This is a genomic window from Nitrobacter sp. (genome assembly GCF_047149785.1).
Lineage (GTDB): Bacteria > Pseudomonadota > Alphaproteobacteria > Rhizobiales > Xanthobacteraceae > Nitrobacter.
The window spans coordinates 1259084-1315309 of record NZ_BAAGBE010000001.1; the positions used below are offsets into that span (position 1 = coordinate 1259084).

General features: G+C 63.7%; 54 protein-coding genes, 1 tRNA gene and 1 pseudogene (2 of these 56 only partly in view). 40 read left to right on the forward strand and 16 right to left on the reverse strand.

Annotated elements, in window-relative coordinates; all coding sequences use genetic code 11:
- On the forward strand, positions 1-2216 hold the 3' portion of the coding sequence (locus ACMDCM_RS05810; protein ID WP_412772677.1) for a ComEC/Rec2 family competence protein. Its footprint begins 70 nt before the window's first position; 2216 of the gene's 2286 nt are visible here — the last part of the coding sequence; its start codon lies beyond the left edge, outside the window; the stop codon is at positions 2214-2216.
- Positions 2217-2364: 148 nt separating this feature from the next.
- Here ACMDCM_RS05810 and lexA read toward each other — a convergent pair whose 3' ends face one another.
- Together lexA and ACMDCM_RS05820 are read right to left on the reverse strand one after the other, a co-directional pair.
- Positions 2365-3069, reverse strand: coding sequence for a transcriptional repressor LexA (lexA, locus tag ACMDCM_RS05815; RefSeq protein ID WP_412772678.1), 705 nt, complete (start codon positions 3067-3069; stop codon positions 2365-2367).
- A 179-nt stretch (positions 3070-3248) separates the two neighbouring features.
- Positions 3249-4463 carry a molybdopterin molybdotransferase MoeA gene (locus tag ACMDCM_RS05820; protein WP_412772679.1) on the reverse strand — a complete coding sequence of 405 codons (1215 nt, stop codon included), beginning with the start codon at positions 4461-4463 and terminating at the stop codon, positions 3249-3251.
- 489 nt (positions 4464-4952) lie between these two features.
- On the opposite strand from ACMDCM_RS05820, the gene ACMDCM_RS05825 reads away from it, so the two are divergent.
- Positions 4953-5345, forward strand: coding sequence for an SPW repeat protein (locus ACMDCM_RS05825; RefSeq protein ID WP_412772680.1), 393 nt, complete (start codon positions 4953-4955; stop codon positions 5343-5345).
- Here the strand turns inward: ACMDCM_RS05825 and moaC are convergent.
- From moaC to ACMDCM_RS05845, 4 genes are read right to left on the reverse strand one after another with little or no spacing between them, the layout of a single operon-like run.
- Complete coding sequence (gene moaC / locus ACMDCM_RS05830; RefSeq protein WP_412772681.1) at positions 5334-5846, reverse strand: cyclic pyranopterin monophosphate synthase MoaC; 513 nt, start codon at positions 5844-5846, stop codon at positions 5334-5336. The two genes, ACMDCM_RS05825 and moaC, sit on opposite strands and share 12 nt — an antisense overlap.
- Positions 5847-5855: 9 nt before the next feature.
- The gene (trpC, locus tag ACMDCM_RS05835) at positions 5856-6674 is read right to left on the reverse strand and encodes an indole-3-glycerol phosphate synthase TrpC (protein ID WP_412772682.1); all 819 of its coding nucleotides are present in this window, start codon (positions 6672-6674) and stop codon (positions 5856-5858) included.
- Positions 6675-6684: 10 nt separating this feature from the next.
- Entirely contained in the window at positions 6685-7698 is a 1014-nt protein-coding gene (trpD, locus tag ACMDCM_RS05840; protein ID WP_412772683.1) for an anthranilate phosphoribosyltransferase, read from the reverse strand.
- A gap of 39 nt (positions 7699-7737) precedes the next feature.
- Positions 7738-9645, reverse strand: coding sequence for a SurA N-terminal domain-containing protein (locus tag ACMDCM_RS05845; RefSeq protein WP_412772684.1), 1908 nt, complete (start codon positions 9643-9645; stop codon positions 7738-7740).
- A gap of 250 nt (positions 9646-9895) precedes the next feature.
- Between ACMDCM_RS05845 and tpiA the strand changes: the two genes are divergently transcribed.
- From tpiA to ACMDCM_RS05880, 7 genes are all read left to right on the forward strand, one after another.
- Positions 9896-10648: a triose-phosphate isomerase gene (tpiA, locus tag ACMDCM_RS05850; RefSeq protein ID WP_412772685.1), complete on the forward strand. Its 753-nt coding sequence runs from the start codon at positions 9896-9898 to the stop codon at positions 10646-10648.
- Between the two features lie 144 nt (positions 10649-10792).
- Entirely contained in the window at positions 10793-11182 is a 390-nt protein-coding gene (gene secG, locus ACMDCM_RS05855; RefSeq protein ID WP_412772686.1) for a preprotein translocase subunit SecG, read from the forward strand.
- A gap of 58 nt (positions 11183-11240) precedes the next feature.
- Positions 11241-12128: a hypothetical protein gene (locus tag ACMDCM_RS05860; protein WP_412772687.1), complete on the forward strand. Its 888-nt coding sequence runs from the start codon at positions 11241-11243 to the stop codon at positions 12126-12128.
- An 86-nt stretch (positions 12129-12214) separates the two neighbouring features.
- Positions 12215-13846: a CTP synthase gene (locus ACMDCM_RS05865; protein WP_412772688.1), complete on the forward strand. Its 1632-nt coding sequence runs from the start codon at positions 12215-12217 to the stop codon at positions 13844-13846.
- Between the two features lie 81 nt (positions 13847-13927).
- Positions 13928-14812: an outer membrane protein gene (locus tag ACMDCM_RS05870; RefSeq protein WP_412772689.1), complete on the forward strand. Its 885-nt coding sequence runs from the start codon at positions 13928-13930 to the stop codon at positions 14810-14812.
- Between the two features lie 297 nt (positions 14813-15109).
- Complete coding sequence (kdsA, locus tag ACMDCM_RS05875) at positions 15110-15973, forward strand: 3-deoxy-8-phosphooctulonate synthase (RefSeq protein ID WP_412772690.1); 864 nt, start codon at positions 15110-15112, stop codon at positions 15971-15973.
- Positions 15970-17181 carry an MFS transporter gene (locus ACMDCM_RS05880; protein ID WP_412772691.1) on the forward strand — a complete coding sequence of 404 codons (1212 nt, stop codon included), beginning with the start codon at positions 15970-15972 and terminating at the stop codon, positions 17179-17181. The genes kdsA and ACMDCM_RS05880 overlap by 4 nt, the downstream gene beginning before the upstream one ends.
- Before the next feature lie 2 nt (positions 17182-17183).
- On the opposite strand, the gene ACMDCM_RS05885 is transcribed toward ACMDCM_RS05880, so the two are convergent.
- Together ACMDCM_RS05885 and queF are read right to left on the reverse strand one after the other, a co-directional pair.
- Positions 17184-18434, reverse strand: coding sequence for an MFS transporter (locus tag ACMDCM_RS05885; protein ID WP_412772692.1), 1251 nt, complete (start codon positions 18432-18434; stop codon positions 17184-17186).
- Positions 18435-18528: 94 nt separating this feature from the next.
- Complete coding sequence (gene queF / locus ACMDCM_RS05890; protein ID WP_412772693.1) at positions 18529-19005, reverse strand: preQ(1) synthase; 477 nt, start codon at positions 19003-19005, stop codon at positions 18529-18531.
- 230 nt (positions 19006-19235) lie between these two features.
- On the opposite strand from queF, the gene eno reads away from it, so the two are divergent.
- Positions 19236-20519: a phosphopyruvate hydratase gene (eno, locus tag ACMDCM_RS05895; RefSeq protein ID WP_412772694.1), complete on the forward strand. Its 1284-nt coding sequence runs from the start codon at positions 19236-19238 to the stop codon at positions 20517-20519.
- 76 nt (positions 20520-20595) lie between these two features.
- On the opposite strand, the gene ACMDCM_RS05900 is transcribed toward eno, so the two are convergent.
- Positions 20596-21270: a thioesterase domain-containing protein gene (locus ACMDCM_RS05900; protein ID WP_412772695.1), complete on the reverse strand. Its 675-nt coding sequence runs from the start codon at positions 21268-21270 to the stop codon at positions 20596-20598.
- 383 nt (positions 21271-21653) lie between these two features.
- On the opposite strand from ACMDCM_RS05900, the gene ACMDCM_RS05905 reads away from it, so the two are divergent.
- The 10 genes from ACMDCM_RS05905 to ACMDCM_RS05950 all read left to right on the forward strand — a co-directional run bounded on the left by ACMDCM_RS05905 (position 21654) and on the right by ACMDCM_RS05950 (position 32048).
- Positions 21654-22904 (forward strand): hypothetical protein, encoded by a 1251-nt coding sequence (locus tag ACMDCM_RS05905; protein ID WP_412772696.1) that lies wholly within the window; start codon positions 21654-21656, stop codon positions 22902-22904.
- Between the two features lie 12 nt (positions 22905-22916).
- Positions 22917-23504, forward strand: a complete 588-nt coding sequence (locus ACMDCM_RS05910; protein WP_412772697.1) for a protein-S-isoprenylcysteine O-methyltransferase — start codon at positions 22917-22919, stop codon at positions 23502-23504.
- 365 nt (positions 23505-23869) lie between these two features.
- Positions 23870-24427, forward strand: coding sequence for an NADPH-dependent FMN reductase (locus tag ACMDCM_RS05915; protein ID WP_412772698.1), 558 nt, complete (start codon positions 23870-23872; stop codon positions 24425-24427).
- A gap of 60 nt (positions 24428-24487) precedes the next feature.
- Positions 24488-24805, forward strand: coding sequence for an FtsB family cell division protein (locus tag ACMDCM_RS05920; protein ID WP_412772699.1), 318 nt, complete (start codon positions 24488-24490; stop codon positions 24803-24805).
- Between the two features lie 435 nt (positions 24806-25240).
- Positions 25241-26263: a pyruvate dehydrogenase (acetyl-transferring) E1 component subunit alpha gene (gene pdhA, locus ACMDCM_RS05925; protein WP_412772700.1), complete on the forward strand. Its 1023-nt coding sequence runs from the start codon at positions 25241-25243 to the stop codon at positions 26261-26263.
- 26 nt (positions 26264-26289) lie between these two features.
- A complete protein-coding gene (locus ACMDCM_RS05930; RefSeq protein ID WP_412772701.1) occupies positions 26290-27705 on the forward strand; it encodes a pyruvate dehydrogenase complex E1 component subunit beta in 1416 nt (471 codons plus the stop codon).
- A 14-nt stretch (positions 27706-27719) separates the two neighbouring features.
- Positions 27720-29111, forward strand: coding sequence for a pyruvate dehydrogenase complex dihydrolipoamide acetyltransferase (locus tag ACMDCM_RS05935; protein WP_412772702.1), 1392 nt, complete (start codon positions 27720-27722; stop codon positions 29109-29111).
- A 69-nt stretch (positions 29112-29180) separates the two neighbouring features.
- Positions 29181-30602, forward strand: a complete 1422-nt coding sequence (lpdA, locus tag ACMDCM_RS05940) for a dihydrolipoyl dehydrogenase (RefSeq protein ID WP_412772703.1) — start codon at positions 29181-29183, stop codon at positions 30600-30602.
- Between the two features lie 314 nt (positions 30603-30916).
- Positions 30917-31240: a hypothetical protein gene (locus ACMDCM_RS05945; protein ID WP_412772704.1), complete on the forward strand. Its 324-nt coding sequence runs from the start codon at positions 30917-30919 to the stop codon at positions 31238-31240.
- Positions 31227-32048 carry a tetratricopeptide repeat protein gene (locus tag ACMDCM_RS05950; protein WP_412772705.1) on the forward strand — a complete coding sequence of 274 codons (822 nt, stop codon included), beginning with the start codon at positions 31227-31229 and terminating at the stop codon, positions 32046-32048. Before ACMDCM_RS05945 ends, ACMDCM_RS05950 begins: the two co-directional genes overlap by 14 nt.
- 192 nt (positions 32049-32240) lie before the next feature.
- Here ACMDCM_RS05950 and xth read toward each other — a convergent pair whose 3' ends face one another.
- The gene (gene xth / locus ACMDCM_RS05955) at positions 32241-33032 is read right to left on the reverse strand and encodes an exodeoxyribonuclease III (protein WP_412772706.1); all 792 of its coding nucleotides are present in this window, start codon (positions 33030-33032) and stop codon (positions 32241-32243) included.
- A gap of 66 nt (positions 33033-33098) precedes the next feature.
- Positions 33099-33431, reverse strand: coding sequence for an iron-sulfur cluster insertion protein ErpA (gene erpA / locus ACMDCM_RS05960; protein WP_412772707.1), 333 nt, complete (start codon positions 33429-33431; stop codon positions 33099-33101).
- A gap of 111 nt (positions 33432-33542) precedes the next feature.
- On the opposite strand from erpA, the gene ACMDCM_RS05965 reads away from it, so the two are divergent.
- The 11 genes and pseudogenes from ACMDCM_RS05965 to gyrA all read left to right on the forward strand — a co-directional run bounded on the left by ACMDCM_RS05965 (position 33543) and on the right by gyrA (position 46785).
- Positions 33543-34757 carry a deoxyguanosinetriphosphate triphosphohydrolase gene (locus ACMDCM_RS05965; RefSeq protein ID WP_412772708.1) on the forward strand — a complete coding sequence of 405 codons (1215 nt, stop codon included), beginning with the start codon at positions 33543-33545 and terminating at the stop codon, positions 34755-34757.
- A 37-nt stretch (positions 34758-34794) separates the two neighbouring features.
- Positions 34795-36588, forward strand: a complete 1794-nt coding sequence (gene argS / locus ACMDCM_RS05970; RefSeq protein WP_412772709.1) for an arginine--tRNA ligase — start codon at positions 34795-34797, stop codon at positions 36586-36588.
- Between the two features lie 103 nt (positions 36589-36691).
- Positions 36692-38137 (forward strand): SPOR domain-containing protein, encoded by a 1446-nt coding sequence (locus ACMDCM_RS05975; protein WP_412772710.1) that lies wholly within the window; start codon positions 36692-36694, stop codon positions 38135-38137.
- Between the two features lie 46 nt (positions 38138-38183).
- Complete coding sequence (gene nagZ / locus ACMDCM_RS05980) at positions 38184-39203, forward strand: beta-N-acetylhexosaminidase (protein ID WP_412772711.1); 1020 nt, start codon at positions 38184-38186, stop codon at positions 39201-39203.
- Positions 39200-39601, forward strand: a pseudogene (locus ACMDCM_RS05985) (segregation and condensation protein A); the annotation flags it as partial. The gene nagZ (ACMDCM_RS05980) and the pseudogene ACMDCM_RS05985, both read left to right, overlap by 4 nt.
- A complete protein-coding gene (locus ACMDCM_RS05990) occupies positions 39576-40562 on the forward strand; it encodes an SPOR domain-containing protein (protein WP_412772712.1) in 987 nt (328 codons plus the stop codon). The pseudogene ACMDCM_RS05985 and the gene ACMDCM_RS05990, both read left to right, overlap by 26 nt.
- A 47-nt stretch (positions 40563-40609) precedes the next feature.
- Entirely contained in the window at positions 40610-41629 is a 1020-nt protein-coding gene (gene nagZ / locus ACMDCM_RS05995; protein ID WP_412772713.1) for a beta-N-acetylhexosaminidase, read from the forward strand.
- Positions 41626-42462: a segregation and condensation protein A gene (locus tag ACMDCM_RS06000; RefSeq protein ID WP_412772714.1), complete on the forward strand. Its 837-nt coding sequence runs from the start codon at positions 41626-41628 to the stop codon at positions 42460-42462. Before nagZ (ACMDCM_RS05995) ends, ACMDCM_RS06000 begins: the two co-directional genes overlap by 4 nt.
- Before the next feature lie 18 nt (positions 42463-42480).
- The gene (gene scpB / locus ACMDCM_RS06005; RefSeq protein WP_412772715.1) at positions 42481-43269 is read left to right on the forward strand and encodes an SMC-Scp complex subunit ScpB; all 789 of its coding nucleotides are present in this window, start codon (positions 42481-42483) and stop codon (positions 43267-43269) included.
- A 12-nt stretch (positions 43270-43281) separates the two neighbouring features.
- Entirely contained in the window at positions 43282-43767 is a 486-nt protein-coding gene (locus ACMDCM_RS06010) for a GNAT family N-acetyltransferase (protein ID WP_412772716.1), read from the forward strand.
- Between the two features lie 276 nt (positions 43768-44043).
- The gene (gyrA, locus tag ACMDCM_RS06015; RefSeq protein ID WP_412772717.1) at positions 44044-46785 is read left to right on the forward strand and encodes a DNA gyrase subunit A; all 2742 of its coding nucleotides are present in this window, start codon (positions 44044-44046) and stop codon (positions 46783-46785) included.
- 210 nt (positions 46786-46995) lie between these two features.
- Here the strand turns inward: gyrA and ACMDCM_RS06020 are convergent, their stop codons facing one another.
- Positions 46996-47250, reverse strand: a complete 255-nt coding sequence (locus ACMDCM_RS06020; protein WP_412772718.1) for a hypothetical protein — start codon at positions 47248-47250, stop codon at positions 46996-46998.
- Between the two features lie 324 nt (positions 47251-47574).
- Between ACMDCM_RS06020 and coaD the strand changes: the two genes are divergently transcribed.
- The 6 genes from coaD to tgt all read left to right on the forward strand — a co-directional run bounded on the left by coaD (position 47575) and on the right by tgt (position 51862).
- Positions 47575-48072 carry a pantetheine-phosphate adenylyltransferase gene (coaD, locus tag ACMDCM_RS06025; protein WP_412772719.1) on the forward strand — a complete coding sequence of 166 codons (498 nt, stop codon included), beginning with the start codon at positions 47575-47577 and terminating at the stop codon, positions 48070-48072.
- 32 nt (positions 48073-48104) lie between these two features.
- Positions 48105-48665, forward strand: coding sequence for a peptidylprolyl isomerase (locus tag ACMDCM_RS06030; protein ID WP_412772720.1), 561 nt, complete (start codon positions 48105-48107; stop codon positions 48663-48665).
- Between the two features lie 64 nt (positions 48666-48729).
- Entirely contained in the window at positions 48730-49098 is a 369-nt protein-coding gene (locus ACMDCM_RS06035) for a hypothetical protein (RefSeq protein ID WP_412772721.1), read from the forward strand.
- Positions 49074-49538, forward strand: coding sequence for a peptidylprolyl isomerase (locus ACMDCM_RS06040; protein WP_412772722.1), 465 nt, complete (start codon positions 49074-49076; stop codon positions 49536-49538). The genes ACMDCM_RS06035 and ACMDCM_RS06040 overlap by 25 nt, the downstream gene beginning before the upstream one ends.
- Before the next feature lie 111 nt (positions 49539-49649).
- Positions 49650-50732 carry a tRNA preQ1(34) S-adenosylmethionine ribosyltransferase-isomerase QueA gene (gene queA, locus ACMDCM_RS06045; RefSeq protein WP_412774680.1) on the forward strand — a complete coding sequence of 361 codons (1083 nt, stop codon included), beginning with the start codon at positions 49650-49652 and terminating at the stop codon, positions 50730-50732.
- Positions 50729-51862 (forward strand): tRNA guanosine(34) transglycosylase Tgt, encoded by a 1134-nt coding sequence (gene tgt / locus ACMDCM_RS06050; protein WP_412772723.1) that lies wholly within the window; start codon positions 50729-50731, stop codon positions 51860-51862. The genes queA and tgt overlap by 4 nt, the downstream gene beginning before the upstream one ends.
- Before the next feature lie 28 nt (positions 51863-51890).
- Here tgt and ACMDCM_RS06055 read toward each other — a convergent pair whose 3' ends face one another.
- Positions 51891-52103 carry a hypothetical protein gene (locus tag ACMDCM_RS06055; protein WP_412772724.1) on the reverse strand — a complete coding sequence of 71 codons (213 nt, stop codon included), beginning with the start codon at positions 52101-52103 and terminating at the stop codon, positions 51891-51893.
- Positions 52104-52314: 211 nt separating this feature from the next.
- Here ACMDCM_RS06055 and cysK point away from each other — a divergent pair, with 211 nt between their 5' ends.
- Positions 52315-53292: a cysteine synthase A gene (gene cysK, locus ACMDCM_RS06060; protein ID WP_412772725.1), complete on the forward strand. Its 978-nt coding sequence runs from the start codon at positions 52315-52317 to the stop codon at positions 53290-53292.
- Between the two features lie 118 nt (positions 53293-53410).
- Here the strand turns inward: cysK and ACMDCM_RS06065 are convergent, their stop codons facing one another.
- The 3 genes from ACMDCM_RS06065 to ACMDCM_RS06075 all read right to left on the reverse strand — a co-directional run bounded on the left by ACMDCM_RS06065 (position 53411) and on the right by ACMDCM_RS06075 (position 54755).
- Entirely contained in the window at positions 53411-53908 is a 498-nt protein-coding gene (locus ACMDCM_RS06065; RefSeq protein ID WP_412772726.1) for a hypothetical protein, read from the reverse strand.
- An 18-nt stretch (positions 53909-53926) separates the two neighbouring features.
- Entirely contained in the window at positions 53927-54277 is a 351-nt protein-coding gene (locus ACMDCM_RS06070; protein WP_412774681.1) for a hypothetical protein, read from the reverse strand.
- A 388-nt stretch (positions 54278-54665) separates the two neighbouring features.
- Positions 54666-54755 (reverse strand) — tRNA-Ser (locus tag ACMDCM_RS06075).
- A 504-nt stretch (positions 54756-55259) separates the two neighbouring features.
- Between ACMDCM_RS06075 and ACMDCM_RS06080 the strand changes: the two genes are divergently transcribed.
- The gene (locus tag ACMDCM_RS06080) at positions 55260-55544 is read left to right on the forward strand and encodes a PilZ domain-containing protein (RefSeq protein WP_412772727.1); all 285 of its coding nucleotides are present in this window, start codon (positions 55260-55262) and stop codon (positions 55542-55544) included.
- A 152-nt stretch (positions 55545-55696) separates the two neighbouring features.
- Positions 55697-56226: the 5' portion of a septal ring lytic transglycosylase RlpA family protein gene (locus ACMDCM_RS06085; RefSeq protein ID WP_412772728.1), read on the forward strand. It continues 409 nt past the right edge of the window; only the first 530 of its 939 coding nucleotides appear in the window; the start codon lies at positions 55697-55699; its stop codon lies off the right edge, out of view.

Here is a 56226-nt window from a genome sequence, read left to right on the forward strand (position 1 = left end):
TCGCTGCCAGTCCTTCGCAAGTTTCCTCGGGCACCTTTCAGGCGCTTGCGGCCCGGTTGCGAGACTGGGTGCGCGCCGAAGCCGGACCGGGCCGGCTGTTGCCCTGGGTGCCGGTGGCGTTTGGCGTCGGCATCGCGGTCTATTTTGCCGCCGATCACGAACCGATGGTCTGGGTCGTCGTCCCGACTGCCGGCTTTCTCTGCCTCGCCGCGCTGTTGCTCCGTCGGCATAGGCTGTTTCCCGCGGCGGTCATGATCGCGGCAATGGCTGCGGGTTTCGCCGTCGCCACCGCAAATACGGCACGAGTCGCGCACGTCGTTCTCACACGGCCGATGTATTCGCCGTTGCTCAGGGGCTTCGTTGAGACCCGTGAGGTCCGCGAGCGCACCGACAGGTTTGTTCTGCGTGTCGTGCGAATGGATGATCCGTGGCGGCACGTCAAACTGGATCGCGTGCGGCTGTCGGTCAGGAAGGGTACAGCGCCGGCCGTCGGCAGCTTCGTGGAGTTGAAAGCGCACTTGCAGCCGCCGCTGACACCGGTGCGGCCTGGAAGCTACGACTTCGCGCGCGACATGTACTTCCAGGGCATCGGCGCCTCCGGTTTCGTCATGGGCGCGATCAAGATCGTGAACCCGCCGCTCGGCGGCGGGATCGCCCTGCGCTATGCCGCGCTGATGCAGGAGCTTCGCGACGCCATCGATGCCCGCATTCGACTTGTCCTCGATGGCGATTCACGGGCAATCGCCACCGCGCTCCTGACCGGGCGGCGCGACGCCATCACCACGCCCGTCAACGACGCGATGTTCATTTCGGGACTGGGCCATGTGCTGTCGATTTCCGGCTATCACATGGCCGTGGTCGCCGGCGTGGTGTTCTTCGCGGTGCGGGCGCTGCTGGCGCTGGTCCCGGCGCTGACGGCGACTTTCCCGATCAAGAAATGGTCGGCTGCGGCGGCGCTCGCGGCGGCGGCGTTCTATCTGCTGTTGTCGGGCGCCGAGGTCGCGACCCAGCGCTCGTTCTTCATGACCGCGGTGGTGCTGATCGCAGTCTTGGTCGATCGCCGCGCCATCACGTTTCGCACGCTGGCGGTCGCGGCGATGATCGTGCTTGCGATTGCGCCGCAGGCGCTGGTGCATCCGAGCTTTCAAATGTCGTTCGCGGCGACGCTCGGGCTGGTGGCGCTCGTCCAGGTCGGGATGCCGAAACTGTTTGCAACGCCCGATCACTCGCGGACCGCGCGCGCGGCGCTATGGGGTGGCCGCGAAATCGTCACGCTGGCGCTAGCCTCTCTTGTCGCCGGATTTGCAACCACGCCCTATGCCGCGTTTCATTTCCATCGCGTGACGCCTTATGGCGTGATCGCGAACCTGCTGGCGATGCCCGTCGTCTCGGCGCTGGTGATGCCGGCGGGGCTTCTCGGCCTTGCGGCCATGCCGTTCGGCTTCGACGGCGTGTTCTGGCGGCTGATGGATTTCGGCATCGAATGGATGATCGCCGTGGCGCAATGGGTCGCGGCGCTTCCCGGCGCCATAGGTCATATGGCGTCATTCGGAACGGGACCGCTGATCGCGGCGACGGCGGGCATCATTCTGCTCGGACTGCTCAGGACGCCTTTGCGCTGGAGCGGCGCGGCTGTCATCGGACTGGCGGTCGCCTGGTCGTTTGCGGTGGCGCAGCCGGACATTCTGGTTTCCGCCGATGGCCGCAACGTCGGCGTGCGAGGCGATGACGGCCGGCTGCACCTCATCCGCACGGCCAAGGACAACTTCACGGTCAGGGAATGGCTGGCCGCGGATGCCGACGGGCGCCGACCTGACGATCCTTCGCTTACGGCGGGTGTCTCGTGCGACGACGCGGGTTGCGTTGTCGAGATGGCCGGCGGGGAAATTGTGGCGCTGGCGCGGCGGCCGGATGCGATGGAGGACGACTGCGTGCGGGCGCGGGTGATGGTGACGTCGTGGCAGGCTCCGAAGGGTTGCCTCGCGCAGGTCATCGATCAGGATCGGCTGCGGCGGGAAGGGGCCCTGACGCTGCGGCGTATCCCGGGCGATGCAAAACACAATTTTATCGTCGATGCGGTCAGGCCCGATCATGTCGATCGGCCCTGGTCGCATGCCGCCGGCGATGAGAAGCCGACGAACAGCGGCGTCCGACCGAAGCCGAAGCATCCGACCGATGCCACGCCCGCGTCCGACGATCTCCAGCCGGACGATTAAATAAGCAATGATTGTATCCGAAAACCGGTCCGACTTTCCGGAGGCTTACAACGTTTTCAAGCGAAGTGGATACCGGTTCGCGTGAAGGAAACGCGTCAAAATAACAATCCAGAGCTTCGCTTCCGATTCAATCAGAAGCGAAAATGCTTTAGTACTTGCGGTAGATGCCGATCAGCTTGCCCTGGATCTGGACGCGGTTGGGCGGAAGAATGCGAACCTCGTAAGCCGTGTTCGCGGGCTCGAGCGCGATCGAAGCCCCGCGCCGGCGGAAGCGCTTCAGCGTCGCCTCCTCGTCGTCGATCAGGGCGACCACGATGTCGCCGGTTTCCGCGGTCTCGTTGCGCTGGATCAGCGCCATGTCGCCGTCGAGGATTCCGGCCTCAACCATCGAGTCGCCACGCACCTCGAGCGCGTAATGCTCGCCGGAGCCGAGCATGTCGGGCGGCACGCTGATGGTGTGGCTTCGGGTCTGTAGCGCCTCGATCGGCGTGCCGGCCGCGATACGGCCCATCACTGGTACGGCGACCGGACGTTCTGCATCGTCGACGACACCGCCGCCGCTGCCTGGGCGGACTTTGCCGAGATTGCCTTCGATGACGCTCGGCGTGAAACCGCGACGGCCCCCGCCGCTGCCGGCGAGTTCCGGCAGCTTGATGACCTCGATGGCGCGGGCGCGATTGGGCAGGCGGCGAATGAAGCCGCGTTCCTCCAGCGCGGTGATCAGGCGATGGATGCCGGACTTCGAACGCAGATCAAGCGCATCCTTCATTTCATCGAACGAGGGCGGCACGCCTGACTCCTTGAGTCGCTCGTTGATAAATCTCAGGAGTTCATACTGTTTGCGCGTGAGCATCTCGCCCGATCCCCGATTGATGGTAACCCGCCGTCCACTTTCCCGTCTTGCGATTCCCGAGGTCAGGACTGCGACTTCCGATTTAGCGGTCAAGGCATTCGAAACAAATCATGAACGGACACTATATGTTCGATATGTGTTCCGCAACCCTTTAATTTAACGTCAACGGGGCGAGGTTTTCAGGACAGCGAGAGTTTAATGATGTCGCACGGCTCGCCCTTCGGGGTCGCGGGGGCGAACGGGGCACGGACTATAAGCGCCTCCGCTGCAGCGAGATTCCCCAGCAGCGAACTGTCCTGATGGCCGACCGGCGTCGCGATCGGCAACCCGTCGGCCGGGTGCGCAAGCCGGGCTCGAAGATAATCCTGCCGGGCTTGATTGGCGGCGACATCGCCTCCGAGTATCGCCCGTTCAACGCGATGGTGGACGTCCTGACGCCCCGACAGCGCGCGAATCAACGGCACCATGAACAGGAACGCGCAGATGTAGGAGGAGACGGGATTGCCCGGCAGGCCGATCACGCGCATCGCGCCGAGGCTTCCGTGCATCATCGGCTTGCCGGGCCGCAGCGCGATCCGCCAGAACGCGATCTCCACGCCTTCGGCCTCCATGGCGCGTTTGACGAAGTCGTGGTCGCCGACCGATGCACCGCCGGTGGTGATGAGAATGTCGGCGCCGCTGTCGCTGGCGCGGCGGATTGCGGCTGTCGTCGCTTCCATGGTGTCGGCGACGACGCCGAGGTCGATGGCTTCGGCGCCTTCGCTTCTGGCGAGTGCGCGAAGCCCGTAACCGTTGGACAGGATGATTTGGCCTGGACCGGGCGTCGTGCCCGGCAACACCAGTTCATCCCCGGTGGCGAGTACGGCAACTTTGGGGCGGCGGTGCACCGGCAGGTCCGGATAGTTCATGCCGGCCGCGAGGGAGAGGTGGCGGTCGGTGAGACGGCTGTGGGCAAGCAGCAGCACGTCGCCCTCGCGAAAATCGACGCCGGCAGCACGGATGTTCTTGCCGGCGGCGGTGGCTTCCTTGACGATGACATGGTCGCCGTCGCGCTCGGTGTCTTCCTGGATCACGACGGTATCGGCGCTGTCAGGCACCACGCCGCCGGTGAAAATCCTCAAGGCTTCGCCGGGTTGCAGCGCCCGTTCGAGCGGCCGTCCCGCGGCGATCTCGCCGATCACATGCAGTCGCGCAGGTATTGCTCCGATGTCGGCCGCGCGTACCGCATAGCCGTCCATTGCCGACATCGCGACCGGCGGCTGGGTCCTGCGCGAGGCGAGATCACGCGCCAGCACCCGGCGGTGCGCGGCCTCGAGGTCGACCGTTTGTTCCGGCAGCGGCTCGACTCCATCGAGAACAGCCGCAAGCGCGTCGGCGACTGCCATCAGGGCCATGAGCACGATCTCCCGGGTTTCCGGTCCGATTCCGGCGGCGCATCCTGCAAGCAGGCTTGCGAATGTCAGAATCAAAGGACCGCTGGCAAATACAGACGAGTAGCGGAGTTTTAGACGATGCGCTTCGCGGGCGCCAAGTTGATCTACCGAACTTGCGGTCGGCAGACAACGGTCCCGCGGAGGTAGCAGTGGACCGCACGTTCTGAAGACCCCGGTGCGGCTCAGGCGCGCCCCGGAGGTTTTCGGCCGGAGTTCATGCGTCAGGTGAGATTCTGAACAAAAATAACATGTAAAATAAGATGTTGTCCTTGTCTCTTGATTTCAAATCAAAACTCCAGTGGAGGGCGTGAGACCTCTCCTGATCAGGGCGTGTGGAACCGTCGAGGGCGGGACTCGTTGTTGGAAAAACGCTGGTTCGATTCGGGACGGCGCGTTGCCGCCATCGATATGAGGGACCGCCGGGAGCAGCGCAGATCGAAGGAGGCATTCATGAAGTGGAAACTGCGACGGGAATCGATCCTTGATGTCTACAATCTCGTGCTGGCTCTGGTTCTGTTTGCAGCGCCGTGGTTTCTCGTACGGGCCGCTGCGACGACGGACCTCAACCTCTGGGCGAGCAGCGCGGCGATTGGCGCGATCTCGGCGGCTGCGTTACTGGCGTTCGCCTGGTGGAAAGAATGGGCCAATTTGGCGCTCGGTCTCTGGCTGATCGCTTCGCCCTGGCTTTTGGGCTTCGCTCACACCAGCGCCATGCACTTCAGTATCGGCATCGGAGTTGTGGTGGCTTTCATGTCGGTGCTGGAAATATGGCTGGTCTACGACAAGGAGCACGAACTCCAAAACCCGGCGTCTCCGGAGGAGGACCGGCCTCTATTGTCCTGACGGGATATCCGTGACGAGGTAATGGCCGGATTTGCCGCCCTTCTTTTCGACGAGATGAATGCCTTCGATGCGGACGCCGCGTTCGACAGCCTTGATCATGTCGTAAATGGTGAGGCAGGCGATCGAGACCGCGGTCAAGGCCTCCATCTCCACCCCGGTCGGGCCGCAGACCTTGACGCTGGCCTGCACCCTGCATCCGGGTATCTTCTTGTCGGTTTCGATGTCGAGCGTGACCTTCGACAGCGCCAGCGGATGGCACAACGGGATCAGGTCCGAGGTGCGCTTTGACGCCATGATGCCGGCGACGCGCGCGGTGCCGAGCACGTCGCCCTTCTTGGCATTGCCGCTCTCGATCAGCGCGAGCGTGGCCTTGGTCATGACCACCACGCCTTCGGCGACGGCGACACGTTCGGTCGCGGGCTTGGCCGAGACGTCGACCATCCGCGCTTCTCCTTTGGCGTCGATGTGGGTGAGGGCGGATTTATCTTTCTTGCTGGCCATATGCGTTCTTTACCCTTCCTTTAAGGGAGTCGCGTGGTCCCGCGCCAGCAGCGTGCGGGTCGCGGCGGTGACGTCGGCTTGCCGCATCAGGCTTTCGCCGACGAGGAAAGCGGAGATGCCGACCCGTTCAAGCCGCGCGAGGTCCGCGGGGGCGAAGATGCCGCTTTCGCCGACCGGCAGGCGGTCTTTCGGAATGTGCGGCGCCAGCGCCTCGCTGGTCGCAAGGGTCGTCTCGAAGGTGCGCAGGTTGCGGTTGTTGACGCCGATCATCGGCGAACGAAGTTTCAGCGCGCGGTCGAGTTCGGCGCGGTCGTGAATTTCGAGCAGCGCGTCCATGCCGAGATCGAGCGCCGCCGCCTCGATGTCTTTTGCCGCGGCATCGTCGAGCGCGGCCATGATGATCAGGATGCAGTCGGCCCCATGCGCGCGCGCCTCGACCACCTGGTAGGTATCGAACATGAAGTCCTTGCGCAGCACCGGCAGCGACGTCGCGGCGCGGGCGGCGGTCATGAAATCGAGCCGGCCCTGAAAGGAGGGCGCGTCGGTCAGCACCGATAGACAGGCCGCGCCGCCCTCCTCATAGGCGCGCGCAAGCGCCGGCGGATCGAAGTCGGCGCGGATCAGGCCTTTCGAGGGTGATGCTTTTTTGATCTCGGCGATCAGGGCATAGTCGCCGCGAGCAAGTTTTGTGCGGATGGCCTGAACGAAGCCGCGCGGCGGCGACGCCGCTTTGGCTATGGCCGTCACTTCGGAAAGCGGACGCGCGCTTTTCGCCGCCGCGATTTCCTCGCGTTTGTAGGCTCCGATCTTCGTCAGGATGTCGGCCACGCTGTGATTCTCAGCCGTTCGAAACCGCAATCAGCCGCTTCAGTTTGTTCATCGCCGCGCCGCTGTCGAGCGATTTCGCGCCGAGCGCGACGCCGTCCTTCAAGTTTGTCGCCTTGCCCGCGACGATCAGGGCCGCGGCCGCATTGAGCAGCGCGACGTCACGGAAAGCTCCCGGCTTGCCTTCGAGCACGCCGCGCAGGGAGGCTGCATTCGCCTCGGCGTCGCCGCCCTTCAGCGCGTCGCCATTGGCGCGCGACAGCCCGGCGTCGTCAGGCGTGACCTCGAACGATCGGATATTTCCGTTCTCGAGCGCGGCCACGAATGTCGGGCCGGTGAGGGTGATTTCGTCGAGGCCGTCGGAGCCGTGCACCACCCACACCGCGTCCGAACCGAGGTTCTTGAGCACCTGCGCCAGCGGCTGCACCCATTGCCGCGAGAACACGCCGACCATCTGCCGCTTGACGCCCGCAGGGTTGGACAGCGGACCCAGCAGGTTGAAGATCGTGCGGGTCGCGAGTTCGGTGCGCGTCGGGTTGACGTTTTTGGTGGCAGGGTGGTGCGCCGGGGCAAACATGAAGCCGATGCCGGCCTCGCTGATGCAGCGGCCGACCTGTTCGGGCGTGAGATCGATTTTGATGCCGAGCGCAGACAGGCAGTCCGCAGCGCCGGATTTCGAGGACAGCGCGCGGTTGCCATGCTTCGCGACGGTGACGCCCGCGCCGGCGACGATGAACGAGGCGCAGGTCGAGACGTTCACCGAGCCCGAGCCGTCGCCGCCGGTGCCGACGACATCGACCGCATCCGCCGGCGCCGCGACGCGCAGCATCTTGGAGCGCATCGCCGCGACCGCGCCGGTGATCTCGTCGACGGTTTCGCCGCGCACACGCAGCGCCATCAGGAGCCCGCCCATCTGCGAGGGCGTCGCTTCGCCGGACATCATGCTGTTGAACGCGGAGGAAGCCTCTTCGCGGGTCAGGGTTGCGCCGGTCGCGACCTTTCCGATCAGGGCCTTGAGATCGTCCATCGGATACTTTCGGAAAGTGGAGGGACGCCGTCGATCCCGTCAGTTGTTGCTGGTGGCGCCGGTGACCTGCGCCACCGCCGCCTGATTGACCGTCGTGCCGATCTCGTTTTCGAGTCTGGCGATGTACTGGCCGATGTCCTCATCCGACAGACTGCGCTGGAGGCCGTCCTTCAGTTTCTTCATCTCATCGGAAGCGAGATCGAGCGGCGGGTCCTTCACGTCGGTGACGCGGAAAACCACCCATTCATCATTGCCCGCGCCCGGCGCCTGCCCGGCTTTGCCCTTGGCCGTGCGGAACGCGGCGGCGACCACCGCGGCGGCCAGGCCGTCCGTGGCGTCGCGCTTGAAGGCCTTCGCGCTCTCGAGCTTGAGACCGAGACCGGCCGCCTCGTCGGCGAGCTTGCCGCCCTGGTCGAGCTTGCGGACCATGTCGGCCGCCTTGGCTATCAACCGGCTGCTGATCTGATCATCGCGCCATCGCGCCTCGACCTTGTCCTTGACCTCGTCGAGCGAGCGGTCGCGCGAGGGCGTGACGCCGAGCACGTCGAACCAGACGAAGCCGTTGTTGCCGATTTGCAGCGCCTCGTTGTCGACGCCGACGTCGCTGGCGAATGCCTGTCCGATCAGGTCGATTCCCGGCGGAATGCCCGTGACGGGTTTGCCGTCCGGCGCGCGTCCCGATCGGTCGACGGCATCGATGGTGACCGCGGTCAGGCCGAGCTTCTTGGCGGCCTCGACAACGCTCGCGCCGCCGCCGCGCTCGTCCTCCATCTTGTTATGGAGGTCGTTGACCGAGGCGCGCGCGCGGTCGACCGCGATGTCGTGCTTCAGTTTCGCGGCGAGGCTGTCGTAGGTCGGCTGATTCCCCGGTTCGATCTTGCCGACCTTGATGAGCGCGACGCCGAATTTGCCCTGGATCGGCTGGCTGACCTCGCCGGGTTTCAGCGAGAACGCGGCTTCCGCAGCGGTGGGATCGATGATCTCCGACTTGGAGATTGTGCCAAGCTCGGTATCGGAGGCGGCGAGGCCGCGCTCCTTGGCGATGTCGTCAAAGGAGGCGCCGCCTGCGATCTTGGTCCGCGCGGCCTGCGCCTCGGCGAGGCTGGGGAACAGGATCTGCCAGAGCTGTCGCTTTTCGGGCGTGGACAGCCTGTCCTTGCGATTCTCATAGAGCTTTCTGGCGTCGTCGTCGGACACCGTTGTCCGTTTCGCGATCTCCTCGGGCGTCATCACGACGAATGCAATCTTGCGGAATTCGGGCGCGCGGAACTGCACCTTGTGGGCGTCGAAATAGCTCGTCAGTTGTTCTTGCGTCGGCGGATCGATGGCTCCGGCCTGGGCCGCGCCGAGCTTGATATAGTCGATCGTGCGCTGCTCGTTCTGGAAACGGTTCAGCATGTCCAGGAGCGTCTTCGAGGGCTCGACGCCCGCCGCCACCGTGCCGGCGATTTCGCGGCGCAGCGTCGTATGCCGCTGTTCAGCGACGTAGCGCTGTTCGGTGTACCCCATCTGACGGATCAGGCCGGCGAAGCGCGCCGGATCGAATACATTGTTGGCGCCCTTGAAGTTGGGATCGCTCATGATCTGGCGCCTGATCTCTTCATCGGATGCGTTGAGGCCCTTGCGCCGGGCGTCCTCGTCAAGGGCCGTCTCCGCGATCACCTGCTGCAACACCTGACGGTCGAGGCCGAGCGCCTTGATCTGGTCGGGGGGCAGCGAACGCCCGAGCTGGCGCCCGATCTGCTGCAACCGGTCGGTGTAGATCTGGCGGAACTGCTCGGTCGAAATCTCGGTGCCGCCGACCGTTGCCAGGGTCGATTGGCCGAAGCCGTGAAAGATGTCCGCGATGCCCCAGATGCCGAAAGCCACGATCAAAAGACCCATCACGATGGTCATGAGGGTCTTGCCGAGCCAGTTTGATGAGGCGTTGCGTATTCCTCGAAGCATGAGTCCGTACTTTTGCAGGAGGGAGGCGGCTCGCGCTTGAGCGGAAGCCGCGCAGGGTCACCGAGTTGATAACGCATCATAAAGTCACGAGCGCGCCGTCGCAACCTCGGCGGGACGCGTTGACCAACAGTCGCGGCCGGCGTCGTAGACTGGCCCCAGCCGATCACGTCTGCTAGCAAGGCCCGCGAGCCTCGGCATTGGGCTGCCGGTGCCGAAGTGACGAACTGTCGAAATCACCCATGAGAGATCCATGACCGGGTTGCGACCGCTGATTGCGGGAAACTGGAAGATGAACGGCCTCAAGGCTTCGGCAAGCGAACTCGGCCAGATGATCGTGGGCTCGAACGGCCCTGCGCAAAAGGCCGATCTGCTGATCTGTCCACCGGCGACGCTGGTGTTGGCCTTTGCGGGGGCAGTCCAGGGCTCGCCGTTGCGGATCGGCGCGCAGGATTGCCACCCCCAGCCTTCCGGAGCCCATACGGGCGATATTTCCGCCGAGATGGTGGCCGATGCGGGTGCCACAGCCATTATCGTCGGCCATTCCGAGCGACGCGCCGATCATGGCGAGACCGACGCCCTGGTCCGGCAAAAGGCGGAAGCCGCGTGGCGAGCGGGGTTGATCGCCATCGTCTGCGTCGGCGAGACCCAGGACCAGCGGGACGCCGGAGAAACGCTTGAGGTCGTCGGGCGGCAGCTTGCGGGCTCGCTGCCGGACGGTGCGACGGCCGCAAATCTCGTCGTTGCCTACGAGCCGGTCTGGGCTATTGGCACCGGACGCACCCCGACGTCGCAGGATGTGCAGGAGGTTCACGGATTTATCCGCGATCAGCTCACGCAACGCTTTAGCGGGGAGGGACGCAAGGTCCGCATTCTCTACGGCGGGTCGGTAAAGCCGTCGAACGCCGCGGAGTTGCTGGCGGTTCCGAACGTGAACGGGGCGCTGATCGGCGGCGCCAGCCTCAAGGCCACGGATTTCCTTGGGATCGCCCAAGCTGTTGCCTGACGGGTCCAAACCGCGGGAGTGAGCCGGCCTTCCGGGGGTGGCAACGTCGCGCCCGATCTAGTAGATACCTGACCCAGTAGATATAAGCCCCGCAAGCTTGTGTTTTCCGGCCGGCCGGAGCGCGCTTGTGATGGAAGGCCAGAGATGCAGACCGTTATTGTCGTCCTCCACCTGATGATCGTTTCAGCGCTGACTGTTGTCGTTCTGCTGCAGAAGTCCGAGGGCGGCGGCCTTGGCATGGGCGGCGGCGCCGGCTTCATGTCGAGCCGGGGCACTGCGAACCTGCTGACCCGCACCACGGCCATCCTCGCGGCCGGCTTCTTCCTGACCAGCATGTTCCTGTCATGGCTTGCGGGCTACGAACATGCGCCAAGTTCAATTCTGGACAGGGCGCCGGCGTCACAGTCGCAGCCGGCGGGAGGCGCGACGCCGGTTGCTCCGCCGACCAGTGGCGGCCTCCTGGATTCGCTGAAACAATCCGAGCAGCCGGCCGCGCCGGCGCCCGCGGGTCCGCAGGCGCCGCGGTCGAACTAAGGTGTCGCCTGCCCGACCAGACGCAGGCGTCCCGCATAGCCGCCGACTGACACATGTCGTGATCGCCCACCGAGGCGATCATCCGTATTTCAAGGCGAGCGTTGCGGCCGCCCGCCGTTATGCGCAGGTCCACGTTCTGACCTATGCCGAGCCCGACGCCGACCGCGACTTCGCCGATCTGGCGGCGTCCTATGTACATCTCTCCGGAGGTTCCGTTCGATACGAGCTGTCATGGTGCCTGCGCCGCTATTTTTTGATGCGCGATCTGTTCCGGCGCGAAAAGATTTCGGAGGGCTGGCTTCTCGACAGCGACCTGCTGCTGGTGGATGCGCTGCCGGATCGCAGCCGATTTCCGGAAGGGACGATCTGTGCGCTATCGGCGCCGCCGGTTGACGACCCGCTCGACCGCCATTTCTCGCCGCATTGTTCCTTCTGGACGCTTGAGGCGCTCGAAAGCTTCTGCAATTTCATGATCAACGCTTATGCACGCCGTTCCGAACAGCTTCGCGCTCTCGACCGCGAGCGCCGCAGCCGCGGCATTACCAGTGCGATGAGCGATATGATCCTGCTGGGTCAATGGGGGCTGGACGATCCCCGGGTCTTCAACACCTTTGATTTCACCGACGGCGGAATGATCGACCACAATCTGCGCGGCCATGAGCAACCCGTTGGAGTCAAATTGAAAAGTCGTTTCGGAAATAAGGTACTGATCCGGCGCAACGGTCACTGGTGGACTGAAACTGACGAAGGGCGCCTGATCCCATTGCGCTGTGTGCATTTCCAGGGCGCGGCCAAGATATTGATTAAGGATTTTGCCCGAGGGCGACATGTTTCTTTTGCTGTGAAAGCGTGGGCCAGATGGTCCATCAACAGCTTGCGCCTGTTTCTGCGGCACATGAAAAACCGCCCGTTGCCTGTTGAGCGACCTACTTTATCTTCCAGTTAACTTCTTCCCAATCCAACGGACTACGCGCGCGGAACCGAATTTTCACGCTCGCAGAATCGATTTTGGAGCCTTAAAGATTGAGCCCCATGGCGCGGTACATTTTCATCACCGGCGGCGTGGTCTCCTCGCTCGGGAAGGGGCTGGCATCGGCGGCGCTTGGCGCGCTGCTGCAGGCGCGCGGCTACAAGGTCCGCCTTCGCAAGCTCGACCCCTACCTCAACCTCGATCCCGGCACGATGTCGCCCTACCAGCACGGCGAGGTGTTCGTCACCGACGACGGCGCCGAGACCGATCTCGATCTCGGTCATTACGAGCGCTTCACCGGCCGTCCCGCGACCAGACAGGACAACATCACCACCGGCCGCATCTATCAGGACATCCTGACCAGGGAGCGCCGCGGCGACTATCTCGGCGCGACGATCCAGGTGATCCCCCACGTCACCAACGCCATCAAGGAGTTTATCCTCGACGGCAATGACGGCTACGACTTCGTGCTGTGCGAGATCGGTGGCACCGTGGGCGATATCGAGGGGCTGCCGTTCTTCGAGGCGATTCGCCAGCTCAAGAACGACCTGCCGCGCGGCGACGTCGTTTACATCCACCTTACGCTGCTTCCGTTCATCCCGAGCGCCGGCGAGTTGAAGACCAAGCCGACGCAGCATTCGGTGAAGGAACTGCGTTCGATCGGCATCCAGCCCGATATCCTGCTGTGCCGCACCGACCGGGAAATCCCCAAGGAGGAGCGCCGCAAGCTCGGGCTGTTCTGCAACGTCCGCGAGAGCGCCGTGATCGAGGCGCGCGACGCCGACAACATCTATGCCGTGCCGGAAGTCTATCACGCAGCGGGTCTCGACGACGAGGTTCTGGCGGCGTTCGGGATCGAGCCGCGAACGCCGCCGGCGCTGCAAGGCTGGCACGAGATCAACGAACGTATCCGTAATCCAGAAGGCGCGGTGACGATCGCGATCGTCGGCAAGTATACCGGCATGAAGGACGCCTACAAGTCGCTGATCGAGGCACTGTCCCATGGCGGCATCGCCAACAAGGTGAAGGTCAATCTCGACTGGATCGAGAGCGAGGTGTTCGAAAACGAGGATGCCGCGCCGTTCCTCGAACATGTCGACGGCATTCTGGTGCCGGGCGGGTTCGGCCAGCGCGGCGCCGAGGGCAAGATCAAGGCGGCGCGGTTCGCCCGCGAGCGGCACGTGCCTTATTTCGGCATCTGCTTCGGAATGCAGATGGCCGTGATCGAGGCGGCGCGCAATCTGGTCGGGATTGCCGACGCCAATTCCACCGAATTCGGCCCGACCAGCGAACCACTGGTCGGCTTGATGACGGAATGGCTGCGCGGCAACGAACTGGAGAAGCGCTCCCGGGCCGGCGATCTCGGCGGCACCATGCGGCTCGGCGCTTACCCGGCGACGCTCACGCGCGGCAGCCGTGTGTCCGGAATCTACGGCGGCGCGCTCGAGATTTCAGAGCGGCATCGCCACCGTTATGAGGTCAACACCGCCTACAAGGACCGGCTGGAGCAGCACGGCCTGCGCTTTTCGGGCCTGTCGCCCGACGGTGTCTTGCCGGAGATCGTCGAATACGAGGATCATCCGTGGTTCATCGGGGTGCAGTACCATCCCGAACTGAAGTCACGGCCATTCGAGCCGCATCCGCTGTTCGCCTCGTTCATTCAGGCCGCCGTGGTGCAGAGCCGGCTGGTTTAGCTCGGTACGATACGCTGCCGCGCCCAGCCGGCTAGTTGCAAAAATGTGACCCTTGCCGGATTTCGATTGCACCGGAGTCGAATGCTGATTGCTGTCTGCTGCGGCGGATCGATAATGCGTCCGAGAGTCGCAGGGGATGTGCCAACGTTCGATTTTTGCAGCACTTGCTTTGATTTCTGGGGAACACTCATGAAGAAGATTTTGCTCGCCACTTCGGCGCTGCTCGCGACCGCTAGCGTGGCATCGGCTGCCGATCTCGCGGCCAGGCATTATACCAAGGCGCCCGTCGCACCGATCGCCACGGTCTATGACTGGACTGGCTTCTACATCGGCGGACATGTCGGCGGCGGCTGGGGTGATCAGGGAAGTACCGAATTACCGCCGGGAACCGGGGCTTTTCCGGTCGGAACTGCATTCGCTAAGAATCACCCAAGTGGTTTTCTTGGCGGTGTTCAGGGCGGATATAACTGGCAATTCACCAACATCGTCTTGGGCGTGGAAGGGGAATACTCCTGGGCGGATATGAAGGGAGACGCTCAAACGACGAGCATTCCGTTCCCAGCCATCGTCACTCATACCACTACGAAAGTTGACGATATCGCAACGGTTACGGGCCGCGTCGGTTACGCGTTCAACAACTGGCTCTTCTACGGCAAGGGTGGTTGGGCTTGGGCGCGCACCGGATCCAATTCCGAGGTGACGCGTTCAGGTGTTCCGTTCAACTACACCTCGTCAGGGAGCGACCGGGATGGTTGGGTGGTCGGCGCCGGCATCGAATGGGGCTTCGCGCCTAATTGGTCCGCCAAGATCGAGTATGAACATATCGACCTCGGCAACAAGACCGTGCAAATCAATTCGACCGCAGCGGCGACATCGTTTGTCGATTCGTCCAGCCAGATTGACGTGGTAAAAGCAGGCGTAAACTATCGCTTCAATTGGGGCGGTCCGGTCGGCGCGAGATACTAATCGCCGAAGATCGATTTATTTCTCCAGGATGCTTCTGGGCCAGTCGCAAGACTGGCCTTTTTTCATGCAACGGAGCTGCGTGTCCAAGGCGCGCGGAAGCGGTCCCTGTTGTTCGAGCGGCCAAGTCTGCAGAGCGGGAGTCTCGATCGATCCGATATCATCGAGAACTGCTTTGGCGGTAGATGCGTGAGCACGGCCGGATACTGCTTCCGGCGCAATCCTCAACTGGAAGCCGTGCAAGCGGGGTTGATCCCGTCGCTGCCGGCCTGCATGGTCGGCCAGCAAAGGAAATCCGTCTTGAATCAGTCTCTCTCCGCCGCGCCCGTCGTCGCCGTCGGCTCCGTCGCTTTCGGTCAGGACCGGCCGCTGTCGGTCATCGCCGGCCCGTGCCAGATGGAAAGCCGGGCCCACGCGCTTGAAGTCGCCGGCGCGCTGAAGGAGATCGCCGCGCGGCTGAACATCGGCCTTGTCTTCAAGTCCTCGTTCGACAAGGCCAACCGCACCAGCGCCTCGGGCGCGCGCGGAATCGGACTGAAGCAGGCGCTGCCGGTCTTCGCGGAGATCCGTGCCTCGCTCGGCTTGCCGGTGCTGACCGACGTGCACGAGGCCGCGCAATGCGCCGAGGTCGCGCAGGCGGTCGACGTGTTGCAGATCCCAGCGTTCCTGTGCCGGCAGACCGACCTTTTGCTGGCGGCGGCGGCGACCGGCAAGGTTATCAACGTCAAGAAAGGGCAATTCCTGGCGCCCTGGGACATGGCGAACGTGGTCGCCAAGATCACCGGCGGCGGCAACCGCAATGTGCTCGTGACCGAGCGCGGCGTCTCCTTCGGCTACAATACGCTGGTCTCGGACATGCGCGCGCTGCCGATCCTGGCGCGCACCACCGGCGCGCCCGTCATCTTCGACGCCACCCATTCGGTGCAGCAGCCGGGCGGGAAGGGGGCATCCTCCGGCGGCGAGCGCGAATTCGTCCCGGTATTGGCGCGCGCGGCCGTGGCGGTCGGCGTCGCCGGCGTGTTCATCGAGACCCATCCCGATCCCGATCATGCCCCGTCTGACGGTCCCAACATGGTGCCGCTTCGCGAGTTCGAGGCGCTGGTGCGGCGGTTGATGGCGTTCGACGCGCTGGCGAAGGCGGCCGATCCGGCCCCTGCGAAATGACATCGGCCACTCCGGCCGCGGCCGGACCGCACAAGTTGCCGCCGCTCCTGAATATTGTCGCGCTCGCCACCTTCGCGGCAAGCCTGTCGACGCGCGCGCTGGACCCGGTGCTGCCGCATGTCGCCGACGACATGTCGGTGACGGTCGCAACGGCCGCCGGCCTGACGGCGGTCACCGCCTTCTCGTTTGCGCTCGTGCAGCCGCTGATCGGCGCGGCCGCCGACGTGTTCGGCAAGGCGCGGCTGATGCTGGCGTGCCTGGTGCTGCTCGGCATCGCGAACGTCGCCGGCGCGCTGTGCACATCCTACAGCGCGCTGTTCGTGACGCGCATCTTCGCCGGCGTCGCATCGGGCGGCGTTTTTCCGGTCGCGCTCGGCATGGCGAGCGACCTCGTGCCGGTCTCCAAGCGGCAGGTGGCGATCGGCAGGACGATCGCGGGCACGGTGAGCGGCAATCTGCTCGGCGCTTCCTTTTCCGGCGTGATCGGCGATCTCGTCGGCTGGCGCGGTGTGCTTGTCGTGCTCGGCGTGCTGGTTCTGGCTGCCTCGATCGCCGTCGGCGCTGGATTCCGCCGCGGCAATGCGATCGTGGCCTCGCGGCAGATGAAGTTCACGGACCTGCGCCATGGCTACCGGCAGATCTTCACCAATCCCAACGCCAGGGTCTGCTACTCCGCGGTTTTCATCGAAGGCTGCTGCGTGTTTGGACTGTTTCCTTACGTCGCGGCGTTTCTGTTTGAACTCGGCGAAACGCGGCTTTCGGTTGCTGGCATCGTCATCGCGGGATTTGCGGTCGGCGGCCTGTTCTACACGATGACGGTGTCGCGCTTGCTGTCGGTGTTCGGCATCCGCGGCATGATGATATCGGGCGCAGTGCTGGCGGCGGCGCAGATCGTCGCCGTTGGTCTCGGTCCGGACTGGCCCATCCAGGTGCTCAGCTTCGTCCTGATGGGCTGGGGCTTCTACATGCTGCACGGCTGCCTGCAGGTGTTCGCCAGCGAACTGTCCGAGCAGGCGCGGGCGACCGCGTTGTCGCTGCATTCGTTCTTTTTCTACATGGGACAGACAGCCGGTCCGATCGCCTATGGTGCGAGCCTCGCCTGGGCGGGGAAATTTCCGACCCTCGCCGCGAACGCGATCGTCATCGCGATTCTCGGCTTGGTCTGCGCGCGACTGCTCGTCGGGAAGGCCGGATCGTCCACGGGGTAGCGTCAGGACGAAAATTGCGGAGCGCCGGATGGTCGCGCCGGCAGGCGTGCGCAGGCCGGCCTGAGAACGCCGCCGAATCCGAGCCACAGCGCAAGCGAGCCCAGCGCAAAGCCACCCAGGATCAGGAACGCCAGCGGGTAGCCGACGCTTTGCGCGATCCAGCCGCCGATCGCGGGACTCAGCGCGGCGCCGATGCCCTGCACGGTCATGACCGCGCCCTGGCCGACATTGATGCGACCGGTGCCGTTGAGGATGCGTGCGACGAGGCCGGGCACCGCCACGCTCTGCAACCCGGCGCCGACACCGTCGAGCAACTGAACGGGGACGACGCCCCAACTCGTGATCAGGCCGGCGGCGATCGCCCCGCGGACTGGCAGCGACGCGAACGAAATCAGCATCACCAGCCAATAGCCTTCCTTTTCCGCGAGCCGCATCGCGAACAGCGAGGTGAGGATCATCGTGCCCTGGGCGATGACGATGGTGGCGGCGACGAAGCCGGCCGGGTCGGCGCCGCGTTCGGAGACCACCGCCAGGCCGTAGAGCGGCAGCATCGCGGCGTTCCCGAGATGAAAGAAAGCGAGCGCCGCCGCCAGGATCAGCAGCGGCTTGCAGCGGACCAGCACGTCGAAGCCGCTGACCTCGCCGGCATGATCGCCGCTGTCGTGCACGCCGCGGGCGGCGGCATCGTCGATAGCGTCCCTCGGGATCATCAGGACGCATGCAATCGAGATCAGGCCGAACACCGCGGCGAGAATAAACACCGCGACGAACCCGAACTGCCAGCCGACGAAACCCGAAAGGGCCGCCCCGACCATGTTGCCGGCATGATTGAAAGCCTGGTTGCGGCCATTCTGCCGGTTGAAGCCGGTTTGCCGCACCATCCCGAGCGTGATGCCGGTAACCGCCGGAACAATCGCAGCCCCCGCCACCGCGGTTGCGATTTGTGAAAACGTCACCACCCAGAAATCCTGGGACAGCAAGATGATCGCGGAGGCGAGCACCGTGCAGATGCCGGGAAAGATGACGTAGGCGCGTTTGTTGCGGGTGGCATCCACCAGCGCGCCGACCGGCGTCGTCATCAGTGTCCCCGCGACGCCGCCGACGGTCAGGATGGTGCCGATCCAGCCGCTCTGCCAGCCATGAGCCAGCAGGAAAACGCCGACGAACGGCCCGATCCCGGCCTGCATGTCGGCCATGAAGAAATTCAGCGCTTCAAGCGGACGGATGCCGCGCGACGGCTGGTCATGTGTCAAGCGGCTTTACCCAAGGATCTCAATCATTCCGCTGGGGACGCAAACGCGGTCGATGCAAGCCGGTTCCCACTCGTCGGCGCATAAGAGCTGACGGTCAGCCCCTGCCGCGATACGGCGCCACGTCCTGGTCGGGAATCCAGAGGCCCTTTGGTGCCTTGCCGGTCTGCCAGAACACGTCGATCGGAATGCCGCCGCGCGGATACCAGTAGCCGCCGATGCGCAGCCATTTCGGGCCGACCGCGGCCGCGATGCGCTTGCCGATCGCCACGGTGCAATCCTCGTGAAAAGCACCATGGTTGCGGAAGCTCGCCAGATAAAGTTTGAGCGATTTCGACTCCAGCAGCCACGATCCCGGCACATAGTCGATCACCAGATGCGCGAAGTCCGGCTGGCCGGTGACCGGACACAGCGCGGTAAACTCCGGCGCCGTGAAGCGTGCGACGTAATCAGTGTCCTTTTGCGGATTGGCCACACGGTCCAGTTTCGCGGCTTGCGGCGAATCCGGCCACGTCACGGCGCGGCCGAGTTGCAGGTCGGGCGATTTTGGCGAGGAGGGAGGCTTTCGTGGCATGATTATCTCCATCGGAGCGTGATCAGTAAAAACGGAAGCCGGCTTTGCGTCCGATCGCGCTCTGACCTTGTTTGAACGGCGCATGATCTTTTCGCCAAACCGCTCGCACTTTGGCGGATCATGTCGCTTCTGACAGCCAATCGTAACAAATACGTCACGATTCACGGCCTTTCCCGCGCCTAAGCATTGCTGTAGAAGCACCGCAAAATCCAGTGATTCAAGAGGTTCTTATGACTGCCATCGTCGACATCATCGGCCGTGAAATTCTCGACAGCCGCGGCAATCCGACCGTCGAGGTCGACGTGGCGCTCGAAGACGGCGCGATGGGCCGCGCGGCGGTGCCTTCCGGCGCCTCCACCGGAGCGCACGAGGCGGTCGAACTGCGCGACGGCGACGAAACCCGCTATTTCGGCAAGGGCGTGCGAAAGGCGGTCGACGCGGTGAACGGCGAGATTTTCGACGCCATCGGGGGCATGGACGCCGAGCAGCAGGCCCAGATCGACGAGATCCTGATCGGACTCGACGGGACCGCGAACAAGAGCCGGCTCGGCGCCAACGCGATTCTCGGCGTATCGCTGGCGCTCGCCAGGGCGGCGGCGGACTCGCTCGACATGCCGCTGTATCGCTACGTCGGAGGCGTCGCGGCGCGGACGCTTCCGGTGCCGATGATGAATATCGTCAACGGCGGCGTGCATGCCGACAATCCGATCGACTTTCAGGAATTCATGATCATGCCGGTCGGCGCCAAAACCTTCTCGGAAGGTCTGCGCTGCGGTTCGGAAATTTTTCATACGCTGAAATCCGAACTGAAGAAGGCCGGCCACAACACCAATGTCGGAGACGAGGGTGGTTTCGCGCCGAATCTGCCGTCGGCCGGCGCAGCGCTCGATTTCGTCATGGGCGCGATCGTCAAGGCCGGTTACAAGCCCGGCGAGGATGTCGCGCTGGCGCTCGACCCGGCCGCGACCGAATTCTTCAAGGACGGCAAGTATGTCTATTCAGGCGAGGGCAAGACCCGTTCGATCGATGAGCAGGCCAGGTATCTGGCGAAGCTCGCATCGGACTATCCGATCGTCTCGATCGAGGACGGCATGGCCGAGGACGATTTCGAGGGCTGGAAACTGCTCACCGACCTGATCGGCAAGACATGCCAGCTCGTCGGCGACGACCTGTTCGTCACCAACGTGGCGCGGCTCGAGCAGGGCATCAAGAGCGGCCTCGCAAACTCGATCCTGATCAAGGTCAACCAGATCGGCACGTTGACCGAGACCCTTGCCGCCGTCGAGACGGCCTACAAGGCCGGCTATACCGCCGTGATGTCGCACCGATCCGGCGAGACCGAGGATTCCACGATCGCCGACCTCGCAGTCGCCACCAATTGCGGGCAGATCAAGACCGGATCGCTGTCGCGCTCGGATCGCGCCGCCAAATACAACCAGTTGCTGCGCATCGAGCAGCAGCTTGGCGCCCAGGCGAAGTATGGTGGGCGCGCGGCGCTGAAGGCGCTGGCGTAACGCCGGCATCAGGCGAACGAACGAGCCGGCGCGCGTAGCGTACCGGCTTGTTTCCCGATAGCGGGCGTGCGCTCGCTTACTGCACCGCGGGCGCGGCCGAGACCTGATGATCGCGCCTGGCAGGCCTGACGCGATGAGTGCCCCTGCCGACGGCTTGCAGCACCGCAGCGATCGCCTTGCGGTGGAGGGCGTCGGCCTTGTCGATGACGAAATGATTGTAGGCGCCGCTTTCGTTCAGGTTGGACAGGCTGCCATGGAACCTTTTGCCGGCCACGACGGGGCGTCCCCACGCGGTCGGCACGTAGAAATTGATAATTCGGCGGACATTCGGTGGAACGGGCCCCGGCGCTGTCGGATCGAAGTTCACGATCAGAGCCACGGGAATCCCGTTATCATTCAGCTTGCGTGCCAGGGAGATCGTCGTATCCGCCCCGTAGGAATGGCCCATCAGAATGATGGGCTCATGGTTGCCGGCACGGTATTGAGCCGTGATGCTGTCGGCCAGCGACGACCAGGATGTGTAAGATACGGCTTCAGCCCTCACGCCGACCTTCTCGAGCTTCGCGGCCAGTTCATCCATGCCGAGCGAGAAAATGTTGAAGAGGCCACGCATCAGATAGACGTGACCGGGGCGGCGCGGCGCCGTTATCTGCGCATTGGCGGAACTCGTCAGCATTCCGCCGATCACAAACAAGGCAAAACTTACCATTGCGGCATGCAGGCCGCGGCGTGCAGGCAGAAAGATCGGCATCGGTGAGTTCCAATCCAATGGCCAGTACCGCCGATTCGAAAGTCCTGCACCTGTTGCGGCACGTTCGTCGTCAGGAATTTCAAATCGAAAGCGGCACTGGAATCATGAAGTTGCCAGTCCCCTTTGCTTTCTGAAGTTCGTTAAAGGCGGGTGCCGGCTTGCGAATTTCGGAAAGCACTGGAAGTCTGCACTATATATTTCGCCTTCATGTTCTCCCGTCAATTATGTTGCCATAAATCCTGTGTGTTGTGATTGAAACGTCACATATGGACTTGCCCAGACCCAAGTATTGGGGGTCGAATCTGGGGTATCCTGTTCGCGGTCGGAGAGCTTAACCCCACGTTCGCCACCGAACATGCAGGTAACGCGACGGAAGTGATGGAATGATCGCGCGGCGACACGTCTTTCATATCGGCGGGTACGACCCGATTTCGCCGGAGGAGCAGCTTCATCGGTTCGCCCGGTCGCTGGCGGTGTATCGACGGATCTGGGGCGTGAGGGCCGCCATCGTGAGCGGGGTCGAGGCGAAGCCGGTCAGTGCGTCCTGGGAGATCGAGGCTTCAGGTCCCAACTGGAACACCCGCACGTCCTATGAAATGCTGCGGTGGGACGACCTGATCCTGGAAGATCATGAGCGGGGCATGTGGTCGCGCCTGGGACAGGCGTTTGTCACGCTGGCCGACTTCGTTGCCACCGGCACGCTGTTTCGTTTCATGTATGCAAGCTGGAAGTATGCCGGCTTCTTTCTGTTCCCGTATCTGTATCTTGCAGGCTTTGCCGCGTGCGGCGCGGGGATCGGATACGGATTGGTCCGCATCGCGGGCGTGACGGGATTCGCGGCAGCCGTGCTGACTGCGGCGGTAACGGTGGGCGTAATGGCCGGTTTGTTGCGCTTGCTAGGTTGGCGCTGGCCGATCAACCATGTCTTCGACGACTGGATTTTCTCGCGCGAATTCGTCTACGGCGAGCGGCCGCGCATGGATGCCCGGATCGACCGGTTTGCCGAGCGCATCCTCGATCGGGTCCGTAACGCCGATGTCGATGAGATCGTCATAGTCGGGCACTGCCTCGGCGCCGCGCTGGTCATGGATGCGGTCGCGCGGGCTCTTGAGCGCGACCCCGAACTGGCCCGGCGCGGTCCTTCCCTGTGCATCCTGACCGTCGGCGCCACCATTCCGAAGTTCTCGCTGCATCCGCGGGGTGAGCGCATTCGTCAGGCCACGCAAATTGTGGCCGAAGAGCGTCGAATCCATTGGACCGAATACCACGCCCGCGACGACGCCATAAGCTTCTATCGCTTCGATCCGGTGACATTGAAGCGCTTCAGCCGCGAACGCTCCGACGGACGACCGAACATCCGGCGCGTGCAGTTGCACGACATGATGGACAAAGCCAGCTTCCGGCGTCACCGGTTCGACTTCATGCTCTTGCATTACAAGTTCTTGATGGGAAACAGCGTGCGCGCCAGTTACGACCACTGTCTTATCCTTTGCGGTCCGTTGCCGTTCGACGAGATCACCGCGCCGCGCGGCGGTGTCGACCGTTTCGGCGAGGATGGCGCGCTTCTGAAAGGCGCGCAGTTCTCGACGGCCGCGGTGGCCAGACCGGCGGATGCCGCGGTCGGCGCGGCTTAGGCGCGGCGGCTCATGTCATCGATCGTGCTGGGGCAGACGATCTGGCTGGTCGGCATCGTCGCATGGTTCATCATCCGCTATCCCTATGCCCGGCGGGCGCGACGCACCGCGACCTTGCGGCGCGACGGCGCCTGGCGCGAGCGCGCGCTTCTGGCTGCTGCGTTTCTCGGCCTGTTTGCGATCCCGGCCCTCAATCTTGCGACGGGATGGCCGCGCGCATTCGCCTACGATCCGGGGTACGGACTCGTGGTGCCGGGCGCCGCATTGTTCGCGTTTTCGCTCTGGCTGTTCCGCCGTTCGCACAAGGATCTCGGCCGCCAATGGTCGGCGGCGCTGGAGGTGCGCGAGGGGCATCGGGTGGTCCGCGTCGGCGTGTACCGATCGATCCGCCATCCGATGTATGCCTCGTTCTGGCTGTGGGCGGCCGCGCAAGCCTGTCTGCTGTCGAATCTCGTTGCCGCGCTGAGCGGGCTCGTCGCCGTGGCGCTGTTGTTCTTCGCGCGCGTGAATGTCGAGGAGCGGATGATGATCGAGACGTTCGGCGAGGACTATCGCCGCTACATGCGGGAAACCAGGCGGATTATTCCCGGCGTGTATTGATGGGCGACAGTCTGTGTTTGGCAGGACGCTCCCGCAATCAGCGCGGCGAGCGGGACGCGCAAAAGGTTTTTATTATGACGGACGATTAAGATAAATGGATGCGCTTGCACTTGGACGGAAACATCTCGATTATCCGTCATTGCCGGCTTGACTTGGCAATCCGCCAATCTTCGAAAGAAGATGGATGCGCAGGGCCATAGGCGAGCGGAAGCGACGCCGTTCTTCGGCTATAGGCGAGCGGAAGCGACGCCGTTCTTAGAACTATGTCCGCGCATGACACCGGAGCACGGATTGATTCCGTGTCATCGAGAACCGTCAGGTTGCAGCAGAGCCGGCCGCAAGGGCCAAAACCACAGGATTTATCCATGGCATCCCAGCATAGCGTCGCCGTCATCGTTGGCAGCCTTCGCCAAGAGTCATTCTCTCTGAAACTGGCCAAGTCGTTGGTGAAGCTTGCGCCATCCTCGCTCCAGCTCGACGTCATCACGCTCGACGGATTGTCGTTCTACAACCAGGATCTTGAAGCCACGCCTCCGGCCGACTGGGTGAGTTTTCGCGACCGCGTCAGGAAGGCGGATGCTGTCCTGTTCGTGACGCCCGAATACAATCGATCGGTTCCGGGCGTCCTGAAAAACGCCATCGACGTCGGATCGCGCCCCTACGGGCAGAGCGTCTTCAACGGCAAGCCCGGCGGCGTCATCAGCAATTCTCCGGGCGCCATCGGCGGGTTCGGCGCCAATCATCATCTGCGCCAATCGCTGGTTTTTCTCAACGTTCCGGTTCTGCAGCAGCCCGAAGCCTACGTCGGCGGTATCGGCGACGCGTTCGACGAAAACGGCGAACTGGTCAAGGCGTCCTTGCGCGAGTTTCTCGAAACCTACGTCAACGCCTTCGCCGCCTGGGTCGCGCAGCAGAAGAAATAGGAGCCGGCGCGTCGTCCGGTCGTTAGCGAAGCCTTAACCGGGTCGCCGCATCGTCACGCCATGGTTTCGCGCTCCCGACTCAAATCGGTGCTCACCGGGCTTGCCCTCTACGCGATGGCGGCGATGGTCGTCGGCTATTTCGGCGTCAACGCCTATACCGGCAAGTACGGGTTGAATGCCCGGCAAGAACTCGACCAGGAGATCGTCGCGCTGACCTCAGAACTGGCGCGGCTGAAGGCGGAGCGTGCCGAGAGCGAGAAGCGGGTCGCGCTCCTGCGTTCGAGCGGGATCGACCCCGACATGCTCGACGAGCGCGTCCGCTATCAGCTCGACTATGCCAATCCTCGCGATCTGATCTACGTCATTCCTCCGAAATAAATCCGGGCTGCCTACAGCGGCTTAGGTTTTGGTGGAAACACCCCGTTCCGTCATGGCCGGGCATAGCCGTTCGAAGGAACGGCGTCGCTTCGCTCGCCCATAGCCGTTCAAAGAACGGCGTCGCTTCGCTCGCCTATGGTCCCGGCCATCCACGTCTTTCTTCGCTGAAATTCCGGAGACGTGGGTGCCCGGCATTATAGCCGGGCATGACGGGTTGCTGATTTCGTCTAAAGCAAACCTGCTCTAAGTCCCTTGCGAGTGATTTCGTCCAATCGCGAAAACCTGTCGTCAAATTTCAAAAATATCCTTCTTTCCGTCACGGAATTTCGTCGGCGCTGCAATGCGAAAAACCTGCGCGCATCAATTTGATCGCGAGCTTTCAAGGTTGTCTGAGTTGAGCTAGAGAAGGTGATCCTTCTCGCATCCGGATTTGATATGGCCGCATCCAAAAAGAGCGTCGCACAGGCGGCAGATAACGGTTCGAAAACCCCGTCGCCCCCGGCGTTCACGCGCGAGCAGGACCTTCACGCGCTGCGTGACATGCTGCTGATCCGCCGTTTCGAGGAAAAGGCGGGCCAGCTCTACGGAATGGGTGCGATCGGCGGCTTCTGCCATCTCTACATCGGCCAGGAAGCGATCGTGGTCGGGATGCAGATGACGCTCGGAAAGGGCGATCAGGTCATCACCGGGTACCGCGATCATGGCCACATGCTGGCCTGCGGCATGGATGCCAAGGGCGTGATGGCCGAACTGACCGGGCGTCGCGGCGGCTATTCCAAGGGCAAGGGCGGCTCCATGCACATGTTCAGCAAGGAGAAGCACTTCTACGGCGGTCACGGCATCGTTGGCGCGCAGGTGTCGCTCGGAACCGGCCTTGCCTTCGCCAACCGCTACCGCGGCAATGACCGCGTCAGCCTCGCTTATTTCGGGGACGGCGCGGCCAATCAGGGCCAGGTCTATGAGAGCTTCAACATGGCCGAGCTGTGGAAGCTTCCGGTGGTCTACATCATCGAGAACAATCGCTACGCCATGGGCACCTCGGTGACGCGCTCGTCGGCGCAAACGGATTTCTCCAAGCGCGGCGTATCCTTCAACATTCCCGGCGAGCAGGTCGACGGCATGGACGTCCGCGCCGTGAAGGCGGCGGGCGACCGGGCGGTGAAGTGGTGTCGCGAGGGCAACGGCCCCTATATCCTGGAAATGCAGACCTACCGCTATCGCGGCCACTCGATGTCCGATCCGGCGAAGTACCGCACGCGCGAGGAAGTCGACAAGGTGCGGCACGATCAGGACCCGATCGAACAGGTCCGCAACCGGCTGCTGGCGGACAAGGTCGCCGAGGACGAGCTGAAGAAGATCGACGCCAAGGTGCGCGAGATCGTCAATATGGCTGCGGACTTTGCGCAGAACGATCCGGAGCCTGACGCATCCGAACTTTACACCGACATTTACCGCTAAGCGCGCAAGCTTTTTTCGGAGCGATCATGCCAATCCAAGTTCTGATGCCCGCGCTTTCGCCGACGATGGAAAAGGGCAACCTCGCCAAGTGGCTGAAGAAAGAGGGCGAGGCGGTGAGGTCCGGCGACGTTATTGCCGAGATCGAGACCGACAAGGCCACCATGGAGGTCGAGGCGACCGACGAGGGCACGCTCGGCAAGATCCTGATTCCGGAAGGCACCAACGATGTCGCGGTGAACACGCCGATCGCGACCATTCTTGCGGATGGGGAAAGCGCCGCCGATCTCGGCAAGGCGGAGGCGCCCAAGGCCGCCAGGATGCCCGCTCAAGATGTGTCCAGCGAGGTCGCGGAATCCCGCGCGCCGGTCGGCGAGGGCAAGCCGATGATCTCGGATCCCAAGCGGCCCGCCGGACCGGCGATGGAGATTCCCGAGGATCCCGACATTCCCGCCGGCACCGAGATGGTGACCATGACCATCCGCGAGGCGTTGCGCGACGCCATGGCGGAGGAAATGCGCCGCGACGGCGACGTCTTCCTGATGGGCGAGGAAGTGGCCGAATATCAGGGCGCCTACAAGGTCTCGCAGGGCCTTTTGGAGGAGTTCGGCGCGCGGCGCGTGATCGATACTCCGATTACCGAGCATGGCTTTGCCGGCGTCGGCGTCGGCGCGGCGTTCGCCGGCCTGAAGCCGATCGTCGAGTTCATGACCTTCAACTTCGCGATGCAGGCGATCGACCAGATCATCAACTCCGCCGCCAAGACGCTTTACATGTCCGGCGGGCAGATGGGCTGTTCGATTGTATTCCGGGGACCGAACGGCGCGGCCGCGCGCGTCGCCGCCCAGCACAGCCAGGACTATTCGGCGTGGTATTCGCAAATCCCGGGCCTGAAGGTGATCGCGCCGTATTCCGCCGCGGATTACAAGGGACTTCTAAAGGCCGCGATCCGCGACCCCAATCCGGTGATCTTCCTCGAGAACGAAATTCTTTACGGGCACACCGGTCCGGTGCCCAAGCTCGACGACTATGTGCTGCCGATCGGCAAGGCGCGGATCGCGCGCGCCGGCCAACACGTCACGCTGGTCTCGTGGTCGAACGGCATGACCTATGCGCTGAAGGCGGCCGATGAACTCGCGAAGGAGGGCATCGAGGCCGAGGTCATCGACCTGCGCACGCTGCGCCCGATGGATACCGACACCATCGTGGCATCGGTGCGGAAGACCGGTCGCGCGGTGACCGTGGAGGAGGGCTGGCAGCAGTCCGGCGTGGGCGCCGAGATCGTCGCGCGCATCATGGAGCATGCGTTCGATTATCTCGATGCGCCGGTCATGCGCGTCTCCGGCAAGGACGTGCCGATGCCGTATGCGGCCAATCTCGAAAAGCTGGCGCTGCCGTCGATCGCCGAAGTCGTCGAGGCGGCGAAGGCCGTCTGCTATCGCTGAGCGGGACTGACATCATGCCGATCAACATTCTGATGCCCGCGCTGTCGCCGACGATGGAGAAGGGCAACCTCGCCAAGTGGCTCAAGAAGGAGGGCGACAAGGTCAGGTCCGGCGACGTCATCGCCGAAATCGAAACCGACAAGGCGACCATGGAGGTCGAGGCGGTGGACGAGGGCACCATCGCGAAGATTCTGGTGCCGGAAGGCACGCAAGACGTGCCGGTCAACAATGTGATCGCGGTGCTCGCCGGCGACGGCGAGGACGTGAAGGCGGCGGCGAGCGGCGGCGGGACATCGCCACCAAAGGCCGAAGCGAAAAACACCTCCTCACCACAAAGGGGAGGGGAAGCAGGCAGTGCTGTTGCGCATGCGCCTACTCCCATACTGCAACCAACACAATCGGCACCCTCACCTCTCCCCGCTGGGGAGAGATCGACACCGAAGGCGTCGGGTGAGGGGGCAACGCAGGCCAACGGCCACGCCCGCATCTTCTCGTCTCCGCTGGCGCGGCGGCTGGCGAAGGAAGCCGGCATCGAACTGGTGCGCATCGAGGGCAGCGGCCCGCATGGCCGCATCGTCGCGCGCGACGTGGAGCAGGCGAAATCCGGCAAGGGGCTGAAGGCACCGGCGGCTGCGCCCGCAGGCTCGTCCACCATTGCTCCCGCGATGTCCGACAAGCAGATCCTGTCGCTGTTCGAGGACGGCTCCTACGAGATCGTGCCGCATGACAACATGCGCCGCACCATCGCGCAGCGCCTGACCGCTTCGATACAGACCATTCCGCACTTCTACCTGACGATGGACTGCGACATCGGCAGGTTGCTTGCCGCGCGCGAGGACATCAACGCGTCCGCGCCGAAGGATAAGGAGAAGAAGCCGCTCTACAAATTGTCGGTCAACGACTTCGTCATCAAGGCGATGGCGATTGCGTTGCAGCGCGTGCCGAATGCCAATGTGAGCTGGACCGAAAGCGGCATGCTCAAGCACAAGCATTCCGACATCGGCGTCGCGGTGGCGATGCCGGGCGGGCTGATTACGCCGATCATTCGCAAAGCCGAAACGAAATCGCTCTCCACCATATCTTCCGAAATGAAAGACTTCGCCGCGCGGGCGCGGGCACGGAAACTCAAGCCCGAGGAATACCAGGGCGGCACCACGGCCGTGTCGAACCTCGGCATGTACGGCATCAAGGATTTCACCGCGGTCATCAATCCGCCGCACGCAACGATCCTCGCGGTTGGCGCCAGCGAGGAACGTGCGGTCGTGCGGGGCGGCAAGATCGAGGCAGCGCACATCATGAGCGTGACGCTGAGTTGCGATCACCGCGCGGTCGACGGCGCGCTCGGCGCGGAGCTGATCGGCGCGTTCAGGACACTGATCGAGAACCCTGTGATGATGGTGGTGTAGGATTTTCCTTCCCTCAACGGAGAGGGAAGGGAAGCCAGACAAGAATTCACTTCGGAATAGCGAATATCAATGCCCGACACCTCCTTCGACGTCATCATCATCGGCTCCGGACCCGGCGGCTACGTCACCGCGATCCGTGCGGCGCAGCTCGGCTTCAAGACCGCGATCGTCGAGAAGCAGCATCTCGGCGGCATCTGCCTGAACTGGGGCTGCATCCCGACCAAGGCGCTGCTGCGCTCGGCGGAAATCTATCATTACATGCAGCACGCCAAGGATTACGGCCTGTCGGCGGAAAAGGTGAGCTACGACCCGAAGGCCGTGGTGCAGCGCTCGCGCGGGGTTTCGAAGCGCCTCAACGAGGGCGTCGGCTTCCTGATGAAGAAGAACAAGGTCACCGTGATCTGGGGCGAGGCGTCGATCGACGCGCCGGGAAAGATCACGGTGAAGGCGGGCAGCGCCGATGCGCCGAAAGGCGTGCTCGGCGCAGGCAGCTATCAGGCCAGACACATCATCGTCGCCACCGGCGCGCGGCCGCGCGCGCTGCCGGGGCTGGAGGGCGACAAGAAGCTGGTCTGGACCTACTTCGAGGCGATGGTCGCGCCGAACATTCCGAAGTCGCTGCTGGTCGTCGGCTCCGGCGCGATCGGCATCGAGTTCGCCTCGTTCTTCCGCACCATGGGAGCGGAGGTCACCGTTGTCGAGGTGCTGCCGCAGATCCTTCCCGTCGAGGATGCCGAGATCGCCGGCCTTGCCCGCAAGCAGTTCGAGAAGCAGGGCATCAGGATCATGACCTCAACCAAGGTCACGAAGCTCGACAAGAAGGCCGACAGCGTCGTCGCCACCATCGACGCGGGCGACGGCAAGCCGGTCACCGCCGAGTTCGAGCGGGTGATTTCGGCGGTCGGCGTGGTCGGCAATATCGAGAACCTTGGTCTTGAGAAACTCGGCGTGAAAACCGACCGCGGCTGCATCGTGATCGACGGCTACGGCAGGACCAGCGTGCCCGGCATCTATGCCATCGGCGACGTCGCGGGACCGCCCATGTTGGCGCACAAGGCCGAGCACGAGGGGGTCGTCTGCATCGAGGCGATCAAGGGGCTGAAGCCGCACCCGATGGACAAGCTGCTGATCCCCGGCTGCACCTATTGCCACCCGCAGATCGCCTCCGTCGGCCTGACCGAGGCGAAGGCCAAGGAAGCGGGCAGGGACATCCGCGTCGGCCGCTTCCCGTTCGCCGGCAACGGCAAGGCCATTGCGCTTGGCGAGGATCAGGGGCTGGTGAAGGTGATCTTCGACAAGACAACCGGCCAGCTTCTGGGCGCTCATATGATCGGCGCGGAAGTCACCGAGCTGATCCAGGGCTATGTGGTGGCGATGAACCTCGAAACCACCGAGCAAGAGCTGATGCACACCATCTTCCCGCATCCGACGCTGTCGGAAATGATGAAGGAAGCCGTGCTCGACGCCTACGGACGCGTGCTCAATATGTGAGGCGGAACGCCCGCATTGAACAGCGACGCGGGCGGCGCGGTACCGGGCTTTCGCGGCAGGGGCGAAGCAAGGCGATCACCGGCGTGAAAGCCGCCGGCACATGGTTGCCGAGCGGTTACTCTTGTTGCCGGGGCGCAACACCATTTGAACATTTAACCCTGCGAACAGGTGGCTCTTGCAGACGCCGCTATTTAGCCACACCACTTCGTGAATTATTCTAATGTCGGCTGAAAAGGCGGTGCTCATGACGGCTGGGGACATCCCTTGCCAAAGCGTCCGGCCAAAAAGAGACCGGCACGGGGAACAGGTTCGCGATGGGCGTCGAGACAGGCATCAACGGCAGGCTGGCGAACCGCCACGCGACGGAAGCGCGGGAGCGCGCGATCCATTGCCTGCGCCATGCCGCAGGATCGACCGGGCGGCAGGTCCGTCGGCCCTTCGGTCTCGCCGGCATCGCCGCGGTCGTCGGGACACTTGACGTAAATTTGACCGACACCGGACCCGCCGAACGAAAGACCAATTGGCAGCGTCGCGCGACCAATCATACATTTGTTGTGCTCAGTAAATACGCCCAGCGGATCGGGCCGTCAGCCCATTCGGACGTGGCGTACGAGAAATTGCGTCATGTGGACGTCTAGGAGCGGAGTTCTTGTTGTGTTGGCGTGGGGCGCGGTCTGCGCCAGCGTGTCAGCGTACGCTTTTGACGGAACGGTGGCCGGCCAGCAAGATGCCACCGCCGCGGCGCTCCCCGTGGCCGCCGCGCCTCTCGCCGGCGGCGAGACGCTGAAGAAGGCGGTCCCCTCGAGCACCTCGCTGACGGCCCTGCAATATGCCGCCGAGGGCGGGCATCCCATTGCCCAGTGGCGGCTGGGGCGGATGTACGCGAACGGTGACGGCGTCACCCAGGACGATCTGCGCGCCTTCGAGTACTTCAGCCGCGTCGCGAATGCCCATGCCGAGGACAGTCCATCGGCGCCGCAGGCCGCGGTTGTCGCCAATGCGTTCGTCGCGCTCGGGCGCTATTACCTCCAGGGGATCCCCAACTCGAAGGTCAAGCGCGACGCCGAGCGCGCGCGCGAGATGTTCTCCTATGCCGCCTCCTATTTCGGCAACGCCGATGCGCAGTACGATCTGGCCCGGCTTTATCTCAAGGGCGTCGGAGCCCCGCACGACGTCAAGTATGGCGCCCGCTGGCTGGGTCTCGCGGCTCAGAAAGGCCAGCACGAGGCCCAGGCGATGCTGGGCAAGATGTTGTTCTCGGGCGATCAGTTGCCGCGCCAGGCGGCGCGCGGATTGATGTGGCTGACGCTGGCGCGCGATGCCGCCCAGCCGGGCGAGACCTGGATCACCGAGAGCTACAACAAGGCGATCGCGAAGGCCTCGGAGGACGACCGCGCCATGGCGCTGCAGATGCTGGAGCACTGGGTGCAGGGGCGGCGGGACTGAGGACGAGACCCCATTCCTGGGTGCGACACCTTTCCACGACGTCGTCCCTGCGAACGCAGGGACCCTTAAATTCCTGACATCGCAATTGTACCGTGGCGTCCGACACGGCGGTCCGAACGGCCGTGGCTCGGGCCATCAGTGGGTCCCACGTTCGCAGGGACGACCGGGACATCTGGCCCTGGATTTTGATGGTCAGGCGGCGTCCAGATCGAGGTCGATCCATACCGGAACATGATCCGACGCCTTCTCCCACCCACGGACATAGCGATCGATCCCGACCGCGCTGAGCCGGTCGCTGGCTTGAGGCGACAGCAGCAGGTGGTCGATCCGCAAGCCGTTGTTCTTCTGCCAGGCGCCGGCCTGATAATCCCAGAAGGTATATTCCCCGGCGGCGTCGGAGGCCGCGCGCAACGCATCGGTCAGGCCGAGCCCGAGCAGCGTCTGAAAGGCTTGCCGCGTCTGCGGCCGGAACAACGCATCGTCAACCCACGAGGCCGGATTGTAGACGTCGCGCGGCGCGGGGATGACGTTGAAGTCGCCGGCAAGCACGAAGGCTTCCTCGCTTTTCAGCCGCTCGCGTGAATATTCAATAAGCCGCGATATCCAACTGAGCTTATAAGGATACTTCTCGGTATTCGGCGGATTGCCGTTGGGCAGATAAAGGCAGGCGATCCGCACCACGCCGTGCTTGAGCGAGACCACGCCTTCGAGGAATCGCGACTGCACGTCGCCCTCGTCGCCGGCGAGCCGCGGCCGGGTCTCGTCGAACGGGAATTTCGACAGCAGCGCCACGCCGTTGAAGGTCTTCTGGCCGTGCGTCACCACGTTGTAGCCGAGCGCCTCGATGGCCTCGCGCGGAAACTGCTCGTCGACGCATTTGGTTTCCTGAAGGCAGACGACATCCGGCGCGGTTTCCCCAAGCCAGGCGAGAAGGTGATCCAGCCGCTGCCGGATCGAATTGACGTTCCAGGTGGCTATGCGCATGGGGATTTCCGCGTGTCATCGCCGGACTTGGATCCGGCGCGGGTCAGGCCCGCGCATGACAGGGAGCTAGATTGAGAAGCTGGTGCCGCAGCCGCAGGACGCGGTGGCGTTCGGATTGACCACCCTGAACGACGCCCCGATCAGGTCATCGACGAAATCGACTTCGGAACCGCTCAGGAACGGGACCGAGGCGGGATCGACGAGAACCACGGCGGTGTCGCGCGCGATCACCAGGTCGTCGTCGGCCTTGGCGCGCTCGATATCGAACTTGTACTGAAAACCCGAGCAGCCGCCGCCTTCGACGCTGATGCGCATCATGGCGCCTTCGCCTTCGGACTTGAGGATCTCCCCGATCCGGCGCGCCGCGCGTTCGCTGACGGTGATGTTGGCTTCGGTCATCGGGCGACTCCGTGTGCGGTAGCGGGCATTGTCCAATATTTTGCAATGCCCGCAAGCCATAGTTAAGTGCCCCGGGCGTGAGAATCAAACGATCGGAAGGGGCAAATCGCCGTGTCAGTCGGAATGGCAGCTCCCCGCGCGCCCTATGCCAGCGATCCGGACCGCAGCCGCGGCCGCCTGTTCGAAGAGCCGCCGAGCAGGACCCGCAGCGCGTTCCGGCGCGACTGCGACCGGGTGATCCATTCGACCGCGTTCCGGCGGCTGAAACACAAGACCCAGGTGTTCGTCTATCACGAAGGCGACCACTACCGGACCCGTCTCACCCATACCCTCGAGGTGGCCCAGATCGCCCGCGCGCTGGCCCGGCAGCTCGGGCTGGACGAGGACCTGACGGAGGCGCTGGCGCTGGCGCACGATCTCGGCCATCCCCCGTTCGGCCACGCCGGCGAGCGGGCGCTGGACGCCTGCCTCGATGCGTTCGGCGGGTTCGATCACAATGCGCAGACGCTGCGGATTGTGACACTTCTGGAGCACCGCTATCCGGATTTCGACGGCCTCAATCTGACCTGGGAAACGCTGGAAGGGGTGGTCAAGCACAACGGTCCGCTCACCGACCGCGAGGGAAACGCGGTCGGGCGTTATCGGCGGCGCGGCGTCCCTATCGGCATCGCTGATTTCAACCGCCGTTACGATCTGGAACTGTGGAGTTTCGCCTCGCTCGAGGCCCAGGTCGCGGCGATCGCCGACGACATCGCCTACGATGCCCACGACATCGACGACGGCCTGCGGGCCGGGCTGTTCGCCGTGGATGACCTGAAGGCGATGCCGCTGACCGCGGCGATGATCGCGGAGATCGCCCGGCGCCACCCCCGGCTGGACGACGTCCGGCGCGGCGCCGAGCTGGTGCGCGAGCTGATCTCCTATCTGATCATGGCGGTGATCTCGGAAGCGGGCAGGCGACTTGCCGATGCCCGGCCGGGGTCGGTGGACGAGGTGCGCCGCCATGGTCAGGCGCTGGTCGCGTTTCCACCCGGGGCGGCCGAGGCGGAGGCCCTGATCAAGGCGTTCCTCAGACAGCGGATGTATCGTCACCCCCGCGTCATGCATGTGATGGACGAGGCTGAAGCTCTGGTCCAGGATCTGTTCGGCCGTTACCGCGATGACCCGGCGGCGCTTCCCGCCGAATGGTTGCCGGAGGACGGCGACAGCCCCGAGCTTGATGCCGGGAGAGCGCGCCGGATCGGCAATTTCATCGCGGGAATGACGGATCGTTTTGCCATCACCGAGCATCGCAGGCTTTTTGACTCGACCCCGGAATTGCGTTAGGCGGCACGTCGTCCAGCTCCATCAAGTCGCAGATATCATGACCAATTCCAGTCCATCGCAGCACCTTTTCGCAGACGTGCTGGCGCGGGTGCATACGGCATGCGCCGCGCTCGCGGAAGACGGCGCGCTGCCGGCGGGACTGGACCTGTCGCGGATCGTGGTCGAGCCGCCGAGGGATGCCTCGCACGGCGACATGGCGACCAACGCCGCGATGGTGCTGGCGAAGGACGCAAAGGCGAAGCCCCGCGATCTCGCGGACCGGATCGCAACGCGGTTGCGCGCCGACGGCCTGATCGACAAGGCCGAGATTGCCGGTCCCGGCTTCATCAACCTGACGCTGAGGCCGCACGTCTGGTCGGATGCCCTGCGCGCGGTGCTGCGGGATGGCGCGGATTATGGCCGCAGCGCCATTGGCGCGGGCGGGAAGGTCAACGTCGAATACGTCTCCGCCAATCCGACCGGACCCATGCATGTCGGTCATTGCCGCGGCGCGGTGTTCGGCGACGCGCTGGCGAGCCTGCTCTCGTTCGCGGGCTATGAGGTAACGCGCGAATACTACATCAACGACGCTGGCGCGCAGGTCGACGTGCTCGCGCGCTCGGCCTTCCTGCGCTACCGCGAGGCGTTGGGCGAGGACATCGGCGAAATCCCGGAAGGGCTTTATCCCGGCGACTATCTCGAGCCGGTCGGAGAGGCGCTCGCCGCCGGGCACGGCGACAAGCTGCTGAACGCGCCGGAGGCCGAGTGGCTGCCGGTCGCGCGCGCCAAAGCCATCGCCATGATGATGGAGATGATCAAGGGCGATCTCGCCGCGCTCAATATCACGCATGAGGTGTTCTTCTCGGAACGCTCGCTGATCGAGGGCGGCAGCGACCGCGTCGCCGCGACCATCGATTTCCTGCGCGGCAAGGGCGACGTTTACGAGGGACGGTTGCCGCCGCCGAAAGGCGCGCCGGTCGAGGATTACGAGGATCGCGAACAGACCCTGTTTCGCGCCACCGCCTATGGCGACGATGTCGATCGCCCGCTGAAGAAGTCGGATGGCGGCTATACCTATTTCGCGTCCGATATCGCCTATCACAAGACCAAGTTCGACCGCGGCTTTCTCAACATGGTCGATGTCTGGGGCGCCGATCATGGCGGCTACATCAAGCGCGTGCAGGCCGCGATCAAGGCGGTGACGGCAGGCAAGGCCAGCCTCGACGTCAAGATCGTGCAGCTCGTCAAGCTGTTGCGCAATGGCGAGCCGGTGAAAATGTCCAAGCGCTCCGGCGATTTCGTCACGCTGCGTGAAGTGGTGGATGAAGTCGGCTCCGACGCCGTGCGCTTCATGATGCTGTTCCGCAAGAACGACGCGGTGCTGGATTTCGACCTCGCCAGGGTGATCGAGCAGTCGAAGGACAACCCGGTGTTCTACGTCCAGTACGGTCACGCTCGCGGCTTCTCGATCTTCCGCAACGCGCGTGAGGCGTTTCCCGATTTGCCGGAGAGCGACACGGCGCGCAGGGACTTCCTTAGCGATGCTGCCGTCGAGCGCCTGACCGATCCGGCGGAACTCGGCTTGCTGCGGCGGCTCGCACTCTATCCGCGGACGATCGAAGCGGCCTCGATCGCCCATGAACCGCACCGGATCGCGTTCTATCTGTATGATCTCGCGAGCGAATTTCACGCGCTCTGGACGAAAGGGCGCGATTTGCCTCATTTACGCTTCATTATCAATAATGATGCAGAAATAACCAATGCTCGGCTGGCATTGGTTCAGGGCGTTGTTTCTGTTCTGGCATCGGGGCTTGCCGTTCTCGGCGTCCATGCGCCGAACGAGATGCGATAGTGGGGTACAGCCGACACGAGGGGGTTTGGTGACGGCTTGATTGGCTGCTGTTTCGTTTAGAACGAGCGAGTTGGCGCCTTTCCGGAAGGGACGCGACATCACGATGGCTCATCGATACCAGGACAGATCTTTCCGGGACGACGGCGAGTACGGGCGCGACGATTACGGACGCGACGAGCGCCGCGCGAGCGGCCCGGCGGAAACCGATCCGCTCGCGGAACTCGCCCGGTTGATCGGACAGACCGATCCCTTCGCCGACGTCAAACGAAGCGCGCCGCCGCCAGCTCCCGCGGATGATCCGGTCGATCACTTCGAGCATCGCTTCGATCCGGTCGAAGACGATGCCGAACCCTCCGGTCAGCGGCCCGCCGTCATGGATTCAAAGACGGATGGTTCAGCCCGATCCGCCGCAGGACGTCTCCGCCGGCGCCGCTCCGCGGTCTTGCGCCGCGCGGCGGTCTATCCCGACAACGAGCCGCATGTTCAGCATCACGAGCCTGAGTCCTATCATGAGGCCGCCGATCGCTACGACGACGTGCTGTTCGGTCGGCTGCCCGACGGGCGGGACGCGCATGCGTATGAAGACCAGTTTCCTCCCGAGCGTTATCCGGAAGCACCGTTCGATTATCAGGGTTACGGAGAGGTGGAGGACGAACCTGCACCCCGGCGTCGCGGCGGGATGGCGACGGTGGTCGCTGTTTTGGCGCTCGCGGTCATCGGCACCGGGGCGGCCTACGCTTACCGCAACTATGCCGGTACGGCCCGAAGCGGTGCGCCGCCGGTCATCAAGGCCGATGCCGAGCCCAACAAGATTCTTCCGCAAAGGGTCGGCTCGGGCGATGCCGTCGGCAAGTTGATCCAGGACCGGATGTCCACGGAGGACGGCACCGAGCAGATGGTGTCGCGTGAAGAGCAGCCCGTCGACGTCAAGGACGCCACGACCTCTGGTCCACGCGTGGTATTTCCGCCGCTGAACCAGAACACCAATCCGCCGCCGGCGGCGAGCGTGACGCCGAATGTCAGGCCTCCCGCAACGGTTGCGAACGGGACTGTCGCGGGCGATGAACCGCGCAGGGTCAGGACGTTGACGGTGCGCGGCGATCAGTCCGACCTCGCAGCCGCGGCCGTCGCCCGGCCCGAAACTCCGGCAGCGCCTGTCGCGCCGCCCGCTCGACATGCGCCTCCTGCCACCACTGCACCTGCTGGAAACGTGCCGCTGGCGCTGTCGCCGCAGGCCGAACCGCGGATGCAGGTGGCTTCGACCAATCCGGGCCAGCACGCTCCGGCCGTAGCCGGGACCGGCGGCTATCTCGTCCAGATCTCCTCGCAACGGAACGAGGCCGATGCGCAGGCCTCTTTCCGGGCGCTGCAGCACAAATTCCCCTCGGTGCTGGGTTCGCGGAGTGCACTGGTCAAACGCGCCGACCTTGGCGCCAAGGGTGTCTATTACCGCGCCATGGTCGGGCCGTTCGGCTCGTCCGAAGAGGCCTCGCGCTTCTGCGGCAGCCTCAAATCGGCCGGCGGACAGTGCGTCATCCAAAGGAATTAACGGCGGTTTCCTTGACGCTCGCCGTTGACGCAAGCTAATCGGCGCCATGGCTGCGCGCGCATTTATTACCGGTACGTCGGGGCTGACCCTGACGGCGCAGGAGCGCGAGTTCCTGCGCGACGAACGGCCCTGGGGCTACATCCTGTTCAAGAGGAATGTCGACAATCCCCTGCAGGTTGCTCGTCTGGTTCAAGATTTTAGAGAAACTGTCGGCGATGCCGATGCCCCGGTCCTGATCGATCAGGAAGGCGGCCGGGTGCAACGCCTGAGTCCGCCGCACTGGCCGGTCTACCCGCCGGGCGCGGTGTTCGGCGCTCTCTATGATCGCGATCGCGCTTTGGGGCTGAAAGCCGCGCGGCTGAGCGCGCAACTGATCGCGAACGATCTTGCCGACCTTGGCATCACGGTCGATTGCCTGCCGCTCGCGGACGTTCCAGCGCCCGGCGCTGACGCCATCATTGGCGATCGCGCCTACGGTACTGAGCCGGACAAGGTCGTGGCAATCGCGCGCGCCGTCACCGAGGGGCTGGAACTGGGCGGCGTTCTGCCGGTTCTGAAGCACATTCCGGGGCACGGGCGGGCTACCGCCGACACCCATCTGAAGCTTCCGGTCGTGGATGCCTTGAAGAACGATCTGGAAGCCATTGATTTCGCTGCATTCAAGGCGCTTTCCGATCTGCCGATGGCAATGACTGCGCATGTTGTGTTCAGCACAATTGATGCCACCCAACCGGCTACGACTTCTGCGACAATCGTTGAACAGGTGATTCGCGGCGGTATCGGATTCCAGGGTTTGTTGATGAGTGATGACGTGTCCATGAATGCGTTGACGGGATCGATTGCGGATCGGACGCGCGCGATTGTTTCCGCCGGCTGCGACATGGTTCTGCATTGCAACGGCGACCTGGCGGAGATGCGGCAGGTGGCCGCCGAAGCGCCGGAACTGTCCGGTATGGCGCTGCAGCGTGCGCAACGCGCCTTGGCCTCGCGCAAGCCGCCCGAGCCGTTCGACCGCGAGGCGGCGCGGGCGGAACTTGATGCGTTGACCGGAGCGGTAGGCGCATGAGCGCGGAAATTCTGTCGTTTGAAACCGGAAGGCCGGCCGAGCGCATTGGTAACGACGATGCGCTGGCGCTCGTCGTCGATGTCGAGGGTTATGAAGGCCCGCTCGATCTGTTGCTGGCGCTCGCCCGACAACAGAAGGTCGACCTGTCGAAAATCTCCATTCTGGCGCTTGCCGACCAGTACCTCGTTTTCATTGAGGCGGCGCGCAAGATTCGTCTCGAACTGGCTGCCGATTATCTGGTGATGGCGGCATGGCTGGCGTTCCTGAAATCGCGGTTGCTGCTGCCGGAGCCGGCGACCCCGGACGGACCGAGCGCGGGCGAGATGGCCACGGCGCTCGCCAACCGCCTGCCGACGCAAGCTAATCGGCGCCATGGCTGCGCGCGCATTTATTACCGGTACGTCGGGGCTGACCCTGACGGCGCAGGAGCGCGAGTTCCTGCGCGACGAACGGCCCTGGGGCTACATCCTTTTCAAGAGGAATGTCGACAATCCCCTGCAGGTTGCTCGTCTGGTTCAAGATTTTAGAGAAACTGTCGGCGATGCCGATGCCCCGGTCCTGATCGATCAGGAAGGCGGCCGGGTGCAACGCCTGAGTCCGCCGCACTGGCCGGTCTACCCGCCGGGCGCGGTGTTCGGCGCTCTCTATGATCGCGACGGCACAGGCGACGCGGTCGGCAAGCTGATCCGGGATCGGATGTCCACCGAGAACGGCACCGAGCAGATGGTGTCGCGCGAGGAGCAGCCCGTCGATGTCAAGGAAGCCGTGGCGTCGGCCCCGCGCGTCGTGTTTCCTCCCTTGAACCGGAATGCCAGTCCGCCGTCGGCGGCAAGCGTTGCGCCGAATGTCCGGCCTCCCACGACCGTGGCGAATGGACCCGTTGCCGCCGACGATGAACCGCGCAAGGTCAAGACCCTGACTGTCCGCGGCGATCAGGCCGACCTCGCGGCTGCGGCCGTCGTCCCGCCCGCTCAGACTGCGCCTGCGTCGCCCGCCCGGCACGCCGCAGCACCTGCTGCGAATGCGCCGCTGGCGCTGTCACCGCGGGCCGAATCGCGGACCCGGCTGGCTTCGACCAATCCGGGCCAGCAGGCGCCTGTCGCAAGTACCGGTGGTTATGTGGTCCAGGTCTCGTCGCAACGGAACGAGGCGGAAGCGCAGGCCTCGTTCCGGGTGCTGCAGGGCAAGTTCCCGTCGATGCTGGGATCGCGAAGTCCGTTGATCAGACGTGCCGACCTTGGCGCCAAAGGTGTCTACTATCGCACGATGGTCGGGCCGTTCGGCTCGCCCGAGGAGGCTTCGCGCTTCTGCGGCAGCCTCAAATCGGCCGGCGGACAGTGCGTCGTCCAAAGGAATTAACGGCGATTTCCTTGACCCTCGCGGCGGACGCGAGCTAATCGGCCGCTATGAGCGCGCGCGCATTTATCACAGGCATCTCTGGCCTGGCCTTAACAGCCGAGGAGCGCGCGTTTTTGCACGCCGAGCGACCGTGGGGCTTCATCCTGTTCAAGAGGAATATTGACGATCCCTTACAAGTCGCTCGTCTAGTTCAAGACTTTCGGGAAACGGTCGAGGATGCTGACGCGCCGGTCCTGATCGATCAGGAAGGCGGCCGCGTGCAGCGACTGAACCTGCCGCACTGGCCGGCGTATCCGCCGGGCGCGGTGTTCGGCGCTCTCTATGATCGCGATCGTGCTTTGGGGCTGAAAGCGGCGCGGTTGAGTGCGCAACTGATTGCGAACGATCTCGCCGACCTTGGCATCACCGTCGATTGCCTGCCGCTCGCGGACGTTCCGGCGTCCGGCGCGGATGCCATCATCGGCGACCGCGCCTACGGCACTGAGCCGGACAAGGTCGTGGCAATCGCGCGCGCCGTCACCGAGGGGCTGGAACTGGGCGGCGTTCTGCCGGTTCTCAAGCACATTCCGGGGCACGGGCGGGCGACCGCCGATACCCATCTCAGGCTCCCAATCGTGGATGCCTCGAAGAACGATCTGGAAGCGGTTGATTTCGCTGCATTCAAGGCGCTTGCCGATCTGCCGATGGCGATGACCGCGCATGTTGTGTTCAGCGCAATTGATGCCACCCAACCGGCCACGACTTCTGCGACAATCGTCGAACAGGTGATTCGCGGAACGATCGGATTCCAGGGTTTGTTGATGAGCGACGACGTGTCCATGAATGCATTGGCGGGATCGATCGCGGAGCGGACGCGCGCGATCGTTTCCGCCGGCTGCGACATGGTCCTGCACTGCAACGGCGAGCTGGCGGAGATGCGTCAGGTCGCAAGTGAAGCGCCGGAACTGTCCGGTCGGGCGCTGGAGCGCGCGCAACGGGCCCTGGCCTCGCGCAAGCCGCCCCGGCCGTTCGATCGCGAGGCGGCGCGGGCGGAACTCGATGCGTTGACGGGAGCGGCAGGCGCATGAGCGCGGAAATTCTGTCGTTCGAAACGGGACGGCCGGCCGAGCGCATCGATAACGACGATGCGGTGGCGCTCGTCGTCGATGTCGAGGGCTATGAAGGCCCGCTCGACCTGTTGCTGGCGCTGGCCCGGCAGCAGAAGGTCGACCTGTCGAAAATCTCCATCCTGGCGCTTGCCGACCAGTACCTCGTTTTCATCGAGGCGGCCCGCAAGATTCGTCTCGAACTGGCTGCCGATTATCTGGTGATGGCGGCTTGGCTGGCGTTCCTGAAATCGCGGTTGCTGCTGCCGGAGCCGGCGACCCCGGACGGACCGAGCGCGGGCGAGATGGCCACGGCGCTCGCCAACCGTCTGCGCCGCCTTGAGGCGATTCGCGAAGCCGCAAACCGCCTGATGAACAGGCCGCAATTCCAGCGCGACATTTTTCCGCGCGGCAATCCGGAGGCGATCGCAGAAATCCGCCATCCGCGATTCACCGCGACGCTGTTCGACCTGCTCACCGCTTATGCCACGCAGCGCCAGCAGCGTGTCCTGACCACGGTTCACCTCGCCAAGCGCACGGTCTGGTCGCTGAGCGAAGCGCGCGCCTCGCTCGAGCGTCTTGTCGGGCTGGCCGACGAGGACTGGGGATCCCTCGACGAATACCTGATGAGCTATGTCGTCGATCCCTCGCAGCGCGCCACCGTGTTCGCGTCGAGTTTTGCCGCCGCGCTCGAACTGGTGCGCGAGGGCGTCATGGATCTGAACCAGAAAGAGGCGTTCGCGCCGCTCTATTTTCGCAAGCGCGTGCCGCCGGTATCCGCTCCGGTGACGATGCCCGACGCGCCGGCCCAATAAGGAAGAGGAGACCGAGCGATGGCAAGCCTGGCGGAAATGCGCGTGGCGCATGTCGAGGAACCGGAGTCGGAACTGCCGATGGCGCGTCCAGAGGAATTGCGATTGCTGGAGGCGCTGCTGTTCGCCTCGTCCGAGCCGCTGGATCAGGCGGCGCTGGCCAAGCGGATGCCCGACGGCGTCGACGTCAAGGCCGCGCTCGCGCAACTGCAGGCGGACTATGCCTCCCGCGGTGTCAACCTGGTGCGCGTCGCCAACAAATGGACGTTCCGCACCGCCGGCGATCTGGCCTGGCTGATGACGCGCGAGAGCACCGAGACGCGGCGCCTGTCGCGCGCGGCGATCGAGATGCTGGCGATCATCGCTTACCATCAGCCGGTGACCCGCGCGGAGATCGAGGAAATCCGTGGCGTCGTGACCTCCAAGGGCACGCTCGACGTGTTGCTGGAGACCGGCTGGATCAAGCCGCGCGGCCGCCGCAAGACGCCGGGGCGCCCGCTCACCTTCGGAACCACGGAGGCGTTCCTGTCCCAGTTCAGTCTCGAAAACCTCGGCGACCTGCCGGGTCTGGAAGAACTGAAGGGAACGGGATTGCTGGACTCCCGTCTGCCCGGCGGGTTCAGCGTTCCGACGCCATCGGACGATCCCGCTTTGCGCGACGATGAGGATCCGCTCGAAGCCGGCGATCTCGAACTGGCGCTGGTCTCGACGCTGGAGCCGGACAGCGACGGCTCAGGCAGCGGCGACGAGGGCCCGAGCGATGCCTCGGACGACGGCAGGAATGCCGAAATCGACGAGAATCTCCCGTAAACGGGCCTTGATGTGGACATCCGGCCCGAGCGGGCCGACGACGCGGCGGACATCGGCGATGTGATCGTCCGGGCCTTTGGCCGGGCCGACGAAGCGCGGCTGGTCGCGGAGTTGCGCGAGGCGGGCGACGCGGCGATTTCGCTGGTTGCTGTCGAGGGTGGGGCGGTGACCGGCCACATCCTGTTGTCACCGGTGGCGGCGCCATTTCGCGCTCTTGCGCTTGCGCCCCTTGCAGTGGCGCCGGAGCGGCAAAAGCAGGGCGTCGGCGCGGCGCTGATAAAGGCCGCCAACGCGCAGGCCCGGCGCGAGGGGTGGGATGCCGTCTTCGTGCTGGGTGATCCGGCCTATTACGGGCGCTTCGGCTTTCGCGGCGATCTTGCCGCCGGTTTTGAATCGGCTTTCGCAGGAGTCCATTTCATGGTGTTGCCGCTGACTGACGGGCTTCCTGCAACTGAGGGACGGCTCGATTACGCCTTGGCGTTCGGCAATCTGACCTGAGCAAGCACTGTCGCGTTTTCGAGTCTGTTTGACCCTGAGGACTGGATGCAGATTTGCTTGAAGAAAGCGCGTTATCCGCGTGGCCTGACCTGGTTTGCGGCAAGCGAACTCAGCAAAACATCAGGCTCGGGCTGGCCTTGATTCCGACAAGTCGGGAATGGCTCTAAGTATCTGGATAAACAACAGGAAAAACGTTGCTCGGGGCGGTGTCGGGGGTGGTTTGCGCTGGCCCGATGCGCTATATGATTCCGAACAGAAACCGACCGGAATCCTCTCTTGTCAGATACCGAAGATACGAAGCCCGGAGAGCCGCCGGCGCCCTCGGGCATTCGTCCCGTTTCCATCCTCGAGGAGATGAAGCGCAGCTATCTCGATTACGCCATGAGCGTGATCGTGGCGCGCGCGTTGCCGGATGCGCGCGACGGTCTGAAGCCGGTTCACCGCCGCATCCTCTACGCGATGTACGAGAACGGTTTCGAGTGGAACAAGCCCTATCGCAAGTCGGCGCGCACCGTCGGCGACGTCATCGGTAAGTATCATCCTCACGGCGACCAGTCGGTCTATGACGCGCTGGTGCGCATGGCGCAGGATTTCTCCATGCGCGTGCCGCTGATCGACGGGCAGGGCAATTTCGGCTCGGTCGACGGCGATATGGCGGCGGCCATGCGCTACACCGAATCCCGCCTTACCAAAATCGCGCAATCGCTGCTCGACGACATCGACAAGGACACCGTCGATTTTCAGCCGAACTACGACAGCAGCGAGAGGGAGCCGTCGGTCCTCCCGGCGAAGTTTCCAAACCTTCTGGTCAACGGCGCCGGCGGCATCGCGGTGGGCATGGCCACCAACATTCCGCCGCACAATCTCGGCGAAGTCGTCGACGCCTGCGTGGCGCTGATCGACAATCCGGCGCTCGGGATCGACGACCTCATCAACATCATTCCCGGTCCGGATTTTCCGACCGGCGGCATCATCCTGGGGCGGCAGGGCATCCGTTCGGCCTACCATCTCGGCCGCGGCTCGATCGTGATGCGCGGCAAGGTCTCGATCGACACCATCCGCAAGGACCGCGAAGCGATCGTGGTCTCGGAGATCCCGTATCAGGTCAACAAGGCCAGCATGGTCGAACGCATCGCCGACCTGGTGCGCGAGAAAAAGATCGACGGCATCTCCGATCTGCGCGACGAGTCCGACCGCGAGGGTTTTCGCGTCGTCGTCGAGTTGAAGCGCGACGCCGTTCCCGAGGTCGTGCTCAACCAGCTCTACCGGTTCACGCCGCTGCAAACCAACTTCGGCGCCAACATGGTGGCGCTGGACGCGGGGCGTCCGCAACTCATGAACCTGAAAGACCTGCTGACGCTGTTCATCGCGTTCCGCGAGCAGGTGGTCACGCGTCGCACCAAGTTCCTGCTCAACAAGGCGCGCGACCGCGCCCATATTTTGGTCGGCCTCGCGATCGCCGTCGCCAACATCGACGAGATCATCCGCGTGATCCGGGAGTCGCCGGATCCCAATGCCGCGCGCGAGACCTTGATGTCGCGCGACTGGCCGGCCAAAGACGTTGCGGCGATGATCACGCTGATCGACGATCCGCGCCACCGCATGTCGCCGGACGGCACGGCGCGGCTGTCGATGGAGCAGGCGAGGGCCATTCTCGATCTGCGCCTGCAGCGCCTGACCGCGCTCGGCCGCGAGGAAATCTCCGAGGAACTCGACAAGCTCGCCGTCGAGATCGCCGATTATCTGGACATCCTGCGCTCGCGCGCGCGCGTGCAGGCGATCGTCAAGACCGAGCTTTCGGCGGTGAAGGCCGAATTCGCCACCCCGCGCAAGACCGTCATCGTCGAGCAGGAAGGCGAGGTCGAGGACGAGGACCTGATCCAGCGCGAGGACATGGTCGTGACCGTCTCGCACGCCGGTTACGTCAAGCGGGTGCCGCTGTCGACCTATCGCGCGCAGAAGCGCGGCGGCAAGGGCCGTTCCGGAATGCAGACCCGCGAGGAGGATTTCGTCAGCCGCCTGTTCGTGGCGTCCACGCACACGCCGGTGCTGTTCTTCTCCTCGCGCGGCCAGGTCTACAAGGAAAAGGTCTGGCGTCTGCCGATGGCGGCGCCGAACGCGCGCGGCAAGGCGATGATCAACATCCTGCCGCTCGAGCAGGGCGAGCGCATCACCACCATCATGCCGCTGCCGGAGGACGAATCGTCCTGGGCCAATCTGGATGTGATGTTCGCCACCACCAGCGGCACGGTCCGGCGCAACAAGCTGTCCGATTTCGTCGACGTCCGCCGCTCCGGCATCATCGCGATGAAGCTCGGCGAGGGCGAGGCGATCGTCGACGTGCAGATTTGCACCGAGCGCGACGACGTGCTGCTGACCGCCGCCGGGGGCCAGTGCATCCGTTTTCCGGTGAGCGACGTGCGCGTGTTTTCGGGGCGGACCTCGATGGGCGTGCGGGGTATCGCGCTGGCCGGCGGCGACCGGGTGATTTCGCTTTCGATCCTGCACCACTTCGAGGCGACGCCGGCCGAACGCGCCGCCTACCTCAAGCAGTCCGGCGCGATCCGCCGCGCCGCGACCGGCGAGGATATCGAGCCCGAAGAAGCAACGCCTGAGGCCGACGAGGCCGCTCACACCGACCTTTCGCTGCCCGAGGGGCGCTATGTGGAGATGGGCGCGGCCGAACAGTTCGTGCTCACGGTGACGGCGCAGGGCTATGGCAAGCGGTCGTCTTCGTTCGAGTTCAGGGTTTCGGGTCGCGGCGGCAAGGGCATCCGCGCCACCGATCCGACCAAGCTCGGCGAGATCGGTCACCTCGTGGCCGGGTTCCCGGTCGAGATGTCGGACCAGATCATGCTGGTCAGCGACGGCGGCCAGTTGATCCGGGTGCCTGTGGAGGGCATCCGCATCACCAGCCGCGCCTCCAAGGGCGTTCGCGTCTTCAATACGGCCGATGGTGAGCACGTGGTGTCGGTCGAGCACATCCGCGAGGAAAACGAGAACGGCAACGGCGGATAGAGCATGATCCCGAAAAAGCCTGCCCCGGACTTGATCCGGGGTGGAAACCGGTTTTCGGAAAAGATCATGCTCAAACAAGAGATAAACGACGAGCTGATTCAACGTCGTTGAAACAGACTCCACCCCCGCGTTTGTGCCGCAACGCAAAAGCCGCCCGTGGGCATACGGGCGGCTTTGCCTTGGAGGCTCGAAGATCCGGAAAAATCCGGATCAGCGATTGTTTGCCGTCACCAGACGGGCTTCACGAACGGTCGTCCTGGAATCGGCGGCACGAAGACAGGACGCCGCGAAATTCGGCCAGGTCTGCTCCGAGCAGGCTGTCGCCGCCGGGTGGATGTCGAGACGGTCGCCCTTGGCGAGCGGGACCGGCGTGCTGGCCGAAACCTGCGGAGCGAAACCCGGGAGAATGGTGAGGGCGGCTGCGATGAACGCTGCAACCGCGATTGCGGAAAGAGCCTTGATCATGACGGTCCCCTGTTTTGGCCTTGCCGTTTGCGGCTTGTCGGTCCGTTTGGTTAGGCGGATTGATAGCCGGCTCCGGTTTCGCGATGTCTTCGCTGTCTCCGGAAAGTGGTTTCATCGACCGCAAAATTGTTTCGCCTTGGCTCGCCGGACGAAACAGAACGCTGGAAACTCTAGTGATTTCAGTGATCTTGCTGCCACCCCGATAAGACGCGCCAAGCCCTGAATTGGTTCGGCCGAGGGGGCAAAATAAAAATCGGCTTCGTTCGCCATGATCGCGGAACCCGCTTCGCTTGCGGCCTCAAAGCGGTCGCGCTAGAGGGGGATATGCCCCGTGTCGCGCTTTATCCCGGATCGTTCGATCCCGTCACCAACGGCCATCTCGATGTCGTCAGGCGCGCCGTCGTCCTGTGCGACCGTCTGGTCGTTGCAATCGGTCTTCATCCGGGCAAAAAGCCGCTGTTCTCGGCCGAGGAGCGCCTCGCGATGGCGCGCTCGGAGTTCGCGCCGGTCGCAGCCGAAGCCGGCTGTGCTTTCGACTGCACGACCTATGACAACCTTACCGTCGCGGCCGCGCAGAAGGCCGGCGCCACGATCATGATCCGCGGCCTGCGCGACGGCACCGATCTCGACTACGAAATGCAGATCGCCGGCATGAACGAAACCATGGCGGGCGGCGTGCATACGGTGTTCGTCCCGGCTTCGCCCGCCGTCCGCCCGATCAGCGCCACACTGGTGCGTCAGATCGCGGCCATGGGCGGGGATGTGTCGGCCTTCGTTCCGCAAGCGGTCGTATCGCTCCTCAAGACCAAATTCCCCGGCTGAATGGACCAGCCTTTCTCTGATCCGGAGTTGTCATGATTAGAATCCTTGGCCTCGTCGCCGCGCTGATGTTTGCGATCCCCGCTCTCGCTCAACCCCTGCCTGCCAACCTCGACAAGCAGAATGCGATCGTGATCGACAGCACGAAGGGCCGCATCGTCATCAAGCTGCGCACCGACATCGCGCCCAAACACGCCGAGCGCATCAAGCAGCTCGCCCGGGACGGCTTCTACAACAACGTTCCGTTCCATCGCGTTATGGCCGGCTTCATGGCGCAGACGGGTGACGGCCAGAATTTCAACGGTACCGGCGGCTCGAAATATCCGGACCTCAAGGCCGAGTTCTCCAACGTGCCGTTCAAGCGCGGCGTGGTCGGAATGGCGAGGGCGGCAAGTCCGGACTCGGCGAACTCGCAGTTTTTCATCTGCTTTGCCGATGCGCCTTTCCTCAACGGCAAGTACACGGTGGTCGGTGAGGTCGTCTCCGGCATGGACGTGGTGGACAAGCTGAAGAAGGCGCCGGCCGGCTCTGCCAGCGGCACCGTTACCGATCCGGACAAGATGCTGAAGGTTCAGGTCGCCTCCGACATCAAGTGAACGCATGCGCTGGCCGGCCTTCATGGTCGCAATCTGCATCGGCAGCCTTGGAGCAGGATATGCGATGGCCGAGGACGTCGGCGTCGCGAATCTCGCCGCCATGTCCGCGCGATTGAAGCAATGCTGGCAGCCGCCGGCGTTGCCGCGCGGCAATCCAGGCATGGAGATCACCGTGCAGTTCACCTTCAAGCGCGACGGCAACCTCCTGGGTCATCCCCGGATCACCTACGAGACGCGCGAGGCGACGGACGACGAGCGCATCATCTACCGGACGGCCGTGATGCAAGCATTGCAACGCTGTGTTCCGATGCCATTTACCTCGGGCATGGGCAATGCGATCGCGGGCCGTCCCCTGACCATTCGATTTGACGATCGACGGACCCATCCCAAACCGAAAGAGAAGAGAGCATGGCTGACGACGACAACACTTTGATCCTCGAAACCACAAAGGGGCCTGTGACGATCCAAATGCGTCCGGATCTCGCCCCCAATCATGTCGCGCGGATCAAGGAGCTGGTGCGCGAGGGCTTCTACGATGGCATCGTCTTTCATCGCGTCATCGAGGGCTTCATGGCGCAGACCGGATGCCCGCAAGGCACCGGGATGGGCGGCTCCGGCCAGAAGCTGAAGGCCGAGTTCAACCGGGAGCCGCATGTGCGCGGCACGGCCTCCATGGCGCGGGCGCAAAGTCCGGACTCGGGCGACAGCCAGTTCTTCATCTGCTTCGATGACGCCTCGTTCCTGGACGGACAATATACCGTGTGGGGCAAGGTGACCGAGGGCATGGAGAACGTCGACAAGATCAAGCGTGGCGAGCCGGTGCAGGATCCTGACAAGATCGTCAAGGCCAGAATGGCGGCGGACGCGGCTTGAACGCTGACACCCGTCATGCGCGGGCTTGACCCGCGCATCCATCCGTCTTCACAAGAGTCTTTCAAAGAAGGATGGATTGCCGGGTCGAGCCCGGCAATGACGGCTTACAGTATGCGAACCGATCTCTTCGATTTCGAGCTGCCGTCCGAGCGCATTGCGCTGCGTCCGGCGATCCCGCGCGATTCCGCGCGGATGCTGGTGGTGCAGCCGGGAGCGGGGTTGCACGACCGGCACGTGAGCGATCTTCCGGAATGGCTGCGGCCGGGCGACCAGCTCGTGGTGAACGATACCCGCGTCATTGCAGCGCAATTGCATGGCCGCCGCATCGGTCGCGAAGCGGAGCCGAGGATCGAAGCGACGCTGATCAAGCGTCTCGACGGCTCGCGGTGGAATGCGCTGGTGAAACCGGCCAGGAAGCTCGATGCGGGAGACGTCGTGCGCTTCGGCAACGAGGGGCGGGTGTGCTTCCTCGGGCATCTGGACGCAAAGGTCGAAAACAAGGGCGAGGAGGGCGAAGTCACGCTCGCCTTCACTTTTCATGGGCCGACGCTGGATCAGGCGATCGCAGATCTCGGTTCGACACCGCTGCCGCCCTATATCGCCTCGAGGCGCGCGCCCGACGACCGCGATGCCGCCGACTATCAGACCATATTCGCGGTTCACGAGGGCGCGGTCGCAGCGCCGACCGCGGGCCTGCATTTCACGCCGGCAATGGAAGCGACGCTGCGCGAACGCGGCGTCGGAATCAATCGCGTGACGCTGCACGTCGGCGCGGGAACTTTTCTGCCCGTCAAGGCCGAGGACACCGCCGGGCACCGAATGCACTCGGAATGGGGCGCGATCTCCGCCGAGACCGCCGACGCGCTGAACGCAGCGCGCGGGAACGGCGGCCGGGTCGTCGCGGTCGGCACCACCTCGTTGCGGCTTTTGGAGAGCGCGACGACGGAGGACGGACGGGTTGCGCCGTTCACCGGCGACACCGCGATTTTCATCACGCCGGGCTATCGCTTTCGCGCCGTCGACATTCTGATGACGAACTTTCATCTGCCGCGCTCGACGCTGTTCATGCTGGTCTCCGCCTTCAGTGGTCTGGACACCATGAAACAGGCCTATGCTCACGCGATCGCGGGCGGCTATCGCTTTTATTCCTATGGCGACGCCTGCCTGTTGTTTCCGGCAGCGCCTGCCGCATGAGCCTTCCCAACCATTTCGAAGTCGTCGGCCGGGACGGCGAGGCCCGCACCGGACTTCTCACCGCGCCGCACGGCGTTGTGCGTACGCCGGCGTTCATGCCGGTCGGGACGCAGGGCGCCATGAAGGGGCTGCAATGGTGCGAGATACGCGACGCCGGAGCCGACATCGTGCTCGGCAATACCTATCACTTGATGCTGCGGCCGGGCGCCGAGCGGATTGCCGAACTCGGCGGTTTGCAAAGATTCACCACCTGGGACGGGCCTATGCTGACGGATTCCGGCGGCTTCCAGGTGATGTCGCTGGCGCAGTTGCGAAAAGTGAAGGAACACGGCGTCACCTTCCGATCCCACATCGACGGCACGGCGATCGAGCTGACGCCGGAGCGCGCGATCGAAGTCCAACGGCTGCTCGGCTCCGACATCGCGATGCAACTCGACGAATGCGTGCGTCTGCCGGCCGAGCACGGCGACATCGAGCGCGCCATGCAGCTCTCGCTGCGCTGGGCCGAGCGCAGCAAGCGTGCCTTCGAGGGGGCGCCTGCGGGCCACATGCTGTTCGGAATTATTCAGGGCGGCGACGATCCGGAGCTGCGCCGCGCGAGCGCGCGCGCGCTGGCAGGGATCGGTTTCCACGGCTACGCCATCGGCGGTCTTGCGGTCGGCGAGCCGCAAGCCGTCATGCTCGCAATAATCGAGGAGACGGTCCCGTCGATGCCCACGGACCGGCCACGCTATCTGATGGGCGTCGGCACGCCTGACGATCTGGTGGGAGCTGTCGCGCGCGGCATCGACATGTTCGATTGCGTCATGCCGACGCGGAACGGTCGCCACGGCATGGCGTTCACGCGCTTCGGCCAGATCAACCTGCGCAACGCGCGTCACGCCGACGACCCGCGCCCGCTCGACGAGGAGAGTTCATGGCCGGCAACGCGCGGTTACTCGCGCGCCTATTTGCATCATCTGGTTCGCTCCGGCGAAACGCTCGGCGCGATGCTGCTGTCCGGGATCAACGTCGCTTATTATCAAAGCCTGATGCAGGGCATGCGCGCGGCGATCGCCGATGGCACCTTTCAGCAGTTCCGCGAACGGACGCTCGAGGGCTGGTCGCGCGGCGATCTTGCCGCCCGCTGATGTCGGACAAGCTTTTGAAGACGTGGCGTTAGTTGCAGACGATACGCCGGACGACGTACTTGGTCACGAAGCCGTAACCGCAGGTATCGCAGCTCCACAAGTGGCCGATGACATTGTCCGACAGATATGCCGACGCCTCGGCCGCGATCATCGTATCGGCGCAGACCGGGCAAGTCGGAAGATCGCTTCCGCGCGCAGGACGCGGCAGGGTGGTCGACTGGATTTCAGCGATCGCTGGCATCGTGACCTCCTCTCTTACACGCGACGTTTTACATGCAATGTTTGACGATGTCGCAACACAAATGCGTTTCTTTTACGAATTCCAGTTTTGCGGTGGCCGGTTTTGCAATGCAACAGATCGTGACGGCGAGCGCGACGCTTGCTCCGGGGCGCCGGCTGACCTTATTGAAAGGGTGCGCACCGTTTCAACCCCTTACCTGAGGACCGCTGACATGGATACGAAGTCGAATGCCGATGTATCGCACCGTGCCGGCCGTGGCCGCGTGTTCGACAGTATTGTTGAAACGATCGGCGATACTCCGATCGTGCGGCTGCGCAGATTGCCGCAACAGCACGGCGCGAGCGCGACGATTCTCGCCAAACTCGAATATTTCAATCCAGCCGCGAGCGTAAAGGATCGCATCGGCGCCGCGATGATCATCGCGATGGAGAAGGCCGGCAAGATCAACGCCGACACAGTCCTGATCGAACCGACGTCGGGAAACACCGGCATCGCCTTGGCCTTCGTCGCAGCGTCGCGCGGCTACCGCCTGAAACTGGTGATGCCGGAATCGGTCTCGATGGAGCGCTGCAAGATGCTGGCGTTTCTGGGTGCGGAAATCGTGCTGACGCCGGCGGCGGAAGGCATGAGGGGATCCATCGCCATGGCCGAGGAACTCGTGCGCACCACGCCGCATGCCGTGATGCCGCAGCAGTTCAAGAATCTCGCCAACCCCGAGGTTCACAGACGGACCACAGCGGAGGAGATCTGGAACGACACCGGCGGAAATATCGATTACATCGTGGCCGGTGTCGGTACCGGCGGCACCATCACGGGGATCGGTCAGGCACTGAAGCCGCGCAAGCCTGAGCTGCGTATCGTGGCGGTGGAGCCCGAAGAAAGCCCGGTGCTGTCGGGCGGCCGGCATTCGCCGCACAAGATCCAGGGGATCGGCGCCGGGTTCGTCCCGGAGATCCTGGATCGCTCCGTCATCGACGAAGTCGTCAAGGTCGACAGCGCAACCGCGCTTGAAACCGCCCGCGCGCTGGCGCGCAACGAAGGCATACCGGGCGGCATTTCATCCGGCGCGGCGGTCGCGGCGGCACTTGCCATCGGCAAACGGCCCGAAAGTGCAGGCCGGACGATCCTTGCGATCATCCCATCGTTTTCGGAGCGCTATCTCTCGACCGCGCTGTTCGAGGGGATTTGATCGGCTTGCATCAAGCCTGTCCCATTCGCCCGTGGCCCGGCCATGACGGGTCGAAAGCGTGAGGCGTTGCCGGCAATAAGTGCGCGCGGCGAAGAAAGCCGCGACATTCGCGAAGGTTTCAGGAGCGCGACAACGAAATATTGGCGCCCCTGAACTGTCCTTCGGAACGGATGACAACGTTCTGGCGGTTGCCGTGCGTGGTCAATTTGAGTCTTGCCGTGAATGACGGGGCGCTGACGTCGACGTTAAACTGGCCGTTGCCGGCGCGTCCTTCGAGCGTTCCGCCGACATTGCGGCTGGTCTCACGCCAGGTTCCGGACAAAACCCCGCTTTGGGCGATGACATTGCTCTTGAGTTCGAATCTATAGCTGTCGCTGGCGCACAGCAGCGTCTGGTTGAGACCCTGAGCGTCGCCTCTCACCGCGTAGGTGGCCTTGCATCGGATGTTTTCGCTCGAGCCATCCTCAAGCTGTATGGTACCGCGTCCGGTCCATATGCCGGCCAGGCCTTCAAACGGACCGGCTCCCGCGAAGGTCGCGGACACTGACAGCAGCATCACCGCGCCGACAGCACACGCAGTCGATAATCCTCGTGACATCGTCACCCCGAATCCCATTTGCCATCAATCCTGATTCTAGTGACGTGAGGCTTCCCACCGGCCGCTGCAAGGGATTCCGGCGGATGCGCCGTTCCATTTGCCCGATCCGGCATTGCCGCTAAGGTGGCCGTTGGCATAGGCGCCGCGAATCGACACCCTCACGTAACCCTGGCTTCCGACGCTGCCGGTGACATCGGAGTCGGCGGCCGAAACCTTGCCATCGCTGACGGTGAGGGGATATTGCGTGACCGGATCGCAACTGCCCGTCTTGGTGACGATCTTGACGGTCCAAAGCCCGTCATAAGCTGTGCCGGCGAGCGTCGGAGCAGCAAAGCCCGCAGTCAAAATACATGAAAGCAAAACAGTTTGAATGCGAGCAACGCGCATGGACCAGATCCTCAATTTCATGATTTTTGGGTTATTCCGGCAGATTGTGTTCAAAATGAGCAGCAATGCAAAAGCAAGGTGTGTCCAAGGTTAATCCGCACGCATTTAGTATTCCAGGATAGATTCTTGCAAATCAACAATGAATTCAATCTGTTACTTACGCAACCGATCGGCTCTGACGAACTCTTTAAGCTCCGGCCTTCAATCCCGAAATTAACGAGAAGGCGCGGCTGCTTCTCGTCCTGCTTGTTTCGCGGGACGATCCGCACAGCGAAAAAAGCCCGTTTCTATTGACTAACGCTCGACACACGTACGATCCGATTTTGCTGTGGTAGATTGCGAATAGGATTTCCAGGAATCAAAAAACACAAATCAAATAAAACATTTATGGCGGAAGGGGTGGGATTCGAACCCACGGTACCCTTGCGGGCACGCCGGTTTTCAAGACCGGTGCCTTAAACCACTCGGCCACCCTTCCGTCTCGGGAATCTGGACCGCTTAGCGTATGCCTCATCGGAGCGCAATGCGAAGGGGGTGCTGTGAGAAAACTCGATCGGTCGCGGCAATTCTCTATCGCAATTCGAGCGGGGGGATCGTCGTGTTGGCACGTTCCAAAGCGCAGCCGTCCAACAGCTTTCAGATAAAAATCGATTTACGGCGGCGAGCTTGGTCATTCCAGTTTTGTATTAATTTGGTCGCCGCGCTCGATTGCCGTTTCAGGCAATCATCTGTGGCATCGCAACCGTGGCTCGATGTAACGACGGCTCGGTGTAACATCATGGGGACGGAGCGGGTCGCAAGGTGCTGTTGCCGAAGGGTGGGATTCGGCCTGATCCTGCCGGAAACATCATGTGCATTCGTGTTTCGTTAGGCTAGTCGCGCTAACCTCATCAAGCTAACGCGTGATCTTGCGGGCGCGTCGCGATCAAGTGGCGCTTGAATCCAGAACGGATATACGTCCGTACAGACTATGAGTTCATCAATGGATGATCGCCGCAAGCATCCGCGCGTCGAGATCGACGAACCGGCCTATGTTTCGGCAGGCGGATTGAGCATGCGCTGCCGGCTCTTGAACATGTCGCCGGAAGGAGCTGCCATCGAAGTGCCGGATCCGACTTTAGTCCCGTCGCATTTCCGGCTCATGATCGAGAAGGATCGCGTGATTAGGATCTGCAGAGTGATCTGGATCAAGCAGAATCGGATCGGCGTCGCCTTCGAGGAGACCGGCACCGAGACCAGTTCGGATGCGCCGGGCAGCAAGCGTTGATTTACCACGCATTCCGTCAACTGCCAGCTCTCCCCATTTCCGCCGTGTTTGCACGGAGATATGTTCATCGCCTGGTATGGATGAGGGCTGTATCATGCCGACCGGCGCTACGATACGTGGCACGGCGCCCGGAAATGGGCCTTGGGGACGGGATGGGGATGCCAGAATCAGACCGAGTTGGGCGTGCTGCGCGCGTTGTGGCTGCCGCAGGCGCGTGCCTGATGCTGGCCAATTGCAGTTCGTCCGGCAAATTCAGCCGGATTGATCCAAAATACGGAGTGTCGAGCAGCCCGCGCGTCGTCGCCTTCGGCCAGCCGGTGCCGAAGGGCGGCGGAACCTACCGGGTCGGCAAGCCCTACACCGTTGCCGGGCGACTCTACGTTCCCGAAGAGAACACCCATTATCGCGCTGAGGGGCTTGCTTCCTGGTATGGCAACGATTTCCACGGCCGTCTGACCGCCAACGGCGAGGTCTTCGATATGACCTCGCTGTCAGCCGCGCATCCGACGCTTCCGTTGCCGTGTTATGCCCGGGTGACCAACCTGAGCAACGGCAGATCCCTCATCGTTCGCGTCAACGATCGTGGACCTTATCATGGCAACCGGTTGATCGACCTGTCGAACAGGGCCGCCGAACTGCTGGAGTTCAGACGGAATGGTGTCGCGCGGGTGCGGGTTGAATA

What these genes read in the sequence shown, in the direction of transcription:
- lexA (WP_412772678.1), bottom strand. Translation starts at nt 3,069, where the DNA reads ATGCTCACGCGCAAACAGTATGAACTCCTGAGATTTATCAACGAGCGA.
- ACMDCM_RS05820 (WP_412772679.1), bottom strand. Translation starts at nt 4,463, where the DNA reads ATGGCCCTGATGGCAGTCGCCGACGCGCTTGCGGCTGTTCTCGATGGA.
- ACMDCM_RS05825 (WP_412772680.1), top strand. Translation starts at nt 4,953, where the DNA reads ATGAAGTGGAAACTGCGACGGGAATCGATCCTTGATGTCTACAATCTC.
- moaC (WP_412772681.1), bottom strand. Translation starts at nt 5,846, where the DNA reads ATGGCCAGCAAGAAAGATAAATCCGCCCTCACCCACATCGACGCCAAA.
- trpD (WP_412772683.1), bottom strand. Translation starts at nt 7,698, where the DNA reads ATGGACGATCTCAAGGCCCTGATCGGAAAGGTCGCGACCGGCGCAACC.
- ACMDCM_RS05845 (WP_412772684.1), bottom strand. Translation starts at nt 9,645, where the DNA reads ATGCTTCGAGGAATACGCAACGCCTCATCAAACTGGCTCGGCAAGACC.
- tpiA (WP_412772685.1), top strand. Translation starts at nt 9,896, where the DNA reads ATGACCGGGTTGCGACCGCTGATTGCGGGAAACTGGAAGATGAACGGC.
- secG (WP_412772686.1), top strand. Translation starts at nt 10,793, where the DNA reads ATGCAGACCGTTATTGTCGTCCTCCACCTGATGATCGTTTCAGCGCTG.
- ACMDCM_RS05865 (WP_412772688.1), top strand. Translation starts at nt 12,215, where the DNA reads ATGGCGCGGTACATTTTCATCACCGGCGGCGTGGTCTCCTCGCTCGGG.
- ACMDCM_RS05870 (WP_412772689.1), top strand. Translation starts at nt 13,928, where the DNA reads ATGCTGATTGCTGTCTGCTGCGGCGGATCGATAATGCGTCCGAGAGTC.
- ACMDCM_RS05880 (WP_412772691.1), top strand. Translation starts at nt 15,970, where the DNA reads ATGACATCGGCCACTCCGGCCGCGGCCGGACCGCACAAGTTGCCGCCG.
- queF (WP_412772693.1), bottom strand. Translation starts at nt 19,005, where the DNA reads ATGCCACGAAAGCCTCCCTCCTCGCCAAAATCGCCCGACCTGCAACTC.
- eno (WP_412772694.1), top strand. Translation starts at nt 19,236, where the DNA reads ATGACTGCCATCGTCGACATCATCGGCCGTGAAATTCTCGACAGCCGC.
- ACMDCM_RS05900 (WP_412772695.1), bottom strand. Translation starts at nt 21,270, where the DNA reads ATGCCGATCTTTCTGCCTGCACGCCGCGGCCTGCATGCCGCAATGGTA.
- ACMDCM_RS05905 (WP_412772696.1), top strand. Translation starts at nt 21,654, where the DNA reads ATGATCGCGCGGCGACACGTCTTTCATATCGGCGGGTACGACCCGATT.
- ACMDCM_RS05910 (WP_412772697.1), top strand. Translation starts at nt 22,917, where the DNA reads ATGTCATCGATCGTGCTGGGGCAGACGATCTGGCTGGTCGGCATCGTC.
- ACMDCM_RS05915 (WP_412772698.1), top strand. Translation starts at nt 23,870, where the DNA reads ATGGCATCCCAGCATAGCGTCGCCGTCATCGTTGGCAGCCTTCGCCAA.
- ACMDCM_RS05920 (WP_412772699.1), top strand. Translation starts at nt 24,488, where the DNA reads ATGGTTTCGCGCTCCCGACTCAAATCGGTGCTCACCGGGCTTGCCCTC.
- pdhA (WP_412772700.1), top strand. Translation starts at nt 25,241, where the DNA reads ATGGCCGCATCCAAAAAGAGCGTCGCACAGGCGGCAGATAACGGTTCG.
- ACMDCM_RS05930 (WP_412772701.1), top strand. Translation starts at nt 26,290, where the DNA reads ATGCCAATCCAAGTTCTGATGCCCGCGCTTTCGCCGACGATGGAAAAG.
- ACMDCM_RS05935 (WP_412772702.1), top strand. Translation starts at nt 27,720, where the DNA reads ATGCCGATCAACATTCTGATGCCCGCGCTGTCGCCGACGATGGAGAAG.
- lpdA (WP_412772703.1), top strand. Translation starts at nt 29,181, where the DNA reads ATGCCCGACACCTCCTTCGACGTCATCATCATCGGCTCCGGACCCGGC.
- ACMDCM_RS05945 (WP_412772704.1), top strand. Translation starts at nt 30,917, where the DNA reads ATGGGCGTCGAGACAGGCATCAACGGCAGGCTGGCGAACCGCCACGCG.
- ACMDCM_RS05950 (WP_412772705.1), top strand. Translation starts at nt 31,227, where the DNA reads ATGTGGACGTCTAGGAGCGGAGTTCTTGTTGTGTTGGCGTGGGGCGCG.
- xth (WP_412772706.1), bottom strand. Translation starts at nt 33,032, where the DNA reads ATGCGCATAGCCACCTGGAACGTCAATTCGATCCGGCAGCGGCTGGAT.
- erpA (WP_412772707.1), bottom strand. Translation starts at nt 33,431, where the DNA reads ATGACCGAAGCCAACATCACCGTCAGCGAACGCGCGGCGCGCCGGATC.
- argS (WP_412772709.1), top strand. Translation starts at nt 34,795, where the DNA reads ATGACCAATTCCAGTCCATCGCAGCACCTTTTCGCAGACGTGCTGGCG.
- ACMDCM_RS05975 (WP_412772710.1), top strand. Translation starts at nt 36,692, where the DNA reads ATGGCTCATCGATACCAGGACAGATCTTTCCGGGACGACGGCGAGTAC.
- nagZ (WP_412772711.1), top strand. Translation starts at nt 38,184, where the DNA reads ATGGCTGCGCGCGCATTTATTACCGGTACGTCGGGGCTGACCCTGACG.
- ACMDCM_RS05990 (WP_412772712.1), top strand. Translation starts at nt 39,576, where the DNA reads ATGGCTGCGCGCGCATTTATTACCGGTACGTCGGGGCTGACCCTGACG.
- nagZ (WP_412772713.1), top strand. Translation starts at nt 40,610, where the DNA reads ATGAGCGCGCGCGCATTTATCACAGGCATCTCTGGCCTGGCCTTAACA.
- ACMDCM_RS06000 (WP_412772714.1), top strand. Translation starts at nt 41,626, where the DNA reads ATGAGCGCGGAAATTCTGTCGTTCGAAACGGGACGGCCGGCCGAGCGC.
- scpB (WP_412772715.1), top strand. Translation starts at nt 42,481, where the DNA reads ATGGCAAGCCTGGCGGAAATGCGCGTGGCGCATGTCGAGGAACCGGAG.
- ACMDCM_RS06020 (WP_412772718.1), bottom strand. Translation starts at nt 47,250, where the DNA reads ATGATCAAGGCTCTTTCCGCAATCGCGGTTGCAGCGTTCATCGCAGCC.
- coaD (WP_412772719.1), top strand. Translation starts at nt 47,575, where the DNA reads ATGCCCCGTGTCGCGCTTTATCCCGGATCGTTCGATCCCGTCACCAAC.
- ACMDCM_RS06030 (WP_412772720.1), top strand. Translation starts at nt 48,105, where the DNA reads ATGATTAGAATCCTTGGCCTCGTCGCCGCGCTGATGTTTGCGATCCCC.
- ACMDCM_RS06035 (WP_412772721.1), top strand. Translation starts at nt 48,730, where the DNA reads ATGGCCGAGGACGTCGGCGTCGCGAATCTCGCCGCCATGTCCGCGCGA.
- ACMDCM_RS06040 (WP_412772722.1), top strand. Translation starts at nt 49,074, where the DNA reads ATGGCTGACGACGACAACACTTTGATCCTCGAAACCACAAAGGGGCCT.
- queA (WP_412774680.1), top strand. Translation starts at nt 49,650, where the DNA reads ATGCGAACCGATCTCTTCGATTTCGAGCTGCCGTCCGAGCGCATTGCG.
- tgt (WP_412772723.1), top strand. Translation starts at nt 50,729, where the DNA reads ATGAGCCTTCCCAACCATTTCGAAGTCGTCGGCCGGGACGGCGAGGCC.
- ACMDCM_RS06055 (WP_412772724.1), bottom strand. Translation starts at nt 52,103, where the DNA reads ATGCCAGCGATCGCTGAAATCCAGTCGACCACCCTGCCGCGTCCTGCG.
- cysK (WP_412772725.1), top strand. Translation starts at nt 52,315, where the DNA reads ATGGATACGAAGTCGAATGCCGATGTATCGCACCGTGCCGGCCGTGGC.
- ACMDCM_RS06065 (WP_412772726.1), bottom strand. Translation starts at nt 53,908, where the DNA reads ATGGGATTCGGGGTGACGATGTCACGAGGATTATCGACTGCGTGTGCT.
- ACMDCM_RS06070 (WP_412774681.1), bottom strand. Translation starts at nt 54,277, where the DNA reads ATGCGCGTTGCTCGCATTCAAACTGTTTTGCTTTCATGTATTTTGACT.
- ACMDCM_RS06080 (WP_412772727.1), top strand. Translation starts at nt 55,260, where the DNA reads ATGGATGATCGCCGCAAGCATCCGCGCGTCGAGATCGACGAACCGGCC.